Source organism: Lactobacillus sp. M0403 (genome assembly GCF_016101265.1).
In the GTDB taxonomy this organism is placed as follows: domain Bacteria; phylum Bacillota; class Bacilli; order Lactobacillales; family Lactobacillaceae; genus Lactobacillus; species Lactobacillus apis.
On the sequence record NZ_JACFQV010000006.1, the window covers coordinates 1 to 57671 of the forward strand.

Sequence of the window (57671 nt, forward strand, 5' to 3'; positions counted from 1 at the left end):
CTTTTTTAATATTCCGGCTTAGCTCAGTTGGTAGAGCGCTTGACTGTTAATCAAGATGTCGTCAGTTCGAGTCTGACAGCCGGAGCAAAGTACAAGAAAAGAGGATCTTTATTGATCCTCTTTTTTGTTGTATTCATATTTATCGGATATTTGGCTGAATACTCTTTTCCATAAACTTCGCAATTAGTTTTTTGACACCTTCTTTTTGTTTAATCCCTTTCTTTACTGCAATAAAGTATTTAACGGTAATGATGTTTTTATTTAAGGGTAAAAGATTAATTGGTGTTTGGCTCATGCGCTTGATTATGCTTGCGGCTGAAATAGTCAAGCCAACACCTTTAATGGCCAAGTTGGTTGCGGTTAGAATACTATTAGTTTCTAATACGATATTTGGTTTAACATGAAATTTTTGAAATACACCATTAACTTGGTGGCGAATAGCAGAATTTGATGAACTAACAACAAAAGGTTCCTTGATAATTGTTTTGATATCATATTCATCTGGTTCAAGGATAAAGCGCCCTTTTTTAAAGTACTTTGATTTTGGCGAAATAATAATGTAGTAGTTTTCACCACCATTAACATAAAAATCTAGCCCACTGCTTAGTGATTCAGGGGTTTGGCCAATATAGCAATCTACTTGTTCAGCTAGAAGCTGAGCTTCACTTTTTCTTGGGTAAGTCTCTGTTAGTTGAACCTTGATGTTAGGATTTTGAGCAAGAAATTCAGGTAAGAGTTCAGGCAGTAAAAAGGTACCTAGACTCTCCAGTATCCCTATTCGAACGATTTCTTTATTGGGATCAGTATAAGGCGTAAGTTTATCTTCTAGTTTTTGGTTATTAGCAATAGCTGTTTCAAGATACTTATAATAGATTATGCCAGCTTTGGTTAAAGTATAGGGTACAACATCTCTATTTAGTATTTTAGTACCTAGCTTGTGCTCAATCCGTTTAATTAGTTGGGTTAAATAAGGTTGAGAAATATAGAGTTCACGTGCTGCGCGTGTAAAATTACTTTCCTTTAATAAAACATCAAGATAATGGATTAAAATTTCTGGATCTTTCATATTCTTCCTCCGATAACATTTTTATTATAGCCTACTTGCTATAAAAGTATTTCAACTAAATATTGAAAGCTAGTAAAATTTAGTTATTAAAGATGTAAATAAGGAGGAATAACTCGAAATGAAACCAGGTACATATGCTGTAAAAGCTAAGGGACATGGCTCAAGTTTTATGCCAATGAAAGTTACACTTTCACAAGATCGGATTGAAGAAATAACAGTCGATTCAAGTGGTGAGACCAAAGGTGTAGCAGACGAAGTTTTTAAACGTTTACCAGAACAAATTATCAATAATCAAACTTTAAACGTAGATGCTGTCAGTGGTGCCACAATTTCAAGTCATGGTGTTGTTGATGGCGTCAGTCAAGCAATCCAAGAGGCCGGCGGCGATCCAGAAGAATGGGCTAATCGTCCTAAGCCTAGTGCAGATGCAGGACAAGATGAGGAATATAATACTGATGTTGTTGTAATTGGTGCTGGTGGTGCAGGCTTAACTGCAGCAGCACGAACAATTCAAAATAACAAAAAAGTTGTTGTGCTTGAAAAGTATCCTCAAATTGGTGGTAATACTACAAGAGCAGGTGGTCCACTTAATGCAGCTGAGCCAGAATGGCAAAATCAATTTAAAGCTCTTTCTGGTGAAAAAGAAAGTCTTGAAAAGCTTGCTCAAACACCAATTGAAGAAATTGACCCTGAATATCAGGAAGATTTTAAGAAACTGCAACAACAAATTAATGAATATGTTGAATCTGGCGCTGACTACTTGTTTGATTCAGTTTTACTACATGAAATTCAAACTTATTTAGGTGGTAAAAGAACTGACTTAAATGGCAATGAAATTCACGGTAACTATGCTTTAGTTACTGAACTTGTTAACAATGTGCTTGATTCAGTTAAGTGGCTAACAGATTTAGGTGTTAAATTTGACCGTTCGGACGTAACAATGCCAGTTGGGGCATTATGGCGTCGTGGGCACAAGCCTGTTGAGCCAATGGGTTATGCCTTTATTCATGTTTTAGGTGATTGGATTGAAGATCATGGTGCTACAGTTTTAACGGAAACAAGGGCAGCACATTTAATCATTGAAAATGGTGAAGTGACTGGTGTCGTTGCACAAGGTAGTAACGGCAATAAGATCACTATTCATGCGCAGAAGGTTATTTTGACTTCTGGTGGTTTTGGTGCAAATACCAAAATGGTGCAAAAGTACAATACATACTGGGAACACATTGATGATGATATCGCGACAACTAACTCGCCAGCAATTACCGGTGATGGTATCGCCTTAGGTAAAGAAGCAGGTGCAGACTTAGTTGGCATGGGCTTTATTCAGTTGATGCCTGTTTCAGATCCTAAGACAGGTGAATTGTTTACTGGAATTCAAACACCACCAGAAAACTTTATTATGGTTAACCAAAAAGGTGAACGTTTTGTTAACGAGTTTGCAGAACGTGACACCCTTGCCAAAGCTGCAATTGCTAATGGAACCTTATTTTACTTAATTGCAGACGATAAAATTAAAAAGACAGCCTACAACACCACAGAAGAATCACTTGAAGCTCAAGTTAAGGCAGGAACTCTTCTAAAAGCTGATACATTAGAAGAATTGGCTGAAAAAGCAGGCATGGATGCAGACACTTTAGTTAATACTATTAAGAAATATAATTCGTATGTTGATGCCGGAAATGATCCAGAATTTGGTAAAAGTGCGTTCAACCTCAAGTGTGAAGTTGCACCATTTTATGCAACACCACGTAAACCAGCAATTCATCACACAATGGGTGGTTTAAAGATTAATCCAAAGGCACAAGTACTTGGTGAAAAAGATCAAGTGATTCCTGGCTTATATGCAGCTGGTGAAGTTGCAGGTGGATTGCACGCTGGTAACCGTCTTGGCGGCAACTCCTTGGCTGATATCTTTACTTTTGGTCGTATTGCTGCTGATACAGCATGCAGTGAAATTGAAGATACTGATGCAGTAAGTGGTGCGTCACACCATTAATCATATTGTGATTTTTACTTAAATGAAAAATACTAGTTAATCTAAATAGATTAGCTAGTATTTTTTTTGTTCTAGACAATGTAGCCTTTTTCTAACCCCAAAAAGATAGTCACAATTAATAGGTCGGCACAGCCTCCTAAGCTATAGTTCTTTTCCAAACACTCCTGGTTTAATTTTAAGAGTTCTTTTTTACCTAATGGGGAATCATAGCCTCCCAGTTCTAAATACCTAAGAGCGCGTTTTTGAAGCCATTTAACAGCATCATAATTGCCCGCTCGCTTGATTAAATTGCTATCAACAGTAATTGTGGCAATTTTCATCAGTGTGTCTAGAAGACGCACTTGTAAACTTCCAGAACTATTTTTTAAAAAAGGTAAGGCGATATCACTAATAATAGGGTAGCCTTGTTCAGCCTGCTGGCGCGCACCGCCTGTACCATATTGCTGGTATTCTTTTTCGCCTGCGGTTTGCAGTTTATTATTGTTAATTAAATCGTGCTCGACTAAGCCATGACACATCCGTTTAATTGTAGTAAATATTTCAGTTTGATGTTTCTTACTGTAACTTTCAGCACAAACAAAAATACCTAAAGAAAAAATAGCACCTTTATGAGTATTTATTCCTTTAGTAGCGGTGTACATCTCTTTTTCAGCCAAAATACCTTGTTGTCTTAATTGCTGAAACATTTGCGTTAAATCAGCTGACTGAAAGGCTTGACCGATCTCAACTGCTTCAGAAAAATAGTGCTCTAGGCTCAAGCTACTATCAATAAAAGTATAAATATTCATATCGGGATGCGGTCCCTGGCTTAAGGGATCGACGAGACCTGGTTTAGGTTGTGTAACAACTTCGTATAAAAGCGCCCGAAGGGCATTTTGAGTAATTGAATTAGTCATAGTCGATTTTACTGTATTTCTTAAAGTTTAATGTTTTGTCACAATCAGTATACGCCACTTGGTTTATAGTAATGAATAACTTTTGAAAATAAAGTTGTCCTCTGCTAAGTTAGTTTGTTACAATAAATATGCGAATATTAAAACTGTAATATAACAAAAATGTTCGATATTAAGGAGGAAAGAACCATTAATTTTTCAACTGTTATTCAAGGAAATTATTATACTGCAATCAGTCCAGATGAGATTGAGTATCAAGAGCAAGCTCTAATTTGTATTGATAGTCAGGGCTATATTGCTGAAATTATTCAGTCAGGGGATGATAGCTATCAAGAAGTTAAAGCTTCAGCAAGTAAGGGAGATTACTTGCTAAAACTAGACGATGATCAAGTAATTTTACCAGGTTTTATTGACTTGCATATCCACGCTCCCCAGTGGCCCAATGCGGGAGTAGCATTGGATTTACCACTGGAAGACTGGCTCAACGTTTATACTTTTCCATTAGAGGAAAAATATAAAAGTTCGGATTTTGCGCAAAAAGTCTATGAGGATTTAGTTCAGGAACTACTGGCTCAGGGAACCACCACCGCTCTTTATTTTGGTTCAGTTCACAATTCTGGTAACTTGGAATTGGTCAAGGCTTGTTTAAAGTACCACCAGCGTGGATTTGTCGGCAAAGTTGTGATGGATAATCCTGAGCAAACGCCTGAAAACTATCGTGACCAAACTGCTGCACAAGCACTAACTGAAACTGAATCTTTTATCAAGACTGTTTTTGAGCTAAATGAAAATGAGACTATTCCAGCTACACCTGTTATTACGCCACGCTTTTTGCCAAGCTGTACAGATGAGGCACTGCTTGGATTAGGGCAATTGGCGCAGAAGTATGATCTTCCAGTACAATCTCATTGTAGTGAGAGCGATTGGGAAAATGGCTATGCGTTGGAGCATTACAATAAACGAGATGCTGAAGTTTTAGATCAGTTTGGGTTATTGACAGATAAGTCCGTAATGGCGCATGGCACTTTATTAAATGATGATGATATAGCTTTATTTAGAGAAAAAGAGGTTGGGCTGGCGCATTGTCCAATTTCAAACGTCTACTTTGGCAATGCCGTTTTACCTGCTAAACAAATCTTACAAAATGGTAATAAGATTGGTTTAGGAACCGATATTTCTGGTGGCTATAGTCCAAGCATTTATCAAAACATCCGCCAAGCAGTGGTCTCTTCACACCAGCGCTACGAAGGAGTTGATGCTGAATTGGATTCGCAGGTTCGCGGTACCAAAGACGATATATTGTCGATGAAAAATGCTTTTTATCTGGCTACGGTTGGAGGAGCTTTGAGCTTACAACTGCCTACAGGAGAAATCAAAGCTGGCTGTTATGCCGACTTACAAGTTGTTCATCAAAATTGGACTGCCTTTCAAGATGAAAGTCCACAAATGCGCTTTGAAAAGTTGCTTTATCAAACCACTAAAGAAAATATTGATCAGGTCATGGTACAAGGCCAAGTAGCTGCAAGCAAGGAGAAAAATAATGCAGACGAAAGATAATGGATTAATTTACGGTCCAGATGATAATGTTCCTACTCTAGAAGCTGGCCTATTGGGTCTGCAGCATGTTTTGGCAATGGACGTCTATGTGCCACCATTAATCATCGCAGGCTTATTATCAATGGGAGCTGCACAAAAAACAGGGTTTTTACAAGTTGCATTTTTAGCTTGTGGAATCGGCACGTTAATCCAAACAGGACTTTTGATGAAAATGCCAATGTCTCAGGGACCTTCTTATGTACCAGTTGGTGCAGTAGTTGGCGTTTATTTGGCTAATGGTGGTCCTAATGGCGGAATGGCAACGGTTCTAGGGGCAACAATTGTTGGTGCATTGCTTGTAGTACTGCTGGGTTTAAGTGGCGTTTATCAGAAGGTTGTTAATAAGCTGGTACCACCAGTAGTCGGTGGTACAATTATTGCTTGTGTGGGCCTCTCACTCATGCCTTCAGCACTCAATGACAATATCTTTCAAGCTAGCGGTAATTTAAATCGAAATATTGCTTTAGCTGGAATTACAATGGGGTCATTACTAATTGTGCTCATTCTTAGCAATTATGCTGGTCGTCTAAAGAACATGTTAAAAGCAGGTTCGATTGTTATTGCGATGTTCGTTGGGACCGTTGCAGCGGCAAGTATGCACATGTTCAGCTGGGAGAGCGTACAAAAAGCTGCCTGGTTCTCATGGCCACAATTTACGATTTTGCATTATGGTGTTAAGTTTTCTCTCAGCGCAATTCTTACCTTTGTAATTATTTACATAGTTCTAACAACCGAAACAATGGGTACCTGGTTTGCGATGAGCAATGTAACAGGAATCGAAATCACGAAAAAACAATGGGATCGTGGCCTAGTTGGTGAAGGTCTAAGTTGTTTAGTTGCCGCTTTACTGGGAAGCACGCCGATGACAGGCTATTCCACAAATGCAGGGGTTGTATCAATTACTGGGGTGGCTAGCCGTAAAGTATTTTTATCAGTCGGAATATGGTTTGTTGTTTTAGGTTTTGTTGGTAAGCTTTCAGCCTTTTTAGCAGCTATTCCGAGTCCTGTAATTGGTGGAATTTTTGCGATTATCTGTGTGATTATTATGCTGAATGGCTTAAAGTCTATTCCTGAAGCTAACGGTAACCAAATTTACGTGGTAGGAGTTCCAATGGTATTAACTTTTGCTTTAGTTCTTATTCCAGCTAAAGTAATTGCTCAAGCACCATTATTCTTGCAATACTTCTTAAAGTCACCGATTACGATTGGCGCTTTGGCAGCAATTGTTTTGAATTTAGCATTTAATACGCATTTTGGCAGGGCTGAAGAAAAAGCCAGTGTCCAAAAGTAGTGTAAATTATTTAACAGTTGATTAATTTTTACGATAAAAAACCTTCTAGAGCTGAACACATTTGTTCAAATTAGAAGGTTTTTTAGTTATTACTAATTAGTAAGCACGTTGGCCCTTTTTATAAACAGCTTTGTCTTCCTGCTGTACGGCTTTAACGCTTTCCAATGGATTATTATCTAAAACTAAGAAGTCAGCATACTTATCTGGCTCAAGAGTACCATATTCATTATCAATTTTTAGTAACTTGGCAGAATTTTTACATGAAGTCATTAGCGCATCATAATCACTAAAGCCGATCTTGACCATTAATTGCAGTTCTACTGGAGTCATTGAAAAGTCGTTAAACGGTGTCCCAGCATCTGTTCCTAAAGTGATGGCAACACCGCGATCATGAGCGTGAGCGATATTTTTGCATAAATCGTCTAGTGCATCAGCGGCTTTTTTAATTTCCCAGTCGGGTAAAAGGCCCTCACCAAATTTTGGAATGGCCCAATCAGCGACAATTGTTGGCGTTAGGTAGGTTTTTTGTGCCAGCATTAAGTCAATTTCTTCGTCATTAACGTAAAAGCCATGCTCGATAGAATCAACATTTGCTTTAATTGCATTCATGATACCCGGATTACCTTCGGCATGAGCAGCAACAATATTACCTTTATGATGGGCTTCTTCGACAGCAGCTTTGATTTCTTCTGTACTTAACTGTGGATCATCCATGAAGTCATTTTCGGTCATGACGCCACCAGTAGCCATAACTTTGATTGCTTTGGCTCCAATTTTTTGCCCTTGACGAACGGCTTTGCGCATTTCGTCTGGAGAATCAACCAAATGACCAAAGTTAGGGAAGTCACCGTGACCGCCAGTCATTGAGTAAGGACGCCCCGAAGGTAAAATCTCGGGCGTCTTTTCAATTAGACCAGCATCGATCAGCTTACTTAAGGTAATATCAATATCAAAAATGCTACCGCACTCACGAATATAAGTAACGCCTGATTTTAAAAGCGTATGTAAATTTTTAACACCACGTACAGTTGAGGCAACTACATTAGCCATGGTGTCGCCATCACTAGGATTGGGGTTCATAGTCACATGTGTGTGGCAATTGATTAAACCTGGCATAACGTATTTGCCAGCTAAATCGACTTTCTCGTCTGCTGCAGGTGGATTAGCTGTTCCAACTTCTGTGATTTTACCGGTGTCGTTATCAACTAATAACCAAGCGCTATCCTGAATTTCATTTTTGGTGCCATCAAATAATGAAAAATTAGCAAAAAGTGTTTTTGTCATAATCTATCTCCTTATCATTAGTAACTGCGCTATAATTGCACATTGTAATAACAATTTAATAATATGTCAATTTTATTTTAATTATAATTTTATAAATATGTGGATATATGGCGTTATCCGCATGCGTGAGTCGAACTTATATGAATAAGCAGTTTGATTTAATTTTGTGATTTGCCATAACAAAAAAACACAATTTTCTTTGCGAAAATTGTGTTCTCTTATTTTTTAAAGTTTGAGGCTAGTAGAAGATTAAGCTTCGTAGGTACCAACTTCTTTTAAGTTGCCTAAAACACTTTTACCGTGAGGTGATTGGCCAATTGCAACAGTCAAGTCTTGACCAGCTAAATTACCGTGGTGTTCACCTTCAGCCCAGTGTGGGTTACCAGTTACATCGTAAACGACGCCGTCAATTGCAACGTATGCTGGATTACCATTTTTACCATCAAATTTTGCCAATGATTCTTTTGTAAATTTCTCCATCAGAAAAACCCCTTTTCTAGAACTAAAATAATTTAGTTTATTACTATATGATAATCCTTAAAAACAATTAAGTCTATTTCTTTGTTTTGCTATTTTGATAGTCATAGCGCCAACCAGCAATGTCCCATGGAGTGAAAGTTGGGTCCAATTGGCGGTGATAGGCTTCCTCGAAGGCCTTAACTTTTTGTTGATAGTCCTGAGCAAGCATCTTTTTGGAGTTTTCATTAGCGCTTAATTTAACATCTGGGTAAATTGCTGGTAAAACATGAACAATATACTTAGTCTGATAAAAATTAGGATGATCTTTTTCCAATTTATCTTTTTCTTGAATTTCAACAAAAGTTGAGACAATCGGGACGTTTTGTTGAGCGGCAAAATAATACGCGCCACGTTGAAGTTTACGCGGTTTGCGGTAGTTCCACCACATTTCTTGCTCAGGGAAGATTAAAACCCAATTATTTTTTGCTAACTCATCATGAAGATGCTTAGGAAATTCAGTACCAATGTAGCTTGGACTTTTGATCAGTGGAATGGTACCAACGTAATTCATCAGGTAACTTAAGATGCCAGGAAGCTTGAGATTGGTGTCCTCGATTGCAATCGCCAGGTGATGATGAGTTTTATTAGCTAAGTGCTTAATCGGAAGAGAGTCAATTTGATTGAAATGGTTAGCTGTGATAATTGCTCCACCATCAGGTAGGTCATTGAGATTTTCCAGACCGGTGAAAGTAGTGTCGGAAGTTAAAACCTTAGTTAAAGTATTGAACAAAAGGTGTCCCAGTTTGTCGTTAGTTTTACCTTTAAAAGTGCTTTGTTCAGCCCAAAAGTTATTAACTAGATTTTTACGCTCATCTAATGATAAAACGGGATCACCAACTTCTACTTTGGCACTCCAATCACCTTTAGCAACAGCTTTTTCAATGTTTTTAATTACTCTTACTCGATCGTCGCCGATAATCATAAGCTAACTGATCCTCGCTTTTTAACCTGTGCCCAGTTGTTCGGGTCCTTAACTGTTTTGTCTTCCTTAGCCAGCATGTGGTCAAGCTTGCCACGGTCTTGCTCACGCTGCTCCTCAGTGTAATTATCAAGTTCTGCTTTCAATTCAGAATAAAACTTGGTTTCTTTTGCGCTCTCCCAGAAGTATTTTTCGTATTGAACATTAGAGAAATGCCATGGTTTAAAGAACAGATTGTAGTGAATTAGGCTTGGATTAGCAAGCGGAGCGGTATTTTCGTTTGGCATCGCATCCCATTTAGAATCAAGGTGCAGAATACGCTTGTCACCCATTTCGTTGAGGTAGTCTTGGTCTGGCGCAATGCAATCGAAATGGTATGTTTCAAGTAGATCCATAAAATGCTCAATGAATTTTTCATCGCGAAATGCCTTACAGTTAAGAACTAACATTCCAGAGTTAATGTACTTTTTAGGATCAAGTGCCAAAACATCTTTAATATAAGCAATCATTTTGGGAACAAATTGAATGGATGTATCTGTGCATGCACCAAAAAGGTGATTGCCTAATTCTGTGTCATATAACTTACCGATATCATCATTGACAATGGTATCGCTGTCGATATAAATAGCCTTGTCATATTGTGGAAATAGGTCAGGAATAAAGAGACGGTAAAAAATTGACATGGTGAAGAAATCAGCGCGTAAATAGTTTTCGCTTCTGTTTTGAATAGGCGCAACAATTTCATCATTAATTTTGAAAAATTCAATGTGGACGTTGTCTGAACCTAGATCAGTCAAATCTTGCTTGTGCTCAGCAGAGAGGTCTTGACTCAGGAAGTAAACAGTATAGTCCTTTTGAGAGTCTGCATGTTTTACTAATGAATTTAGTGAAACAGCGGCATATTTAGTGAAGTCATCGCTAATTGCGTAAAAAACTGGAATTGTCATTTATAATTTCTCCATTTTAAAAATTTAGTCTTTATCTTTAACCAAGTTATCTTTGGTGTCAAGGTACTCCGTCAAAATGTCATCATATTCATGCAATTTCAGCACGTCGTGAACCTGATCAACTTGCCACGGTTTGACTGTTTGGGTGTGAAAAACGGGCCAAAAGCGAAAACTAGTTGTAAAATGCTGAATTACTGTATCAGGTTGCAATTTGTATTGCTCATTATAGCGCCGTGGTGCAAGCTTCTTTTCGCTCGCAAAGCGATTAAGTGCAGTTTGGTCTGGCATTAGAACCGTTCTGGTTTGCAAGAGGTGTCTGATCTTAGCAAACAAGTTAGTTTTTCTGATTTCTGGCAAGTTAAGCAGAAGAACCCCTGAATTGACATAGTCGAAGGCGCGATGCTGGTGCAGATTATGGAAAAAGAAACGTCCCCAGTAATCGAGTACGCCAACAAATTCAGTATCTGTTAGGTCTTGATGGTAAAACTCGGCAAGGCTTTGTCTGACGATTACATCAGCGTCAAGATAAAGAATTTTGTCTGGTAGCTGTGGTATTTCATCAGCATAGAGGCGCAACATTGCATAGGGCGTGAAGCGCGTGCTCATGTTTGCTACCAATGGTTCTCTGACAAACAGGCCCGTACAGTCCATTAATTTTAAAGTGCTATTAGGATTCTGCTTAACTAGGAGTGACTTTAAATAGTCTGCCGCATGCTTACTGAACGGACTAAACTTCTTTTTAAAGCTTTGAGTGTACATTGTCAGAATATAAATATGGAGTTCTTCTGAGCCGCTATTTTTTAATAAAGAAAGAATAGCAATAAGAATGCCATTTTCAGCGTTGTGATCGCCGCAAAAAAGAATATTCATGTTGAACTCCTTAAACTAAATTTTGTGATATGTGCAGTATTCGTAGTTACTTTTTTCTGCACGTTTTTGCATCGCAGAAAAGATCTGGTCATGCAGTTTTTGTTGCTGCTCTTTTTTATCAAGATTAGTATCTGGGTAAAAAGGACCGTCAATAAAAACAGTGATTTTGGGTCTAGTGCCGTATTTAGGCTTTGAATAGGTCGTCGTCATGCAAAAGCTAGGAGCATTTGCAGCAATCGGAAAGTGCATACTAGTAGAAGAAAATGGCCTAATTTTGGTGTAGTAGGGCCAAACATGAGCTTCGGGATAAATGACTACGACCTTGTCGGCTTTAATAACAGTGGAAACAGCACGAATTAATTTACCTGATTGTTCAAGGTTTTCACCGATAGGCAGACCAAAATAAGGCAAAACAAGTTTTCCTAATATTGGGATGCCCCAATTTGCCTGAGCCCCTATTGCGTAATAGCGTTTAGCATCAATAATGCTTAGGGGCAAAACTGCATCACCAAATGCTTGGGTATGGTTGCCATAAAGAAAAAAGCCTTGGTTGCCAGCTTTTGCTAGCTTCTGTTTGCCTTCAATACGGGCATTGAGGATTAGGCGAATGTAAACAAAGCTAACTAGATGTGCGAGTGGACGCACAATGACCGACCAAATTTTGCCCATGCGAGAAGTAGGAAAAATTGAATAATCATCAGGCAATTGATAGCTCTGATTATGGCTATCGACTAAATCATCAGTTTCGTGTTGGTAGTAGTATGTATGCTTACCCATGAAACCCTTCTTTCAATAACAATATTAAACAATTTTATCATGAATCTTGTAAGAATAAAAAGATGTTAATATTTTTTCCATTTTATAAAAAAAGCACACAGTAATGTGTGCTTAAAAATATTCGAAAATTGTTTATAGTTGAAAGAACATATGATTAGTATATTAGAAGAGGCCAACTAAACACCCGACAGTTACAATAACTACCATGATGATAATAACTTTTGTCGCTGACATTTGCTTACTAGAAACAAGCCACCATCCTAAAATAACCATTGCTAAAGGTAGTAATCCAGGGAAAATACCGTCTAAAACTGCTTGCAAAGGTTGTGACTTACCGCCCAAAGGAATTTTAGCAGCAGTTTTTAGGACGATTGTATTTGCAGCTAAGGCGCCAACAACCATAACGCCTAAAATATTGAATGTATCTGTGATTCTCTTGGAGTTTTCGCCGACAATCGTATCAATTGCACCAACCCCAAGTTTATAGCCACTATGGAAAGCAATATAAGATATAGTTGGCCCAAGGATACCGTAAGCAACAATGTAAAATAATGGTCCTACAGGGCTGCCTCCTTTGGCTAGGCTCATTGCAATAGATAGCAAGATTGGAACAATAATTCCTTGAATAATTGAATCACCAATTCCAGCTAGTGGACCCATTAGAGTAGCCTTAATATTAACGGGCATTTCCTCGGAAACATCGTTACCCAGAGCAATTTGTTCCTCCAAAGAGGCAACAATTCCGTTAATAATTTGTCCTGTTTGTGGTTCAGTATTGTAAAACATAGAATGACGTTCTAGAAGGCGCCGCTTTTTTTCAGGATCATTTTTGTAATATTTTCGAGCAAAAGGTAGATATGAATATGCCCATGCGTGTCCTTGTAATTTTTCATAACTCATTGAGCTGAGGTGAGTGAACCCCCAGCGATACCAAATTTGGTTTAGTTCATGCTTTGATAATAACTTTTGCGGTTCGTTTGTGTTTTCTTTAGTAGCCATTTTTAATTCACCTCACTAAAACAAGTCTTCATCTTCATATTCGTCATCGTTATCAACTGCCTCTTGAGTACCATTCGAAGAATTAGTAGCAGCTGATACATTATTCTTACCCGTAGACATGTAATATAGATAAGCTACTAAAGCAGCAATAAAGACAATTGCAATCATGCTTAGCTTAGCAAAAGCTAGCAAAACGAAACCAGCAAAAAAGAAAATAAAGTGTGACTTGTTTTTAATAACGATACTCATTAACATTGCGATACCCAAAGCAGGTAGAACACCGCCTAAAACTTGAATAATGTGAGTTACTATGGCTGGAATGCTACTGATTAACCAATTAACTAGTCCCTTACCAAAGTAGATGGCTAGAAAAACAGGAACTGCACGTAAAAGAAAAGTTGTAATTTGTGGATAAACTAAGTGATTTAAGACAATTCCACGATCATTGTTGTTTTGTGCAGCAGTTTCTGCTCGGGTGTTCCAAAAAGAATAGAGCGCCATTCTGCCGTTGTAAAAGATTAGTCCAAAAGTTTGACCAATTAAAATAGCTAGTGTAACTGCGATTGCAGGATTTTTGGTAGTAGCCATCGCTAAGCCAATGCCACCGTAGGCTGCATAAGTGATTTCACTGTTAGTGGCACCACCTGTTGATAGGTTAGCAATGAAAACTGCTTGAACGGCTAATCCACATAAAATACCATTTTTAATGTCACCAAATGCAAGACCAACTAATAGGCCTGCAACCAGCGGTCTACCAACGATATAAAAGCCACCAGACATACCAAATAACCATGGTGATTCAATTGCCCCGAGATAACAGAATATTCCAGTCAAAAGTGCGGGGAAAAATAAATTATTCATTTTTATTGCCTCCCAAGTTAAGACATTGAGTCAAATTTCTTTTTCATAGTTGACCATGGCTTGATATCATCATCCGGTAGTAACTGAAACTGAATATCAATTCCATGTGCAGCAATATCTTCAAAAGCATTGTAATCATCTTGGTCAATTGCGACTGTTCGACCTAGAACTTTGGTACCGGGTCTAGTGTTCATCGGACCAACATTTAGTACTTTGCCAAAATCTACTCCCATATCGATCAGTTGAGCAAAAGTTTTGGGTGAATCGCTAATCAGAAAGAACTTTTTCTTAGAGTCCATCCCTTTTTGTATTTTGTCACCGGCTTCTGCAACCGTGTAAATGCCAACTTTTAGTTCGTTAGCAGCTGCCTTTAAAACCTTACGTCTAAGCTTATCGTGTGCAATATTGTCACCAACAACTAGAATACCATCTACAGGACGTGCCTTTGTCCACCGTGTCATCGTTTGGCCATGAATTACTCGATCATCAATTCTTACTACTGAAATACTCATTTTTATACCTTCTTAAAACAATTAAAATTCAATCTCATCATCGTTATCTGGCTCTGCTTTAGCAGTATTAATACCACTTGTTCCAGCCTCTAAAACTATTTGAACTGCTTCATCTAAAGATGTCTGATTAGTTAGTTGTGGAATGAGTTCTAATAGCATTGGTAAATTCATGCCGCTAACTAACCGTACTTTTTCAGTGTGGGCTAAATAATATTTAAAGCATTCGTTGTACGGCGTTCCTCCTTTTAAATCAGCTAAAATTAGAACAGGATCTGTTTCACTGCTGAGCAAGTGAGTAAGTCGTTCACGATATAATCCAATTCCTGCTTCGTCAAGTTCCACTACTTTAATGTAGCCTGTTTTACCAGCAATGAATTCGAACCCTGAAGCAACTCCCTGCGCTAAATGTCCGTGTGAAGTTAATAGGACTTTCATTAATATCACCTCTTTTTGTAAATACATAATATTTATAAAATAATTATATGTAATCGCTTTACTTAAGTCAAATACTATTTTTTAGCGAAAAAATATTTGACAAGTAAATCGCTCATATTTTAAAATTATAATATGTAATTACATAAAGGAGGAAAACAATGAAATATACAATTGATGACTTTGCCCGCTTGATCGATCATACTAATTTACATGCTGATGCAACTGAAGATGACATGAAAAAGCTTTGCGATGAAGCCAAAAAGTATCATTTTAAAATGGTAGCAATCAATGAAGTACAATCTAAATTCTGTGCAGAGCAATTGCAGGGAACCGATATTGACACGGGGGCAGCGATAAGCTTTCCTTTAGGTCAAACGACGATTGAATGCAAATTGTTTGAAACTAAAGATGCTTTACAAAATGGAGCAAATGAAATTGATTATGTCGTTAATTTGACGCAAGTGAAGGCACATAATTGGTCGTATCTTAAAAATGAAATGCAACAAATGGTTGAACTTTGTCACCAAAAGGATGTACCATGCAAGGTGATTTTTGAAACGTGCTATTTAACAGAAGAGGAAATTAAACAGCTTGCTTTAATAGCCAAGGATGTTAAGCCAGATTTTATTAAGACTTCAACTGGCTTTGGCACGGCTGGTGCTACTGTCGAGAATGTCAAGTTGATGAAAGAAACTGTTGGTCCTGATGTGAAGGTTAAGGCTGCTGGTGGAATTCGTAACACAGATGATTTTCTAGCTATGGTTGCTGCGGGTGCTGAAAGAATTGGTACTAGTTCGGGTGTAAAGATTATCGATTCACTAAAAAAGCGGTTTGAAGAAGATAATATTAGCTCAATTGAGATTTAGAGAAAACAGTGTAACTGAGCATAGCGCTACTCTTTACACTGTTTTTTTGCATGGTATAGTAATCTTATGTACACATAATTACTAGTAGAAAGTGGTTGGGACAATTGGCAGAAAAAGAGCTTCCTAAATATCAGATAATTGCTAATGATCTTTTAGACAAGATTCAAACTGGTTTTTACCCGCAAAATACACTTATTCCACCTGAAACTGAATTGGCAGACAGCTACCAAGTGAGTCGCCCAACAATGAGGCAGGCTATTTCCCTTTTGGTTCGTCGTGGCTATTTAGAACGGCGACGTAAGCGGGGCACCTTAGTTAAAAGAGTGAAAATTGAGCAGGAGTTTACGCACTTAATTGAAAGCTATAGTGAAGAAATGAGTGCTAAGGGAATATATCCGAAAACCAATTTACTATATTTCAATGTGGAAAAAGCTACTGAAGAAGTTAGCAAAAACTTACAGCTGGCTGAAGATGCAACGGTTTTTAAAATGGTCCGGTTACGGTACGCTAATGATCAACCGACAGTTTTAGTTACTACTTATGTTCCTGAAGCGCGTGTGCCAGAATTAATTGACTATGATTTTGCACAGGCTTCTTTATATGATACGTTGGAAAAATATCAGCTAAAGGTAACGCGTGTAATAAGAAAATTGGAAGTAATGGAAGCCAATGAAACAACTGCTAATTTGTTAAATATTGAAGTTAATAAGCCGATTTTTTATTTTCATACTCAAGGTTTGACTGCAGACGAAAAGCCAATCGAGTACTCAATCGCTGAGTACCGTGGAGACATTAATTCATTTGTCATTGATGTTCAACGCTAATTTTTAGACATAAAAAAGTCTTACTTTAACTTGTTTTGGTTAAAGTAAGACTTCTTTTTATATAATCTTGATTGATCCTACTGCGCTTTGGACCGTTAAGTAATCTTTGCCCGCACCTTCTCGATAAAAATGGTGCAGCTTTCTGTGGCCATGATAATTAATCGAACCCACCACAGTTGTGAGATTATACTCTGTTTCTTGATCATCATCAGTAGTTGCTTTTAATGAGCCAGCGGCTAGTTCAAAGTGATTGTTTCCGCGTAATTGCTCTATTTTAACTGATCCAGCAGAAAGTGTTGCATTCAAGTTTGTCTTACAGTGTGAAATGCTTAAACTGCCAGCTTCAAGAATGACTTTAGCACGGTCTTTTACGGTAATTTCTGTTAACTGTAATGAGCCAGCAGATAAGTACAAGTCAAGTTGCCGCATACTAAAACCGGCTAAGTTAATATCACTTACATTATTTCCGATTTTGACAGAATCAAGTGAAGTCCCATTAGGAATAGTAATAATTAACTTAGGGATGTCTGACAGATGGATATTTTTCTGCTTTCTATTTTCATCTTTTTCTTTAATAAGTAGTGTTTGGTCTTCAACACTAAAACTGATTCGACTTTGATCTTTATCATAAACTGTTGCCTGATAGTCTGTACCTGCATGGATATTAACACTAAAAAGATAAAGGCTAGCCTTAATATTGATGAATGAGGGTAAATCAATATGGTAAGATTTAAAATTGCTATTTTGAGAATTGTTTCCGTGTTCAAACCAGTTGCTCATAGGTGAATACCTCTATTTAATTTTAATTTAATTATTATTTTAATTAATCATAGCATTGAAAGCAGTGGTTGAGCAATATAAAAAAGCCTTGTACAAGTATAAAAAACTAGTGCAAGACTTTGACTTGGTGAAAAACACCCTTAGTTAATTTTAATTCCGCCATCTGAGCAGACTACTTTAAGAAGTGGAGTACCCTTGATGATTTCGCTAAAGTACTTTCTGTAACTATGGCCATGATAGTTGATATTTTCATCATCATCATCGTCGTATGAGGCAATTGAAAGACGGCAACTGGTTTTAGAAATTTGGCTTGCCTGAAAATCACCATCATTTAAGTTAAATAAACAGTCATCAATAATTTTTGAGTTGTTGATGCTAACGTCACCATCATCAAGTGAAGCAGTTGTCTTAAGGTGACAATTTGTGACAGTTAGGTCGCCAGAATTTAAGTTGAGGATACTTTGAGAAAGAGATGAATCGGTAAGCATCATGTCACCGTCATCGAGATAGAAGTTAGCGTTTTTGGTTTTAACATTATTAACAGTGACGTCGCCGTCTTGAAGCTGTAAATCAACTTTGCCAATAGTCAGATCACGTAGACTAAAATCGCCTTCAGAACAAGAGCCATCAATATTTTCTAGGTCCATATTTTTTGGAACAGTGATTGCTATGCGATAGTCATCATCATATGAACCATTGTCAGTAATAATTAATTGATGGTCTGTGACTTCTATTCCAACTTTTTTAGGGTTGTGGCCGACAACCGTGACTTGGAATTTTTCACCGTGAGCAATTTGCACATCTGGTTGATCGACGTTGAGTTTAATGCTAGAAAAGGGCTTAACTTGCGTGATTTTAGTAACAGTCTTTACTTTATGGGTACTTTGCTCACCATGAGTGAAGAAATTGCTAGCACGCTCAATCATTGAAGACCTTTTTCCTGAATTGGCAAGGTCGGCCTCTTGCTCACCATGATTTACCTTGCCAATAATGAGTAAGGCAAGACCTAATGTAAGAACAGTAATACCAATTACGTAGATTTTTTTCATTATAAAGGGCTCCTTTTAAATTTAATGGATTAAAATACTTCCATCTGTGCTATTAACGTGAAGAGCAGGTTTATTTTTAACTTTTTGAGAAAAGCGTCCTGAATAGTATTTATTAAAAAAGCGGATATTCTCGTCAGAGCTAGTCGAAAGTACGTAGCTAATTTTAGGTGAGTCAGTCATTAAGAACTCACCATCGTATAACTTGAATGAGCTATCATTGGTAAATTCTGAACTTCTGATTTTAATGTCACCATCAGCTAGCTTAGTGGCAGTTTGAAGTTTGCTGTTGGCAATTGCTAAGTCGCCGTCAGCTACTTTTAGCATACTAGCTAGGATAGTTGAATCGACTATTTTAAAATCACCGTCGTTTACCTGAGCTTGTAAGTTGTTTGTTTTGGCATCATTGATAACTAAATCGCCGTCGTTTATTTTTAGTTCCATGGTAGACAAGTCTAAGTTTGTTAGTTGCATGTCTCCAGCGTCACAGAAACCGGCCACTTTTTTCAGGGAGGATCTCTTAGGAACGGAAATGTTAACTTGGTAAAAGCCGTCATTATAATGATGCTCGGGTTGGTCATAAATAGTTAATTGCTGATCTTTAACTTTAGCTTTTATTTTCTTAATGTCTGCACCATGACTGCCACTAATTGTAATTTGAAAATTTTTCCCTGTTGCAATTCTGATATCAGGGCGATAACATTTTAGCTGAATTCGATCAAACTCATTCACGTTAAAAGTGTGCCCCTGACTCCTACTTTGCCGTTGCTGTGGACGAACTGGTGTAGGCTGAGGTGAATGACTGGTTACTACTTTACTTATGCCAAATAAAAATAGCCCAATGATGATAAGTAACCCACCAATTTTATAAAGCTTCTTCATTTTTAATTCTCTTTATGATTTTTATTGGTCTGAAAATAGTTTTTCTTTAAAACATTTTTCCCTAAATTACGCATTGCTGTTGTACATTTGGCAATAAGAAAATCGACAAGCTTGACAAGCCACGGTAAAAGTAAAAGAACAATCCCGATTGCGATTAGTGCTTGTCCTAAATAAAGGCTACCAGCGGCCCAATTACCCGTGAACAGAAGAGCAATGGCCTTAACTAGGAGAAAGCCTTGTTTAAGGAAGAATGTGAAGACGATAACTGCTAAGGTTACTAAAAAAGCTAAACAAACGGCAAGGAAGGCAAAAATCAATAAAATTAGCGGGATACCGATAGGGGCGGCACAAATTCCTAGCAGGATATACCAAATTGCTTTTAAATTTGACCGAGGCGCCGTTGCTTTAACTGAAGCAGAATCGCTATTGGTTGAATAGTCGGCTAGTATTTTAATTGATAACTGTTTTGGTGTACCTAGCTCTTGTTCAATGGTTGAGCGCCTGACAAAATCGCCATCAAGTAAAAATTCACGATAAAATTCGAGCACGTCTTGACGCTCTTTTTCTGGTAAGCCGCTTAGGTCTTGTTCCAGCTCAAAAATATAATCATCAATTACTTTGGTCATTTTGTCCTCCTAACACTTGATCAACATTTGTACTAAAACCCTGCCACTCATCTTGGATTGTTTGGAGTAATTCAATGCCATCATCAGTGATGTGATAGTAGCGCCTGTTACGCCCTTGGTATGGTTCATCGTAAGTTGTTAAATAATTATTTTTCTTTAAGCGCCGTAATACCGGATAAATGGTTGATTCGGAGATATCGAAAACTTTTTGAACGTTTTGTGTCAAAGCGTAGCCATACAAGTCATCTTGCTTTAAAAAAGCTAAAACAGCACCATCCAATAAACGTGTTGGTATTTGGATTGCCATGCTTTGCTCCCTCCTTATATTATATGCTATATAATATTCTAATTTAGTATTGATTCGTAGGCAAGCATAAATTACTACTATGCTATAAAAAGACTGAAAACAAAAAGACGGCTAAGTTAATTAGCCGTCTGATACTTGTTTAATTAAAAAAGAAAATAAAAAAAGCACCGACTACTTGCAGTGCCATTTCCATTATGGTGGGTGGCCAGGGGCTCGAACCCTGGACCCACGGATTAAGAGTCCGTTGCTCTACCAACTGAGCTAGCCACCCATGTCTTACCGACAGTTAAATATAATAGCAACTATTTCATACTTTGACAAGGGGTTTAGCAAAAATAATTATGAATTTTGCTCTAATTGACCTATTTTTCCGTATGCAATAACTGAGTGTCTTAACTTGCTGAAATGCGTAAGCTAAAAAATTGACTAGCACTTGGCAAAGGTAATAAGATAATGCAGCTGCTAAAAGCAGCAATAAGTCAGGACTATTGCCGCAAACTACACACAAATAAAGGTAAGTATGTAATTAAAAACTAAGTTTAACTATAGCCCAATTACTATTTGGCTGGATATTTGACCGTGTTAAAAAGTGTGGCATAGTCCGTTTATTAGAAAACAAAAAAGCAACAATTCCGTGCAATTGTTGCTTTTTCCTTTATGATGGGTGGCCAGGGGCTCGAACCCTGGACCCACGGATTAAGAGTCCGTTGCTCTACCAACTGAGCTAGCCACCCAAATGCTGTCTTGTACAGCCGACGGGAACTATTATGCTATTAAATTGGTTAAAATGCAAGACTTTTTATTAAGTTTTTGTGACTTTTTTGGCTAATAAGGGAAAAAACAGTATAATGGTAAGCAAAGGAGGCTTTCGATGCCAAAGAAAATTCTCGTTGTCGATGACGAAAAACCAATATCAGATATTATTAAGTTTAATCTGACCAAGGAGGGCTTCGACGTCGACACTGCCTATGATGGAGAAGAAGCCATTAAAAAAGTAGATGAATATGATCCGGATCTAATGATTTTGGATTTAATGCTGCCTAAAAAGGATGGCTTAGATGTTGCACGTGAAGTTCGGCAAACTCATGATTTGCCAATTATCATGGTTACGGCCAAAGACACGGAGATCGATAAGGTGCTGGGCTTAGAAATGGGTGCGGATGACTATGTTACCAAGCCATTTTCTAACCGCGAACTTGTTGCTCGAGTTAAGGCTAATTTGCGGCGCCGCAATATCGCTGAAAAAGTAGAAAGTACTAATGAAGATACTTCTACTAAAAATATTACAATTGGTAACTTGGTGATTATGCCAGATGCTTATATAGTAGAAAAAGAGGGTAAGAAAATTGAACTTACCCACCGTGAATTCGAGTTACTTTACTATTTAGCTCAGCACATGGACCAAGTAATGACACGTGAGCACTTGTTACAAACAGTTTGGGGCTACGACTATTTTGGTGATGTTCGCACTGTTGATGTAACTGTTCACCGTCTACGTGAAAAAATAGAAGATAACCCAATCCAACCGCAGATTTTAGTGACTCGTCGTGGTGTTGGCTACTATGTAAAACAGCCTACTGAGGAATAATGAAGAAAGCCCGCAGAACTACTTTATGCGCGGCTTTCTTTTTATATTTAGCTTTCTATGAATATGAAAAAATTAAAAAACAAGTTTAAACATCTAACGATTTCGATTAATACTACTTTAGCCGCTGTCTTCATGGCAATGATAATTGCTACGATTGAAGTAATTGGTGCCTATTTTACAAGACAATTGGAACAAAATAGTATTGAAAATTTTCAATCTTCAATTCAGGTGCTGCCAATTGTCAGTAATCAGTTGTCTACGCAGCTGTTAAAAGATGATAAGCACACTGACAGTAATCTTAACCGGATTGTTAGTGACTATAGTAACGGAATTGGTACCATTAGTGAAATTATTGTAGTCGACAATAAAGACATTATTCGTGCTGTTTCTAATATCAATGATAAAAACCGGATAGGGCAGCGTGTAAATAACACCTTAGTCAAGCAAGTAACTTCAACTGGCAGGCAAGCAACTAAGGTAGTTAGTGATCATGGTGACTACATGATTCAAGTGACGCCGCTTAATGCGGGTAACGGCTCCGCTAACACTGTTGGCGCAATTTATGTCCGTGCCTCAATGCAGGGTGTCTTTAATGATCTCCGGAATATTTCTTTGATGTTCCTAGTAACATCGTTGATTGCCGCGGTAATGGGTGCCGTTTTATCGCTGGTTGTTTCGCATGCGATTACGAAGCCAATTGAAGAAATGCAGAGTCAAGCCCTTAATATCGCTGATGGTGATTATTCGAGCCAGGTTAAGATCTATTCAAATGATGAGTTGGGCCAATTGGGGCAGGCTTTTAATACGTTATCGGTTCGAATTGAGCGATCGCAAGAAGAATCCGAAAGTGAGCAGCGACGATTAGATAGCGTTTTGTCCCACATGAGTGATGGCGTGCTAGCAACTGATCGTCACGGCAACGTTAATGTCGTTAACCAAATGGCACTTAGCTTTTTGAACACAACTGAAGCAGAAATTATTAATAAACCTATCGCTTCCGTTCTAGGATTAGATGAAACTTCGCAAGATTTAATTGCCAGTCAAAAAGGTGAGGTTATTACTATTAATAAAGGAACGCGTGACGAGGTAATTCTGCATGCGAGCTTTTCCCTTATTAAGCGAGTAACGGGCTTTGTTTCAGGTAGCGTTTGTGTTTTACACGATATTACGGAACAGCAAAAAAATGAAAATTCACAAAAGCAATTTGTTTCCAATGTTTCGCATGAGTTGCGCACGCCGCTAACTAGTTTACATGCTTACATTGAAACGCTAAATGAGGGTGCATGGAAAGATCCTGACATTGCACCGCAATTTTTACAGGTTACCCAAGAAGAAACTGAGCGTATGATTCGGATGATTAATGAGCTGCTAAGTCTGTCACGAATGGACCGTGGTGTTTCAAAGATTGACGTGGAATGGGTTAACTTTAATGATTTTGTGGCTCATATTTTAGATCGTTTTGATATGATCGTTAAAACAGATGCAAAAGAAGGTAAGAAAAAATATACCATTAAACGGAAGCTCGGATCACAGGCTCTATGGGTTGAAATTGATACCGATAAATTTGCACAGGTCATCGATAATATTATGAACAACGCAATCAAGTATTCGCCTGATGGTGGTGTAATTACTGTTAAATTAAGACAGGAGCAACAAAAAATCGTTCTCAGTATCAGTGACCAAGGGCTGGGAATTCCGCGTGAGGATCTTGGTAAGATTTTTGATCGCTTTTATCGGGTTGATAAGGCAAGATCACGTGAGCAAGGCGGAACAGGTCTTGGCCTTGCCATTGCTAAAGAAATTGTCAATGAGCATCATGGTAAAATCTGGGCTAACAGTAGTGAAGGTAAGGGCTCAACTTTCTACATTTCCTTGCCATATGAACCAATGAGTGAGGGGGACGATTGGGATGAAGTCTAAATTCAAAATCGGTGATCTACTGTTGTCACTAGGAACGGTCATTGTCTTTGTGCTCTCGATTGTCTTGTGGACCTTCATTATGACAAACGACCAGTATTTTAGTCGCATCGATCAGACCAGCAATGTTACTCAACATACACATAGCCAGCGCGGGCGAATATTTGACAATCTGTATGTACCAACAAGCTCATATGGCTTTGAAAATGGGCAGCCATATCGTTTATATGATGCCAAAAAGAACTTACCCTTGGAATTTGCCAAAGAACTTAAAAACGTTAAGTTCGAAGGAATTAAAACAATTAGTTCAGATCAAAAATCTTATGAAAAGATGCTCAATAATCCGGGCTATTTGCAATTAACTTTTCCTAACGAAATTAGCGTTAATTTGTTTACTAAAAGAGAGCTAACAAATAAGGATAAAAAGTTTCGACGCGCTTTTGTTTCGGCAAGTAATGATTCCCTTTATCTGGGTAATGATAAAACAGCTACTATCTATCGTATTGATTTGGCTAACGCTGATTTTAGTCGTCTTCGTGATTATGCCGATAATATCAAAGGTAAAAAGCCAATTAAATTCGTGCGCACGAAAGATAGCTACGAAACTTTTTACACAAAACAAGAAAATTGGCGTGTATACAGCTACTTAACGACTAAGCAGACCGACTCTTATTTTGTTTCGCGTTTGCTGGGCACAACAAATGTCACTTCAAGGGCTAGCAAAAAGGGCTGGACAACTTATTCACTTAACTACTACACGAAGTTACGTGTGCCAAATGCAGCAAGTGAGCGTAATGATTTACTTTATACCCGTTATGAAAAGCAAAAAGAAATGACGGTCAACGATCGCTTACTAAATAGTATTGAGCTGGTACATAAACTGGGCTTGAGTGAACAGGATTTAAGATATTTTGACTCTTCAAATGAAATTACTTGCTACAGTAACTATATTGAAGGGATGCCAGTTTTTATGGGGCAGCATGATCCGCAAATTAGTACAAAATTGACGCAGGATACTGTAGAAGTTGCTTTTAACAATCTAGATTTGCAAATACCGATTCCTTTTGATGGCCAAACGCGGACACTGGAGCCAACGGATGAAGTTGTTCAGCAACTCGTAAATAACGGCTTAAAGAAAGCGGAAATTCAGCGCGTTATTGTCGCTTTTAGGGTAGAAAAAGACAGCAGCCACGACAACTTGGTTAACTTGATCCCTGTCTACTTCGTCAAAGCTTATGATCAGTGGAAGAGTGTCGAGGAATGGGAGCAGACAGATATCGCTAGCTTAGCAAGACAGGAGGCAAAGAAGTAAGATGGACAGAAAAAGAATTGAATGGCTCTTCTTCATTGTTTTCTTATTAATCGATTTGTATCTTGGAATTGAGATTTGGCGTTCACCAATTAGCTTGAGTACCACAGCCGGTAATGCTTCTACTAGTATTCGTGCGGAAATGCGTGCAGATGGGATAGATATTCCAGTTCATCTCTCGCATAAGCAACAATCAGGCTACTATTTAGCTGCTAAAAACCGTGATCATCTTTCACATACAGCAAATAGTTTGACACAAGTATCGACGCACTACTCTAAGAGCGATAATTCGTTAACGGGTACGCCGAAGACAGCGGTGCTTTTAAATGGTAGCCATAAAAAGATTTTGGAGCAGTTAGAACAGTTTAAAGACGATCCCGCTAATGTTCCTTATGGTAAGGACTTTACTTATGACGCCAGCATGTCGGGTGAAGGCGCATATTGTTACATTCAAAAAACCAGCTATGGGCAAATTTATGATAGTGATGCCCAATTAACTATTAACGTCCACAATGGTCAAATCACTAACTATACAATTTCTTATATGGGACCAGTTAGTTCCGTGCGCGAACCTCAGCTGATTATTAGTGCATGGCACGCAGTTAAAGCGATGTATACGGACCGTGAAATTGCCAATAATTCACGTGTAATTCAAGTTAAACTGGGTTATTCCAAGTTAACTGAGGTTCGGGGTAGTACCATTTTGTTGCCAACTTGGTTAATTCTAGTGGAAAACAAAACGACTAAAAATGTCACGGTTAAACGCGTCAATGCGTTTACGGCACAGATTTTACAGAGTGGATCGTATAATGTGCAGAAAAATTAGAAAGGAAAAAACGTGTGCGCGTTTCTGTTTTAGCTAGCGGTTCAACAGGCAATACCAGCCTGATTGAAACACCACAGCATAAAGTTTTAATGGATGCAGGCTTGTCAGGAAAAAAGATTGCATCACTGCTGGCAGATGTTGGAGTTGATATCAAAGAGATCGATATGGTTTTTTTGAGTCACGATCATTCAGATCATAGCAAGGGCTTAGGTGTCTTAATGAGACGCTATCCCCAAATTGCTGCTTTTTCTAATAGTGGAACTTGGTCATATTTGACTGAGTCACAAAAAATTGGTCAAATTCCGGTCGAACAAATAAATGTTATTGAGCCGGGGCAAACAAAAACGTTTGGCGACCTTGATGTAACTGCATTTGCAACTAGTCATGATGCCGCTGAACCACAGTATTATGTTTTTACTAGTGGTGGCAAAAGAATGGCTTTTTTAACAGATACGGGTTATGTTTCTAGTAAGGTGAAGGATGTCATTTCCGACGCTGATGCATATATGATGGAATTCAACTACGATGATATGATGCTACGTAATGGACCATATTCTTGGAATTTAAAGCAGCGTATTTTGTCTGATGTTGGTCACTTGTCGAATGAGGATGCTGCCATGGCGCTCTTAGATGTTGTTTCAAATAAGACAAAGCGTATTTACATGGCACACCGTAGTCAACATAACAACACAGCCAAGCTAGCATATGATGCTGCTAAGCAGGTTTTAATAAATGGCGATGCTCCTTTGCCGTCCGATGTGCAGCTCATCATGACTGACGCGGATAAACCGACGAATTTAGAACAAATTTAAGGTTATTGAATAACAATTTTCAGTATACTAGATTAAATACTTAAAGGAGATTAAAAAATGGACAATCGAAACCCTAGACATAGACAAAATGGTTTAGTTAAGACGGCTATCGTTGGCGTTGTTGCGGGACTAATTGGTGGTGGAGCTTCATACTTTGCCATTGATCAGATGAATAATGCTAATTTAAATAGCAATGATGCACAAACAAGTATTACTTCTAGTAGTTCAAAGACTTCAAAAAATAGTGCTAAAACAAGTGGCACAATGACTCCTGCATATAATGATGTTAAAGGAGCTGTTGTTTCTGTCATTAACTTAAAGCGCCAATCAAGTAGTAGCAGTAACTCAATTTTTGATATTTTTGGCGATGACCAAGATGACGGTAAAAAAGAGCGTGGCAAGCTCCAAACCTATAGTGAAGGTTCCGGCGTTATTTACATGAAAACGGGGAATAAAGGCTATATCGTCACTAACAACCACGTTGTTTCAGGTAGTGACAAGGTAAAGGTAATGCTGTCTAATGGTAAAACAGTAGACGCGCGAATTGTTGGAACTGATGCCACAACTGACTTGGCAGTTTTAGCAATCGATGCCGGCTACGTCACCCAGACAGCTGAATTTGGCGATTCTAAGACCCTTCAGGCTGGACAAACGGTTATTGCAGTTGGATCACCGCTTGGCAGTGAATACGCCTCAACGGTTACGCAAGGAATCATTTCAGCGCCTGCACGTAGCATTACAACCTCTTCTGCTAACCAACAAACAGTTATTCAAACGGATGCCGCAATCAACCCAGGTAATTCAGGTGGTGCGCTAGTTAACTCTGCTGGGCAAGTGATTGGGATTAACTCAATGAAACTTTCGCAATCAAGTGATGGTACTTCAGTTGAAGGAATGGGATTTGCAATTCCTTCAAACGAAGTAGTCAACATTGTTAACCAACTTGTTAAAAAGGGTAAGATCGTTAGACCACAACTTGGCGTTAAGGTCATTGCTCTTCAAGGAATACCTTCAAGTTATCGCAAACATCTCAATATTAAGTCCAATTTAAAGGACGGAATATATGTCGCAACTGTGAATAAGAATAGCTCTGCCGCACATGCAGGAATTAAAGTTGGCGATGTAATAATTAAGGTTGACAACAAAACAGTCTCAGATGTGGCATCGTTACACACCATTTTGTATAATCACAAAATTGGTGATACGGTAACTTTAACCGTTAACCGTGGTGGAAAAGAAATTAATTTACGTGCAAAACTTGAATCCAACTAGTTTTGAGAATATTCATTAATTAGAGATAAAAAAGGCTATATTAAGCGATTTTAATTGCTGGTATAGCCTTTTTGCTAACAAAATAATTGCGAAACACTAAATAGTTCGATTTTCTAGGCTGTCAAGAAAAAACTATTTTGCAAAAGCTTGTTGATAACTGTGGAAAACTTTGTGGATTGTGCATAAATATGGGGTAATAGTTGTAAGACCACTGTGCATAACCTGTGACTTGTGTGTAAACAATAACACTAAGTAGTTAAAACAAACAACTGTTCAAACCGGTGCAACAACGATTAGAGCCTAAAGTTTGTGAATAATAATTATCAAAAGGCAAAATGTGGGTAAATTTGACAAACCAGGCCAAATTTTTTTAAGTAGCACTAGGTATCGGTCCCTTTTGCAAGAGAGGCACAAAATATAGAAAAAGTTTATTCACAGGTGTGGAAAAACTAGGTGGAAACAATGCGAATTAGGGGATAAAATAGGAATCATGAATATTAAGATTGTATGCGTAGGCAAATTAAAGGAAAAGTATTTCAAGGACGCAATTGCGGAATATCAAAAAAGACTGAGTCGCTTTGCAAAAATAGAAATTGTGCAGGTCCCAGACGAGAAGGCACCTGAGAAGCTTAGTGAGGCACAACAGGAGCAAGTCAAGGAGCTTGAAGGTAACAGAATTTTAAGCAAAATAAAGGAGCGTGAGTACGTTTATGTAACTGCAATTAAGGGTAAGGAACGTACTAGTGAGGACTTTGCAAAAGAACTGAGTGACTTGGCTCTTTATGGTCATTCGGACGTAACTTTTGTAATTGGTGGCAGTCTTGGAACAAGTCAGGCTGTGAATAAGCGTGCGGATGATTTGATTAGCTTTGGCAAATTAACTCTGCCGCACCAGCTAATGCGCGTCGTGCTGATTGAGCAAATTTACCGCGGGTTTATGATTAATAATGGCAGTCCTTATCATAAGTAGTATTAGCTGAGTTAGGGATATTGCTACGTTAAAAGGGAACAAATTATTTTGTTCTCTTTTTATTTGTTTAATTAATAAAGTTCTGCTTTAATGACGGTGAATGAATTTATTCGGTTGAAAGGAGTAAATGATGAAAAAAGCAGTCCAAGTAACAAACGAGCGTTATCGCTTAAATTATCACATTTCAACGCCTGCAGGTTGGTTGAATGATCCAAATGGCTTTTCTTATTTTAAGGGCTACTATCATATTTTTTATCAATATCATCCTTACTCAGCTGAATGGGGACCAATGCACTGGGGACACTATCGCAGTAAGGACTTAGTGCATTGGGAAGAATTACCAATTGCGCTTGCTCCTGACAGCGAACCAGACTGTGACGGCTGCTATTCAGGAAGTGCAATCGAAAAAGATGGTCGTCTCTTTCTTATTTATACCGGAAATCGCTACTGTGACAATAAGCATGAGCAATTCTGTCAAACGCAAAATGTGGCCTTTAGTGAAGACGGTGTGCATTTTAAAAAGTATGACCATAACCCGGTTATTGAGTCTGCTCCTGTTGATAACTCGGCATACTTTCGTGACCCTAAAGTGTGGCGCCATAACGACAAATTTTATTTGGTAATAGGAAGTCAAAGTAAAGAAGGACTGGGACGAGTCTTGACCTACCAGTCAAATGACTTATACCACTGGCAATATTTAGGGCCAATCGCTGAAGCCACAAATGTTGCTGAAGAAGGATATATGTGGGAGTGCCCTGACCTCTTTTCTTTAAATGGTAAGGATATTTTGCTTTGCTCACCACAAGGCATCGAGTCAGCCGGTAAAAAGTACTTAAATTGCCACCAAACAGGTTATTTTGTTGGCCAGATGGATTATCAAAATAATCGCTTTGAACATGGCTGCTTTACCGAACTAGATCATGGACATGATTTTTATGCTGCACAAACAATGCGCACGCCAGATAACAGGCAAATTTTATTTGGCTGGATGGACATGTGGCATTCAAACTTTCCCGAGCAAGCAGACGGGTGGTCAGGAGCATTAACTTTGCCGCGTGAACTGAAGTTAAAAGATAATCGCTTGCTGATGACACCGGTGGAAGAACTAATAGCATTGCGGCAGAAAAAAGAAGTGGACCAGAAACTTGCTGTGGAAAATGAACAGATCAATGTTTTTGACGCCCAACATGTAGAACTACTGTTAAACTTTTCATTAGAAAATTGGAAAGGTAAGCAGCTAGTATTTACTTTGAAAGAAAGCGCGGGCAACATCTTAACGCTCACTTTTAATAGTGCTACAAATGAAGTCGTTATAAAGCGCAGCGATAAAGAGCCCAATGACGCTAAGCGCTTTGGCCAGGTGAATACAAGTGATGAACTTAAACTCCGCATTTTTATCGATACAAGCTCGGTTGAGTTCTTTATAAATGATGGGGAATTAGTCTTTTCAGAACGCTACTATACTAAGAATGAACCAAGGATAGTTTTAACTGCAGATAAGCCAGTTATGACTCAAATAACTGCGTATAATTTAAGCAAATAGTATTAAGCTTATTGGTCTAAAAATTGAATCAACAATATTGATGATTATTTACTAAGGCTTGGTGTCGATACTCAATCGGCATCAGGCCTTTTAGTGTAGCCTTAATTCAGGTGCAATTTCTCAGGGTAGCATGATGGAATATTGTTGCGTTTAAAAAATAAGTAGCCAAGAACTATTTACAAACAGCAGATTCTTCTATAGTATTATTTTTATTTAATAAATATTTAATTTTATTAGGAAGGCAACACAATGACGTTATCAGGACTGATTAAAGTCAATAATAAGCGCGCTCTTTGTGTGATTTTGCTGTACTTCGTATACGCTGTTACTGGAACGCTTGATCTATATATTTATCAATACGCCATCAACAACTTGGGAAGTGGTAACCTAGGCGGCTTTATTTACTGGCAGGTAATTGAACTAATTCCTACTATTTCTGGCTTTTTTATTTTGCCAATCGCTACTTATTTATTTAATAAACAAATTCAAGAATATGTAGATGAAATAAGAACCAAAATGGTTAAGCACTTTTATGTAACCAACAATTTGACTACCGCGGAGATGCAAAACCAGTTACAAAGTAACCTTGATTTACTAACCAGTAAATATGCACTACCTTGGATTGAGATTTTGAGTAATCTATTCATTATTTTAATGTCGGTGGGAGCACTCTTTGACCTTAACTGGATTTTTGCCATAGTGACGGCTTTCTTCATTGTTCTTGACTTATATTTGCCTAAGGTTATGGCAAAGCGAACTGCTAAAGCAAATATGCAAGTCTCCCAACAAAACGGAAAACTTTTGACCGTAATCGGCGATTGGATTGCTGGTTTAAATGAATTGCGACGGTATAATTCGTGGTCAATGTTAAACAGGAAGCTGAGCAAATATTCAGACAAATTAGAGAAGTCTAAGGTGAAACGGACCGAAGTAGAAATGTACTCTAGTGCAATAAATGGTGTTGGCAATACAGTTGGTCAAATCTCAATTGCTTTTCTGGCGGGTGTTTTGTTTTTTGCTGGGTATATCAAAATTGGTGCAGTGCTGTCGTCTACAGCCTTTGCATACAATGTTTTTTCTGCAGTTATGGCCATCACGGCTGCTACAGTCAAAATTAGATCCACGCTGAGCGTCAATCATCAGACTAAGCAATTGACCGAAAAAGTGCAGAGCAAACCCGTTTCAAACAGTTCGATTAATAAAATTGAAATCCACGATTTGGTGCTGAAATATGGGTCAAAAAAGGAGCTTCAATATCCTGACTTTGTTATCAACAAGGGTGAAAAAGTTTTGCTAACCGGTGATAGTGGCACCGGTAAGTCCAGCTTGTTTAAAGCAATTTTAGGTGAAATTAAACCGTATCACGGTGAAATTATTTTTAAAACGGAAGAAGGCAAGCAATTTTCACCTGCTCCAAATGAAATTGGCTATTTAGCACAAGATTCCAAAGTATTTCCTGGTACGATTGCTGACAATATTACGATGTTCAAAAAGCAACTTTTAGATCAGGTACCAGGCGTTCTTAACAAAGTTCAACTAACATCAAATGTGGCCCGTTTTCCGCTAGGGATCAATACTGAAGTTGACTTAGATCAAGGCAACCTTTCTGGTGGTCAACGGCAAAAAATTATTTTGGCAAGGGAAGAAATCTTTAAAAATGACATTGTTCTGTTAGATGAGGCTACGAGTGCAATTGATAGTGCTGCTACAGAGAAAATCATGCACGAGCTGACTACTTCTGACAAAACGATTGTAGTAATTGCTCATAATTTGAACGATAAAGTTAAGGCAATGTTTGATAAAGAAATTAAATTAGTAAGCAACAAAGAGGAAAAAGATGAATTTTAAAACATTTTATCGGACGAATCGCTTACGGGTGTGGGTAATTGCCTTTTCAAGTCTAATGCAGCCCTTTGTCTTAATTGCTGCTGCTTACCTTAATATGTTGGAAATTAACACTTTACGAGACCATAATAAAAAGGCTTGGCTAATAATCGTGCTTGCCTCATTACTGGGCTACTTGCTCTCCAACTTTTTTGATATGGTGTCCAACTATCTACTAGCTACTCATATTAGGGAATTTAATCAGCAATTAAGGGGCAAGATTCTTAGACATCTTTATGATGAAAAAAGAACTTATCAAGTCGCTGAAGTTGAGAATCAACTGACAAATGATTTGAACATGGTAAATGATCAGTACTTTAACTTGCTACCAACTATCTGTAATTTTCTTGGCTATATTATTTTTTCCGTAATTGCATTGTTGACGATTAATTGGACGCTGTTAGTGATAACCCTACTAACAGTCTTATGCTCAATATTTTTGCCTAAACTAATTGATAAGCCAATTCAAAGGGCAATGGAGAATGTGTCGCTTAAAAATAGTCAATATTTAGATTTGATTGAAAAATGGCTCAGTGGAATTACCGAATTGCAACGTTATGCAGCGGGCGAACACTTAATGAAGGTGTTGCATGTAGGTGCAAAAAAGTTGGAGGATGCAAAACTAAACCAAACTGCGAAACAACAAGTTTTATCAATTATTACTGGTAGTATTTCGCAAATAATGATTTTTGCCTTATTTGTATGGACAGGGGTGCTAATTAAAGGTCATATGGCTCCTTTCGGTGCGATTGCCGTTATCGGTAATTTTAGTACTTATATGTCTATTGGGATTGAATATTTGCCATTTTATCTAGGCTTAATTAAGGGCACTAGTTCATTGAGAGACAAGATTACCGCGGAAACTTTACCTGTAAGAGAGCATAGTGAAACTGAAATCCATGAAAGTCCCTACGCCTTCAGGACAAAGGACTTAGCAGTGAAATTTCAAAATGGTGAAACCCTAAAGTTTCCAGATATTGAGGTCAAGTATGGTGAGAAGATTTTACTTACTGGTGATAGTGGAGCAGGTAAATCAACTTTATTTAAATTGATTTTAAACTTTCTTGCGCCTAGCTCTGGGCAACTTGAGTTTATGAATCAAGCAGGTGAAATTATTGAACCTGATCTTACTAAGATTGGTTATATTGCACAGGATCCTATTTTGTTCCCAAGCACTGTTAAAAGTAATATTACAATGTTTAACGATCAGCTGGATGGTCTGGCTGAAATAGTAGGTCAAAATATGGGTCTCACTGATACATCATCTTTTGCACAAGGTCTTAATACTGAAATTAATCTACAAAAGCTGAATATTTCCGGTGGTCAAAGACAAAAAATCATTTTGGCACGTGCACAGGTCCATGATAGTAATATTTTATTAATTGACGAGGGAACCAGCGCGATTGATCAAACAGCAACACTGGAAATCTTGCAACAACTACTGCAGAAGCCTAACACCGTTGTTTTCATTGCACATAACTTCAATGAACGCATGAATAGCATGTTTGATCGAGAAATTCATTTGAGTAAATAAAAATAGTTCCAAAAAGTATTAACTTGATGGAACTATTTTTTGTTACTTTAAGGTAAACAGTGCAAGGTTGACTAATATTAAGATGACGCCACTCCATAGCCAATCACTGGTTTTAAGTGGCACGGCAACAATCACCGAGCGTTTCGCACCTTCGACGTAGCCATGAGATTCCATTCCTTGCGCCAGATTTTCAGCTGAATTCAGCGCTACCAAGATGGCTTTGAAGTATAAAACTGGTGACCAAAAACTGAGGTAAACTCCGCGCATCATTCCAGCAATGCGAATTTGCTTAACTGCTCGCTTCATTTGGGGAATGATATTTAATGCGGCCAAGACGCCATAAGCAAACTTACTTGGTAAATGAAAATTCTGTTCGAGTGAACGGGCTAATTCTTCTGCAGTTGTTTTGATCGATACGCAACAGATTGTTAGTGTGTAGACATAAATACGGCTAGATAGACTGAGTGCATTTTCGAGGTTAGGCTGCGGGGCAAACCAGTAAAGAGTCGCAAAAATGGTGAATGCCGCAATTAATGGCGTAAGCAGGGTGAACAATAGACTTTTAAATTTGATTTTTTGCGTAAGTAAATAGACAACAGCAAAAACAATTACCAATAAGTTGGTTGTTAAACTAGTTTTAAGCGATAACTCAATTGAAATGATTAGTGCTAAAAGAAATTTGAAACTAGGATTCATCTTTTACCTCACTTATTACTGTACGTTAAATAATGATTACTAAAAATTAAATGGTAGTCACACCAGTCGGCAAGATTAGTTAATTCATGACTGATAATAAGCAACGTTTGGTGTCGCTGTTTCTGACTCTCATGCAATAAGTTCATGACCTTTTGTGCCGATTCATGATCTAAGCCACTCAATGGCTCATCAATCAGTAACACTTTTTGGCTGGAAATTAACATTAATAAAATCTGCAACTTCTTTTGTTGACCGCCTGAAAGAGAATAGACAACTTGATCTTTGGTTTGACTTAAGTCGAGATAATCCAACATCTCGGCTATTTTTTCTTTTGTAAAGTAGCTGTCTTTTGCTTGCTTCAGACTGAGCTTGATTTCGTCTTCAACCGAAACGGCAATAAATTGGTCAGTTGCGGTTTGAAAAATTTGCCCAACTTCCAGTAAGTATTTTCTTGTCGTCTGGTTACGGATTTCCCGCTTGTCGTAGGTAATACTTCCTCTGTACGGGAGCATTTTAGTCAGAACATTAAATAATGAAGTCTTGCCAACACCGTTGGCACCGGTAATTAGTGTTGTTTTGCCAGCAATGATGTTTAGATGGTCTTGCTTTAACAGAATACGATTTTGTTCAACTTGAGCATTAGTTAAAACAAAACATGGAGTTTCATTTTCAGGAAGGGCAAAAGTATAAGTGTGTTCCTGTTGACTATCATGCAATAGTTCATTTTTACTTGCTTCATCTAGCAGCGTGACATTATCACGTTTAAATTGAAACAAGTAGTCACAAATGTTTTCATAGCCAGTCAAAACATGGTCAGTTAAAATAATCGTTTTTCCTTTATCCCTTAAATGCGCCAATTTAGTAATTAAAAATTGACGTGCTTCAGGATCGCAGCTAGCAAACGGCTCATCAAGTAAAAACAAATCAACATCCATTGCGACTAAGACAGCTAGTGCAACTCGTTGTTGCTCACCACCCGATAGTGTCGTTATTTTCTGATCCAGTAACTGTTCAATTTGCGTAAACTTGGTTGCATCGTTAAGTCGCTCTAGATATTGATCACTACTTAGTTGTAAATTTTCGAGAGCGAAAATTATTTCTTCTCGTGGAGTTGCCATAGTAAACTGCTCACCGGCATTTTGAAACATCATCGCGGAACGTAATCCATCTAGTTCAACTGTTCCACTAACTTTACCAGCATATTTAGGATAAAGGCCGGCTAAAATTTTTAACAAAGTGGACTTACCACAGCCAGTAGGCCCAATGAGTAGCGAAAATTTGCTAGTTGGAATTTCGAGTGTAATGTTATTAAGTATTTTCTGTTGCTCGTCGTATGAAAATGAGAGCTGGTTTGTTCTGATCAATTTTTCTTACCAAGATAAATAAAAAGCCATTGAACAATGATGTTCAACGGCGCAAAATAATTAGTTTCCCTTCGCTGGCATTGTCCAAAGCAGGTTCAATGGGTATATTCTCAGCCTAACGGCACCCCTTTAGTATATTCATGATTATTATACAAAAAGAACCTAGTACTTGTCTAGATTGCATCAAGAAGTGAAAAAAGCATACGGGTTTTTGTTAAAAATGATAGCTCAAGTCCAACTTAGGGTTAAAAATTACGATATAATAAAATTATGAAAAAAAGATACTAATAGGCGGGTGATAACTATGGCAACGGTGAAACAGGAACAGTATTTAACAAGTGTAATTGATGCAACTACTTCTGATTCCAATGAAATAAGATTGAGTCCAGGCAGTAATGACTTTGACTTGTTTACAATTAACCTCGAAAATCATAACGGCGGGGTCCATCGTTATCAAACAACAGGACTAACGATTCTTTATGAAGCTGTTGGGACTACAAAAACCAAAATTAACGGTCAGGCGTTCACGATTTCTGCTGGTAATATTATTCTTTTGCAAAAAAAGAGTGAATATGAAGTGGAAAAGCAGGGCAAAAAAGATTTACTAGTTAAAATAGAACTTAGTCAAAGGCTGTCCGAACAATTTACTTTAAAAAAGAAACAGTACTTTAGTGAACAAGAAAAAGCTGTAATTGATCACATCAGTAAGCTAATGACAACAAACAGACTATTAAATTTAAACTGTTCAGCAATGTCGAGCTCTGCACAAATAATGAAAAAGATTATCGATGAATATCTTAATCAGAATCTTTTTGTTGAAAACATGGTGCTTGCCGAGCTTAGTATCTTATTTGTAGCAGCACTTAGAAACAAGGACTTTGAAAAGGCGCCGACTGCTGCACCTAAATTTGCACAAACAGCCTTGGAACAATACATTGATGAGAACTTTGCCGATGTTACTTTGAATGAAGCGGCCAAGCATTTTGGGTTGAATCCGAATTACTTTTCGACCTTGGTTAAGCAGAAGACTGGTAAAAGTTTTGTCGAGCACGTTGACGAGAGACGAATGCAGGAAGCGCGCAATTTACTTGCCCGTCCCGACATTTCAGTCAAGGAAATTATTACTAGAGTGGGTTATAATGGGAAATCATTCTTTTATAAAAAGTTCGGTGAGTACTATCATGAAACGCCTGTTCAAATGCGGGCTGAACTGTTTAGACAGGCCAATATTAATCTGAAATAAAATGAGCAAAAAATGCACCCCTATTAAGGGATGCATTTTTTAATAACTAAAATTACATTTTTTCTAACCGCTCAATTCGGTCCTTTGTAGGTGGATGACTATCAAATAAATGTGTAGTACCCCTTTTATGAAGTGGGTTTTCGATGTACATTCCTGCGCTACTTGGATCTGCTTGTTTCATTGGATCGGAACCATCAATTTTTTCCAAAGCAGATATTAATCCTTGCGGATTACGTGTTAATTCGACTGAGGAAGCATCTGCTAAGTATTCGCGATTACGCGATAATGCCATTTGCGCAAGACTAGCACAAAGTGGTCCCAAAATAAGAACAAAGACAATCGCAACAATTTTAAAAACCATTACAATAGCGTTGTTACTATCATTGTCACTATCACGATCATCATCAATCCACCAGATATAGCGGCTGGCAATACCAGATAAATATGAAATAACACCTACTAAAACAGCGGCAATGGTTGAAACTAAAATATCATAGTTTCTAATGTGAGAGATTTCGTGTCCTAAAACGCCTTCGAGTTCTTCACGATTCATCATGTCGAGGAGTCCTTGTGTAACTGCCACCGCTGAATGCTCAGGGTCCCGCCCTGTTGCAAAGGCATTTGGACTAGCATCATTAATGATGAAAACACGCGGCATCGGAACTTTACCAACAAGAGCCATGTCTTGAACAACATGCCATAACTCGGGATTGTCGGCTTCATGAACTTCTTGGGCATGATTCAAGCTCATTACTAAGTTAGCTGGATTGGGCAAAACTATTAGTAAATAGATTGCACAAGCAACAAGGGCAATAATCAGCCCCAAGATTGGATTGTCCGCAAAAAGATAGCCGAATCCAACGCCAGCAAGAGCTAAAATGAGCGTAAACACCACCATGATGCCAGCTGTTTTTCGTTTATTACGAGCAATTTGTTGAAATAACATGAGATTAGTATCTAAAATTTAACCTTAGGAACTTCTTTTTCAGCTTCGGCTGTCTGCAAGTAATCAACCTTTTTGAAGCCGTGGATTCCAGCAACAATATTTGAAGGGAAGGTTAATAGCTTTTGATCGTAAAGAGCAGCAGATGAGTTGTAAAGCTGTCTTGAATAAGCAATTTTGTTTTCAGTGTTAGTTAATTCTTCTTGCAATTTAGCAAAGTTTTGGTTTGCTTTTAAGTCAGGATAGTTTTCTGATAAAGCAAAAATAGTTTTTAAGCTATCTGAAAGCTGATTCGATACCTTTAAAGTTTCAGCGTGATCATCACTAGGAATGTTAGTTAATTGATTACGCAGTTGAACTACCTTTTCTAGTGTCTCACTTTCATGCTTAGCATAACCTTTGGTGGTTTCAACTAAGTTAGGAATTAAGTCGTTACGACGCTTTAGCTGAACATCAATTTGACTCCAAGCTTCGTCAGTATATACTTTGGCTTTTTGCAAGCCATTGTAGATAGCGATATAAATTGCCAATATTAATACGACAATAATTACTGCTATCCAAATTGTTAAGGTAAGATTAGACATTGTTTTTCCTCCTAGAATAATATTAGTTAATTATAACTGATAACTGTGCACTTGAATATAAAAAAAGGCTTTACACAGCGTTTACTGGTAAAACCTAATAAATAATTAACTTTTAAACTAGGAGCAGTACCCAGCCAATTAAAGTCAAAATAAGCAAACCGGCGAACTGCATCACAATCCATTTTTTGAAAAATTCACCGCGTGAAACTGAGGCATTTTGTGTAAAGGTCTTGAGTACTAGCATGTTAGCCATTGAGCCAATTGGTGAGCCAAAGCCACCGATATTAGAGCCTAGAAACAGTGCCTTGGCGTGAGTGGTGAACTTACCGACTAAGATAGTTGCAGGTACGTTACTGATGACTTGGCTTGAGAGGATGGAAGTAAAGTAGGTAGAAGTTTCAGAATTCACCGTTGCGTGAATTAAACTAACGACGATTGGAATCTGTTGGATATCACTAATGAAAATAAAAAAGCAGGTAAAAGTTAGTAATAGTGCGTAATCCACTTTTAGTAAAATTTTGGGATTAATTAGTAGAGCCAAGATAATCGCAACAATCATTGGAATTACTACATTGATAACTTTAAAGACACCCAAAAAGAACAGAGCGAAAACTGCGGTAGTGATAACAGTTGGTCGTACACTAATATCAATTTGTTTAATATCTTGAACTGGAATCTTGGTGCGCGGAATAAAGTGAAAGATAATGAATGCGATCACCAAAGCAGAAAGTAGTAATGGCAATGACCACGAGAAAAACTCAAGCGCATTAACAGAGTACTTGCTGACAAGAAAAATGTTGTGTGGATTACCCCATGGCGTAAACGCGGCGCCGATATTTGCGCCCATGCCAATTAACGTAACCGGCAAAATTTGTGGTAAATCGCATCTTTTGGCAATATTTAAATATAGTGGAATCAAGGTAAGAGCAGTTATGTCATTACCTAAGAACATTCCAGAGATGATTGCTAATAAGGTGAACAAGATATTCAATTTCTGCATGTTATCAGCAATACTAGTCAATTTATAGGCTAAAACATCAAGAACATGCAAGTAAGCATAGATTTGAATGATAGTTAGCATTGCAGCTACAGAAAAAATCGTATGTAAATTAATGTCTTCGAGACGTGGTCTAGCGAAAAAAAGGCTTATCAGTGTCACCACTGCAGTAATTTGCAAAATGCGGTCACTAAAAACTTTTTTTAAGACGGTCATAAAATGTCCCCTTTCACACATTACAATCATCCAAAGTCAATAAGTCTATTTTGAGCTTTTTTTTCTGTGTTCGCAATATATATTTTTGGCTAGCAAAAAGGCTGCAAGATTAATAAACATAATTTTTGACTTCACAACTTACTATACCCTATACTTAGGGAAACAGACAAAGATTAGGGGGTAATTTTATTATGAGTAATTCAGAAACTGTTAAAGTAAATATCAAACCTGAAGCTGCAGATAAGATTAAGGGCCAAGTTAAAGATGGCCAGGTAGTTTTGTTATCACTGAATGATGGTTCTAATAAATATTCTGACGTTGGTGGTACATGCACCGTTGGTTCAAGTTTCCAATTTGTGATTTTGGATCAAAAAGACCCTGACTTTACAATTGAAGTTGAGAACAATGCAGGCCTTGATTTATATACTAGTCCTGCTGAAATGCAATACTTAGGTAACGACTTAGTTGTTGATGAAAAGAATGCAGCAATGAGTCTTGCAGACGATGGCGGCGTGATTGACGGTGCTGTCACAGTTAATGAATATAATAAATAGAAATAGTAACAACTAATACGCTAAAACTTTTTAATTAAATGCAAAAAGACAGTCTAATTTAGATTGTCTTTTTGTTTTTGTGAAAAAATAAATGGTAATAAGTTACTTTTAAAGAAGCATCCTTGCCTGCTTGAGCCTTACGTGGTAAACTAAATGAGATTTTCGAAAATCTGAAAGGAAGTATAGTACTATGCGTAAAGGTGAAAATTACAACACTGGTTGTGAACCAAACCAAAGACCTAAGAACAAGAAAAACGGTAAGAAGCGTGTTGCTCACGTAGCAGCAGTTGTTGCTTTCTTGAACAAGGCCAAAGCAGACGAAAACAAATAGTCTGAAATAAAAACGATAAAGGCGGATCAATTGTGATCCGCTTTTTTTCTTACCATAATTTGGGGTAAAATTGACTTAAGAAGCATTTAGCCAAAAGGAGCAGTGGTAAAGTGAAATTTCAATGCAGTGCATGCGGATTGCGCATCAATTCAAGACACTTTAAACAAGCGGGGTTAATGAATCCACAATTGACCAGCATTTGTGATATCTGTATTCAAAGTGGAAAAGAACCAGCGGACTTTGCCAATATGGCGGTTGCAATCTTTGCCCAAGGACTGCTCTATACTTTTATTGGCAAAAATGAAACAACGAAAGATGATGAAGAGGCCGCTTTTTTGGTCACCAAAAAAGATCAGCGAAAACGTTATGAGGCCTTTATCCAAGATTACGATGGAAATGAGTTGGCCCAACAGCAGCTTAAACGAACCGAGTTTAATCAAGCAATAATTGACAGTGAAACAGGAAAAAGCGACTTTCTTCCCAAGCTTGAATTAACCTTTGCCGAAAACCTTGAAAAAATGGGCTTGAGTGTTGATTTTAAACTTAATGAAGTCGACTATATTGATCGTGAGCGTATTCGGGCCAAGTACCATTACCGCTGCCAATACTGTGGCCGAAGGGGACGCAGTGTTGATCATAAGGATCCCGTTTCACTTTCACACAATAATGACCTCGATAATTTGATTTTATCTTGTCAGGAATGCAATCGAATTAAGTCTAATATGCCTTATGAATTGTTTGTTAAGCTGAACAGCCAGATTCCCCAAGTCAACCAGAAGCTGGTAAAGTATGAAAATGCATTGGCAACACTTAAAGGAGAGTTTGAACAAAAAAGACGTGAATTAGCGGCAAAAATGCATCTTAAGGGTGTGGTCAATGATCCAGAACTAAATCAGATGCGTAAGCAAAATAAAAAGTTACAGGATGCAATTGATAGCCTGGATAGTGACTATAACGAGTTGCGTTCTTTACGTGAACAGCACTTTATGACGGGCTGGAAATTAGCCCAGGAAGAGGAAAAAGACGATATCATTTGATTTTAAAGGACTAAAATAAGTTGTAAGAGGAGGAATAAAATATGAAATTTCAAAAAGTAAGACGAACTAATCTACCAAAAATAGGCATTGGTGTAGCTTTGACACTCTTAGGAGTGACGAGTGGAAGCGGCCTTACCTCGCATGTTTTTGCGGCCGCTACTGTACCTGCTGCAAATGATAAAACCGATAGCACACAACTGGCTAACACAAATACTGCTAATACTCAGCTGGGCTTTTGGACAGGTACAGATGGAGATTGCACGTGGAAATATGATGTTCTTACTAATACATTGACTATTAGTGGTGCTAAAGGTGCACAGCTTTCCAGCACACCTTTTACTAAAGAGCTCAGTTTGGCGGGAAATATTAAACACATCTCTTTTGAAAATCCGGTACAGCTGGCACCTGATTCAAAAGAAAAATTTGCTCAATTAAGTTCACTACAAGATATCAAAGGCCTAGACAAAGTTGATACTAGTAAAGTAACTAATATGTCAAAGCTCTTTTTAAGCGATTCGAACTTAACGGATCTTGATGTCAGTCACTTTGACACTAGCCAGGTAACTGATATGAGCCAAATGTTTTTTGGTCTAGGAGCGCCCGAACTAGATGTCAGTCACTTTGATACCAAAAATGTAGTGAACATGAATAGCATGTTTGAATCCGCAAAGGCCAACCAGTTGGATTTGAAGAATTTCAATACATCCAAAGTAACCGATATGGGAAATATGTTTAACAATACTGTTGTTAATCAATTGGACTTAGACCACTTTGATACCAGTAACGTAACTAACATGGCCAAAATGTTTGCGGATGCTAAAGTTACACAACTTAATCTTAAAAACTTTAACACGCAGAAAGTGACAGATATGAGTGGGATGTTTGCAAATGACAGCCTAACTGATTTAGACTTGAGTAATTTTGATACTCACAATGTTACTAAAATGAACGGCATGTTTGAGAAGCTTAAAAAAGTAACCAGTCTTGATTTAAGCCATTTCGACACCCAAAATGTAACAACAATGGCGTATATGTTTGCTGACTCATCTGATTTAGTAAAGGTAAATACCACTGGCTGGGATACACGTAACTTAACAGACACTCAGTATATGTTTAAAAATATGAATAGCCTAACAGATTTCGACTTGGGCAATTTGAATACCGGTAAGGTTGAGGATATGACAGGCATGTTTTCCGGCTTTAACCATCTTGATCAACTGGACTTAAGTAAATTGGACACCCGCAATGTCATTTATATGGTTGGTATGTTTGAAAAAGTTGCAAACGTTAAGAAAATTGATGTTAGTCACTTTGATGTTCGCAAAGTTACGCGTACTTTCAATATGTTCAGAAATTGTACAGCTTTATCGGAAATAAACTTGAAGGGATGGAACCCCAAGAGTTTGACGGATATGGGAAACATGTTTAGAAACGATAAAAATTTAGTTAATGTCGATTTGGGCAAGCTGAACACTAAAAATCTTTACAGCACGATTGACCTATTCAGAAATGATACCAAATTGGAAACTGTAGACTTACGCGGCTGGAAAACGAGTAAAGTTGTTGAAACTGCTAGAATGTTTATGGATTGTCCTAATCTAACATACGTTAACTTACGTGGATGGAAAATGTCCAAGCTAGATGATTCAACGCAAATGTTCTATCATGATAAAAAGCTGACTGGCGTTGATCTTAGTCATTTTAATATTCATAACAGTCAAATATTACTACAAGCTGGCAATCCTGAAGGTTTTGCAGTCAAGTTAGGACACTACAAGTTGCGCAAGAGTTCGGGAGTGGGTAAAGGCTTTAAGCATATTCAAGCTGTTGGCAAAGGAACAATTAGAAACCCTAAGGGCAAAAAGTATACTGCAAAGCAGCTACAAAAACTTTATAGTCATTCTGCCAAGAAGAGTCCTAAAGAAACCTATGTCATGTATAATGGCAAAAAACCGCAACTGCCAAAATTATTTCATTTTTAATTTTTAGCAAAATAAAAGGATTAGCTCATTTCTGAACTAATCCTTTTTAGTTTGTCTTTCTAGCAAACTTTAACTAAAATCTTCGAAGTATAAAGTTTTTATCTGTGTTTTAGTGGTTTCTAATAGCCAAAGTGCTTCGTCTACCTGTGCCAATGTTGCTTTAGTTGACCTTAAAACAACAGCTGCGTTGACTAAAGCATAGTCATAACCAAGTGCAAGCCCAGCATGGCGGCTACTGCCAGTATCATTTTGCTGCTCAGAATCAAAGGCTTTCTGTAGTTGTGCTTTATCGTTGTCAGTTGCTATTTTTTGTTTCTGTTCAGCTTCTAATGGAGTATTTAAAGGCGAAAGTTTTATACCGTCATAAAAGTTTACATCGCTTGCTTTGACGAAACTGTTAACGGAAATTATTTTTTCAGTCGTAGATAAACTATTCTCATTGGTCTTTTCATCATCTGTAGGACTGCTTAATTGCGTTCCGTCATTATTGTTGAGGTCTTTTCTGTTAAAGCTGCGGCTTAGAAGGTGGTAATACAATTCAGCTTTGTTTTCAGCCTTATTCCAAATATAGAATAAGCCATCAACATTGAAAGCAGACAGCTCTGCAGTATTAAAACTAACCCCAATAGGATTGCCTGTGACATCATACAGCTTAACATTTGTAGAAGTTTTTGCTTTGACGAAACTACAGACTTGAGCAAGGTAATCGGAAGTAGGTAAGTAGTTTCTCAAACTGATATAATTTTCATATATGTATTCGTTAGGATGATCATGCAGGCGGAAAATATAGCCTTCAAAATCTTCGGCCCAAGGCCTAACAGCTAAATCAACTTTTATTTTCTGGCCCTTTTTTAAAATACGTTTTGTTTTCTGATTTTTGATAGTTTGAGTTGCTGTCGTTTCTAAGACGGTGGCTGTTGTGACACCATTATAAATCAGGGGGTAACCATCAAGACTTGTCACATTATTGGCTTTGATATAATGGTTTTGTCCGATTGCATAATAATTTTTGCCCTTAATTTTAGTAAGTGGAAGATAGAAATAATGCTCATTGTCATCTGATTTATAATACTTACTATAATAGTATTTTGGCTTTGATTTGGCCTCTTTAACTGCGCCTTGATACTTAACAATGGCTCGTTTAGGTAAAGTATAACCGCTCTTATTACCGGCTTTAGTGTATACGGCTGATTTTTGATTTAAAACCAATTTGCCTTTTTTGCTATTTTTACCGTTGACTTCTTTGATATCAGCCATACTAATGTAGCAATCACTACCAATATTATAGAATTTTTGACCATTAATTATTTTGGTGTCGTAGTATTGCATAACATCTGCATTAAATCTTGGAATATACTTATAGCCATTGACATCATCGTCAGCATAAGGCAGATATTTGTTCTTATTTTTAATTTTATGCCCATATTTATTATAGAGATGGGCATCGTAGATTAACGTGATTTTCCCCTTTGCGGCCACTTTACTGCTTTTAGCAGCGGCAACTATTTGCGTTTGGCTAAAATTAGTTAGAAATGGAGTGGTAACTAAAATCAAAGCAGTCATAGCCAATTCAATCTTTTTTGTTAGTTTCATGATTTATCTCCTTATTAATCCTTTCTATTAAATTTATTATAACTTAATATAGAGGTAGAATAATACCTGTCTTACAGTAAAAGAATAACAGTCTGGCAAAGTTTAACTTAAGTTTTAAATTATTAATTAGTTTTAAATAAAATACCCTTATAATTAGAGTAAGAGAAAAGAGGCGTCAAGATGAAATTACCCAATTTAGTCAAAAAGACAGGGATAGGCATTGCAGCAATGGCATTAGGTTTAGTCGTAACGATGCAAACCAATTTAACTGTAGCTGCTGCAGCAGAGACTCCTACTGTTGTCCCAATTAGTGCGACTGACTTGCCATCTGATGCCGGTCTTTGGACTGGCACTGATGGTGGCTGCACATTAAAATATGACATTATTAGCAGAACCCTGCGGATTAGTGGTCCGCAAAAGAGCAGTCAATTATCAAGCACACCGTTTTTAGAGCAGTTTAACTGGTCTGGCAATATTGAGCATATTGTATTTGAAACGCCGGTTAAAATGGCTCCGAATTCGGCAGAAAAGTTTGCCGGTCTTGAGCATTTGGAGGATATTACGGGCCTCGATAAAGTTGATACTAGTCAGGTGACAAATATGTCTTTGCTTTTTGTCAATGACAAAGCCCTAACTAAAGCTGATGTTAGTCACTTTGATACCAGTCAAGTGACTAGCATGGAACGAATGTTTGACAACACAGCATTAACAGAAGTAGATTTGAGCAGTTTTAATACAAGTAAAGTCACAAATATGAGTGGTATGTTTAGAAACAGCCTGATGAAACATCTTAATCTGAAAAGTTTTGATACCAGCCAAGTGACCGATATGGGAGAGATGTTTGCGGATAGCGAGGTGATAGAACTTGATCTAGCTAATTTTGATACCAGTAATGTCACTAACATGGCTGGTATGTTTGCTGAAGTAAAAGTTCCTGAACTAAATCTTAAGCACTTTAACACTAGTAAAGTTAAAAATATGTCTAGAATGTTTTTCAGTACCGAAAATCTGTCAAGTCTTGATCTGAGTAGTTTTGATATCAGTCAAGTGACTGATATGGAGAGAATGTTTTCGGGTAGTGCCATCAATCATCTGGATTTAGCTAATTGGAACACCAAAAACGTCACTAGCATGAAAAGTATGTTTCAAGGGTGTTCTGACTTAACTAAACTTGACTTAAGTGGCTTTAATACTGGTAATGTTACAGATATGTCGGGAATGTTTGCAAAATTCGCTCATTTAGATCAGCTAAATTTCAGTCACTTTGATACTAGTAAAGTTAAAGATATGGAAAAAATGTTTGCAGACAATCCAGCTGTTACTAGTTTGGATTTAAGTAGTTTTGATACCAGTAGCGTTACTAATATGATCTCGCTGTTTTCTGGAGACAGCTCTTTGACCAAACTCAATTTAACGGGTTGGAACACTAAGAACGTTCGCTGGATGAATTCAATGTTCAGTGGCGACAGCAGTCTAAAAGACATTGACTTGAGACACTTTAATACTACCAACGTTACTGATATGCTTAGAATGTTTAAGGGCGCAAAAAGTCTTGAGCAGCTTGACCTGCATACTTGGGATACACGCCAAGTTACCAGAGTTAGCCAAATGTTTATGGACTGTGATAATCTTGTTTTTGTTGATCTGCGTGGCTGGCGGTTACCAAAAATGTATGATTCAACGGAAATGTTTGCTAATGATCAAAAGCTCGCTGGAGTTGATTTAAGCCATTTTAATATCCATAATAGTCAGATTTTGAAAAATGCTGGTAATTCAAAAGGCTTTGTTGTCAAGCTCGGGCATTATCGCATACGTAAGAGTTCAGGAGTAGGTCAAGGATTTAAACATATTCAAGCTGTTGGCAAAGGTACAATTACTAAGCCTAAGGGCAAAAAGTATACTGCAAAGCAGCTACTTAAACTGTATAACCATTCGGCTAAAAAGAGCCCTAAAGAAACTTATGTCATGTATAATGGCAAAAAGCCCCAGCTGCCTAAAGGGTTCAAGCTTAAATAGATAAGACAAAAAAGGCTAGTTCGTTTTTTAATTACGAATTAGTCTTTTTGTTTATGTTAAAAAATTAATCACCCGGCGGAGTAGACATAGTTGTCAGCTGCTTTTTAGCGGTTTTAACATACCAGACAGCCTCATCTACCTGTGTGACAGTTGCCTTATCAGACCTTAACATAGCAGAAGCGTTTCTTAAGGCACAATCATAATTAGACATAAGATCATGATAAGCGCTATTTTGTGCTAGATTTTTTCCTTCATTAAAAAGTGTGAGCAGTTCCTGTTTGTCAGCTCCTGTCGCAATCTTTTGCCCATTTTCAGCCTGCGCAATTGTATTCAGGGCTTTAAGCTTTAACCCGCTGATGTATCTCACATCGTTCACCTTAATAAAGTTATTGCCATAGATTAGTGCTTGCTTTTTTGCAGGGTAAGTTGGCTCTGAATTTGGCACCGGGTTTGGTTGGTTGGCATCAATCACACTAGCGTCACTGTAATTTAAACAATGATAAAACAGTTCCGCCTTATTTTCCTCGGGTACCCAGAGATACATTAAGCCATCAACTTTCAGATTACTGTATTGTGGCTTTATAATGCGTTTACCAATTGTCTTGCCAGCTGTGTCATAAAGTTCAGCGCTGTTGTCTGTCACTGGCGTAACGTAAGTATAAACTAAGTCGCGATAGTCAATGATAGGCAAATTCTTTTTCAATTTAACATCGTTCTCATCAACATATTCATCCGGATAGTCGTGCAGTCTGTAAAGATAACCCTCAAAGCCATCATTTTGGTAAGGAATAACAATTAAATCGAGTTTAATTTTCTGTCCTTTTTTCAGTTTACGTTTAACGGCAGAATAATTTACCGTTATGCTGGCGGTGTTCTTAAGAACAGTCGCTGACGAAACACCGTTGTAGCGAGCAATGTGACCATTAATGTAGCCGACGTTAGCTGCTTTAATGTAACTATTATGTCCTAAAGAGTAAAAATATTTTCCTTTTATTTTGTGGGTAGATACGTATTTAGGCTGGAAGTACCTTGCGACATCCTTAAGATAGTAAAAATATTTGGGTGTTTTAGTAGCAGTCTTAGCTTTTCCCTGGTACTTGACAACTGTATTAGTTCTTAGTTTCTTTCCCGTTGTTTTGCCAGTCTTGGTGTAAATCAGTGCATCGTGTTTGATAGTCAATTTACCTTGTGTGATATTGCGCCCATTGACTTTTAAAACATTAGCACTATTAATGTAATAGTTATGCCCTAAGTAGTAAAATTTTTGTCCGTTAATTTTTTTAGTGCCGTAGTAGGGATAACTGGTTCTACTGTCATCATCATAAACTATCATTTCTGTAGTTAAATAGCCTTTGGGATCAGCGCTAAAGCCGTTAGGAATGTTATAGCTATGTGTACCCCGATTTTGCTTCAATTTTATTTTATGGCCTGACGGGTTGTAAACATAATCGCTCTCAAGCAGCGTGACTTTTCCTTTGATTTTCTGAGCTGCTTCTACTGTTTGGGGGTTAGCGGTATATGGCAAAAATAGAGTGGTGGATAGGGCCAGGGCTGTTAAGCCAATGCCAACTTTCTTGAAAAATTTCATTTTATGACCTCACAAAAAATCTCTTAAGTTAATATCATTGTACCCTAAACTGATATTTAAAATGGTTTTATTATATAAATTACCTAAACTTTTGCGTGGCTTTCAATATTTTCGCGTGATTTAGTTAGTTTTCAAATTAAGTAATAAAAATAGAGTTAAACCACTCTTATTTGGTGGACTAACTCCATTTTTTTAATTTAACTCCATTCAGCGAAGTTTAAAGTACTTAATTGAATTTTGGTTGTGTCAAGTAGCCAAATTGCCTGTTTTACTTGTGCAATCGTTGCTTTTGGAGATTGTAAAATAGAAGAAGCAATCATCAAAGCATTATTATAATTACTTACTGCACTTTGTTGCTCACACTTAACATTCTTGTTATTCTTATTTTCCTCAAATTTTCTTTGCAATTCTTGCTTATCCTTATTTGTTGCTACTTTCTGATCGTTCTCAGCATCTTTAGCAGTATTGAGAGGAGTAAGTTTAATTCCGCTTGCAAAAGTAACTTCACTAGCTTTGACGAAGCTGTTAGTATAACGCATCTTATCTTCTGTCGATTCAATTAGTTTATTGCTTTTATCAAACTCTGGTTTTTTAAGGTCAGTGCCGTCGTTATTAACAAAATAGCTTCTGTCTATTCTGTAGGTTAAAAAGTGATAAAACAGTTCTGCTTTGTTTTCGCTAGGTACCCATAAGTAATAAAGACCATCAACGGTCAAGAGGTTTTGCTCACGGTTCCTGTAACTGATACCTGTTGGAGTACCGTTAAAATTATAGAATTTAGTATTTGTCGTAGTATTAGGCCTTACATAGGTGAATGTAAGTTCATCGTAACTTGATGTTGGCAAATAGTTTCTCAATTTAATGTAACTTTGACCAACATATTCGTTAGGATAATCGTGCAGGCGATAGATATAGCCTTCAAAGTCTTCTGCCCAAGGCGCAACCGCTAAATCAACTTTGATTTTTTGACCCTTTTTTAGAACGTGCTTAGTAGAATCATTGGCTAATGTTTGAGTTGACGTCTTTTTGAGAACAGTAGCATAAGTAACGCCATTATACATAAGAGGATACCCATCTATGCTATCAACGTTATTTGCGCTAATATAACGATTTTTCCCTATTGCATAACAGTCTTTACCATTAACTGTTTCTGTCGGCAAATAATAAAAGGTTGCCTTTTGCTCAGAAACGTTAAATTTTTCAAAGTAATATTTTTGCTTGGATTGAGTTTGCTTAACCTGCCCCTGATAGTTAACGACAGATTTGACTGGTAGAGTTTCGCCTTTTAGTTTACCGGTTTTAGTATAGATTGCAGATCTGTGATTCAAAACCAGCTTACCGGTCTTAGAGCTTTTGCCGTTAACGTTATTGACATCACCGTCATTAATATATTCTCCTTGACCAATTTTATAGTATTTTTGCCCATTAATCATTATTGTGCCGTAATAATCTAAGGAGTCGACATCAAAAGAGGAAACATAGCAGAAACCATTAACATCTACTTCAATTACAGAATAATTCCCGTTTTTTCTTGCTTTAAGTCTTTGACCATATTGATTATATACGGGTGCGTCATTAACTAAAGTAATTCTGTTTTTAGCTAGTTTTTGTGTTTTTGGCGCAGCTTGGACTGTTTGAACATGATTTAGACTTGGCAGCAGTGGACTAATTGTTAATACTGATGCGGCTATACCAAGACCAATTTTCTTAAAAAATTTCATATTTTCACCTTATTATATGTGACGTTGTACCCAATATAATTATAACGTGGACTAGTTAATAAAGTTAGAGCAAACCAATGTTCTTTTATTTTTGCTAGCGGACAAATACTTGTATAATTAGGGTAAGTAAGTGTTTAGAAGTAAATAAAGAAGATGTAATAATGAAGCAAGAATCATTGTTTGCAAATAATGGTGAAAATGAGCCATTAGCTAACCGTGTACGTCCCCAAAATCTAGATCAATTTGTAGGACAGGAACAACTTTTGGGACCAGGAAAAATATTGCGGGAAATTATTGATAATAATCAAGTTTCTTCAATGATTTTTTGGGGTCCACCGGGAGTTGGGAAAACAACTTTAGCAGAAATTATTGCTAGGCAAAGTCAGGCCAGCTTTTTTAATTTTAGTGCGGTTGATAACAGTATTACCAAGATTCGTAAAATTATGAAGCAAGCTGAAGCAGAACACGAAATGGGGCAAAAGACACTAGTCTTCGTTGATGAAATCCATCGCTTTAATAAAGCACAACAAGATGCATTTTTACCCTACGTTGAGCGTGGCAGTATTACTTTGATTGGAGCTACTACTGAAAATCCTTCGTTTGAAGTCAACTCGGCTTTGCTATCACGCTGTAAAGTGTTTGTTTTAAAGCCTCTAGAAGTTGCTGACATTATTAAGTTATTGAAAAATGCGCTGGCCAATCCTAATGGTTTTGGCAAGCTGTCAGTTAAAATTAGCGACCAAGAAGTTAAAGCAATTGCCAAGTTTGCTAACGGTGACGCGAGAACAGCATTGAACACGCTGGAAATGGCGGTTTTAAACGGTCATAAAACTGGTAATACGGTCAGTGTAACTATGGATGGCTTGTCGCAGTTAATCACGCAAAAGTCAGTCTTGTATGATAAAGACGGTGAGGAGCACTACAACATCATTTCAGCGCTTCACAAGTCGATGCGTAACAGCGATGTAAATGCGGCAATTTATTGGCTGTCGCGGATGCTTGAAGGTGGAGAAGATCCACTATATATTGCTCGCAGATTGGTGCGCTTTGCCAGTGAAGATATTGGCTTGGCAGATACTAATGCATTAAATGTAGCTATCAATGTTTTTCAGGCTTGTCAGTTTTTAGGGATGCCTGAATGTGATGTGCATTTGACGGAAGCAGTGATTTATCTGGCGCTTGCGCCAAAGTCAAATGCGGTTTATAAAGCTAGATTAGCTGCTGAAGATGATGTCAAAAAGACGATTGATGAACCAGTGCCATTACAGATTCGCAATGCACCAACCAAGTTAATGAAGGACCTAGGTTATGGCAAAGATTACCAATTGGCTCATTATGCTAAAGACAAGTTAACGACAATGAAAACTATGCCGCCAAATTTAGAAGGCCATGAATATTATTTGCCAACTTCGCAAGGTCATGAAGACCGCTTTAAAAAGAGGCTGGAGCAGATTAAAGAATGGCACAGAGAAAACGATGATTAAGGCGAGACTAAGAGAGTATATAAAAAGGTATTAGATCAGAAATCTAATACCTTTTTTGTTACAACTAATAACATTTATACTTTTAATTAGTGGATATTTATAGGTTCTTCAGTAGGTTTACCCGGAAGTTTCTTAATATTAATCAGCTTTTTCTTTAGTTTGGAATGATACAAGTAAGAGCCATTGTTTGATAAAAAGACGACGCCTGACTCTTTGCCATCTGTATCTTTTAAGGTAAAAGTGCTGTTACTTACACGTTTATAAGTACCTCTTTCAAATTTATGCCCGTCTACGTATATGGCATATTTGGGTTTCGTGCCACACGAAATTTCTACATGAGGATTTAAAGCATTTCCTGGCGTTGCAGTATTAGTAAAACCACCATAAATGGTAGGCGGTTTTCTAGTGGTATAGAGCAAAAAGCCTAATGTTACGATAAGTAAAAGTGCGAGAACGCAGGTGCTGATTTTGTAGCCGTTTTTCTTCATGAGTTTTCTCCTGTTGATGAGGTAAAATAAACTGGTTTAACCAGCTAATATAAAAGACGGGTTATATTATCTATATATAATAATAGAAATAGATTTTTGTCAAACGTAATTAAGCAAGATATAGAGCCGCGATAATGTAATTAGAGGCTACATTGAGTATTACAATCAGAAAAGAATAAAAATCAAACTAAAAGGACTAACTCCGATTGAATATCGGAAGTTAGTCCTCAGTTAGCAGCTAATTAAAGTGTCCTAATTTTAGGGTTCACATCATTTTTGGAACATCTTTTTATTTAAAGTTAGTTGTTTTGAAAATTATTCAAGAACTTCGCTGTTTTCTCATTTTGAGGATGATTGAATAGTTGGTCTGGTTTACCTTGCTCGGCAATTACCCCGTCACTGATGAAAAACATTTGATCAGAAATTTCTTTAGCAAATGCCATTTCGTGCGTTACGATAATCATCGTTAAACCGGTTGTTGCCAAGTTTTTCATAACGCTTAAAACTTCACCGACCATTTCAGGATCAAGAGCACTTGTGGGCTCATCGAATAATAAAATTTCCGGATCCATCGAAATAGCACGAGCAATGGCAACACGTTGCTGTTGTCCACCAGAAAGTTGACTTGGGCGGGCGTTGATGTATTGTTCCATTCCAACTTTTTCTAAGTTGGCAAGGGCGATTTTACGTGCTTCGTCCTTGGAGCGTTTTAAGACTAGCTCTTGGCCAACCATGCAATTAGCTAAAACATTTTTGTTTTCGAAAAGATCGAATTGTTGGAAAACCATCCCAACTTTAGCACGGTAAATATTACGATTATAGTTTTGCTCAAGGACGTTTTCACCGTGGAAGTGAATTTCACCAGCTGTGGGCTCTTCCAGTAAATTAATGCAGCGTAAAGTGGTTGATTTACCACCACCTGACGGGCCAATAATAGTTGCGATTTCGCCTTTTTTAATATCAAGTGAAATATCGCGTAACACCTGGTGTTGTCCAAAAGTTTTTTGCAAATGCTGTAAGCTTAAAATAGTTTCATTTGATTCAGTCATTATTTTTTGGCCTCCATATCCTGAGCTGTGCCTACTTGAACTTGATTAGCCATTAAGTTGTAGTTTTTGTTTCCTTGCAAATGCTTTTCAATCAGATTAAAGATTCTGGTAATTGTAAAGGTTAAAATCAGGTAGATAGCTGAAATTGTCAGGTAAGTTGGGAAGAACTTAAAGGTCTGACTGGCAATTGTTGTACCGACAAAGAAAAGTTCAGAGACTGAAATGATACTCAAAACAGAAGTGTCCTTAATATTAACGATGAACTCGTTAGTAATTGAAGGTAAACAGTTCTTAATAGCTTGAGGCAAAATAATATGCCACATTCTTTGGTTATGGGTCATTCCTAGTGCGCTGGCAGCTTCAAATTGTCCTTCTGGAGTGGAAATAATTCCACCACGAATAATTTCTGCCAAGTATGCGCCTGTGTTAATCGAAACAATTACTAGTGCAGCAAGTGTACGATCGATATTGATGTGCCAGAATTGAGCAATTCCATAATAAATTACGGCTGCTTGTACCATCATTGGGGTACCACGGAAAACTTCAATATAAACGGATAGAAGCCAGTTAATAAACTTCGAAAACCATCTTTTACCTCTGCTAGTTGGGGTAGGGATAGTCCTAATAATACCAACGAAAAGACCGATGAAGAAACCGGCAATCGTACCAACTGAAGCAAGAAGAAGGGTCATACCAATACCACTTAAAATCATGCCGCCAAATTGTTTCCAAACACTGACGAGCCAAGGATCTTGTTTACCTTTCTTGCTAGTTTCATCAGTTTTTGGTTGTTGTGAAATGGCGGTAGTCATTAGCTTGGTTCTTTCAGAATTTGGAATAGTAGCTAAGACTTGGTTAACTTGCTTGAGTAAATCTTTGTTTGGCTTGGCGATGCCGATTGCAGTAGTTGAGTCCTCTTTAGAAATGCGGAAGCCTGCCATTTTACTAATTGGAATTGCCTTGATGTCAGGGTCAACCATTTTAAATGAGGTTGATTCGGTATCTTCGGCAATATAGCCATCAATGGTACCAGAAATTAAGCTTTGACGCATTGCAGCAAAGTCACGCATTGCGGGTTGTCTTTTGGCACCTTTAAGTTGCTTAATTAGTGCATAGTGCGAAGTACCTTGCTGAGCAGTTAACTTAGCACCTTTAAAATCGTTTAACGTTTTAGCGTTGGCGTATTTACTATTGACCTTTGTAATAACAACAAAAGTACTGTTTCGATATGGTTTAGTAAAGTTAATCGCTTTTGCACGCTCAGCAGTTGGACTCATTCCGGCAATAATCAGGTCAGCTTTGCCACTGGTTAAAGCTGGAAGTAAACCATCCCACTCAGTCTTAACTACAACAACCTTACGATGCAATTGTTTACCAATTATTTTTGCAATTTTAACATCATAGCCGTTGGCATATGTGCGTGAACCTTCAATTGGCACTGCACCATTTTTGTCTGTAGTTTGAGTCCAATTATATGGTTGGTAGTTGGCCTCCATTGCTACCTTTAGTTCACCATCATCTTTTTTGGCATTAACTTGCGTAATACCAAAATTGCTTGTAATGATGAAGCTAAGCATCACCGTGATTAGAGCGGTAATCCACTTATTTCTTGACTTCATTTTGAAAACCTCCGAAAAATCTGTTTCAAATAAAGCCAATACAATAAAAAGCGTAAATAAAAACCTCGCTGTTTACAAAACAACGAGGTTATAATTGATCATATTTTAGACAAATCATATAGCGCTCCCCAGTATTAACTAGGACAGTCTGCAAGATCTTCTCCTGCAGCCCAACAAAAGTGTTAAAGCGAATAGCACTTTTGTTTCGGCGATAACTCTTACACTAATCTTCATTGTGTTCGTTCACTCAGATTAGTTTCGTAATTACCGCAACCTCTATTGCATTGGAAATTATTTAACTTAATCAACAGGATAGGCTAAAAAGATTAACTTGTCAACAGCTATAAATCAAATGTGTATTCTTACCAGTTTTTATAGTTAAAATTAGCGCTTATTGCCAGCCATTATTAGCACGATAATCATTTTTCTTCATTCGCGAAACATATGGATTGCCGGCAACAAAAAAACGTAATGGTTTATTTGCCCATTCCAATTCAGATTGGTTGACACCGATGCGGACACTCTTAGCAATTTCTTGCGGCCTTTTTTGATGTTGATCATTTAAGTCGATTGCAAAGGGTGAATCACTTAAAAAATGTAGATCCCAATTTTTATCATGAATGCCAAAAGCCTGCATCATTTTAGCGGGGCCGTTTGTTAATAAAACTCCGTCTTTGCCTGAGCGATTACTAATCATTTGTTCAATTCCCCAGGCAGGTTCAATTGCTCTGATTAAGACACCTTGTGGTTCATCTTTTGCTTGAGTTGCAACATCGAAAAAGAAGTATTGTCGTTGAGCATAAATATAGATTGTTCCGCCGCGGCCATAAAGACCTTCGTTGGCAGGACTACGATGACCACCATAAGAATGTGCCGCACGATCTTTTTTTCCTAAGTATGCTTCTGCTTCGACAATATAACCGCCAAGAGTGCGTTTGCCATCGTTATACGTTAATGGCCGACCAAGTAGATCGGCACTAATTTCTTCAGTTGAGTGATTAGTAAAGTAAGTTGAATAATCCATTTTTTCCTTGAGTAGTACACTAGATAAAATTAGTTCGAATTTACGAAAAAGAGCAGCCTGCGGGGTATCGCATTTTAGTAGATCGATTATGGCTATGAGGTATAAGCAAGACAGATGCCAGACTCGATGTTTGGGTTAAGGAACTTGCACCCAGTAAAGAGCTTCGCAAGTGGTTTAATCATGATGATAATAAATTTATGCAATTAAAGCAAAGGCATCTGGCAGAACTTGAAGCAAATTCAACCATGGCCGAGTTTGTGTCCCTAGTGAAACCGCAGTTGCCGAAACAAGATGTGTTGTTTTTATACGGTGCTAAAAATAAAGAGCATAACCAGGCGGTTATGCTCAAAGAAAAAATTATTTCCCAATTATAGTTAACGACCATGCTTTTTAAGTCGTAAAAAGTGAAACGCAATTGTGATAAATAAGACGCCAAAAACAATGATTGCAAAAACGGTGTTTGGCAATTCATAGTGAAGCGGTGGTAATGAAACAAGCAGTTTTAAGGCGATAATTGCAATCAAAACGTAGGCCATTGGCTGCAGTTCAGGAATAATATCCATTAACTTGATAATTATTTCGGCGACGCCGCGCATACATAAAATTCCAATCATGCCACCAATTAAAACAACAACTGGATTACTCGAGACGGCTAATGCAGCCAAAACTGAATCAATTGAAAAGACGATATCCATTGCCTCAATTGAAATAACTGTTCGCCAGAAGAGTGATAAAAAGTGTTTGCCCTTTTTGGGCGAATGCTGTGCAATTTTTTCGCCTTCGGCTTTTTCTTCAGCTTGCGCTTTTTGCGGATGACGCTGATCGTAGAAAAACTTAAAGGCTAGGTAAAACAGGTATAAACTGCCCGCTAACTTAATTTCCCAAAAGTTAATTAGGTAAGTGCCAATTCCGATTACAATAAAGCGAAAAATATAGGCTCCCCACATACCATAGAATAGCGATTTTTCTTGCTCTTTCTTGGTGGGTAATACCTTAGTCTGTGCGGCTAAAACAACTGCATTATCAACTGAAAGCAGACATTCCATTAAAATAAGTGTCAGAATGATTAGCCAGTCCTTGCCACTGGTTAAAACATGCAGCCAATTGCTAGCACTAAAAAATGGAGCATACATTTTAATAATTGACATTTAAAAAACTCTTTTCTAAGTGCTCAAGCTGAATAAATAA

The 57671-nt window shown here is 37.6% G+C and carries 53 protein-coding genes, 3 tRNA genes, 1 pseudogene and 2 riboswitches; of the genes and pseudogenes, 25 read left to right on the plus strand and 32 right to left on the minus strand.

Features of this window, described 5'->3' with window-relative positions:
- Positions 1–12 precede the first annotated feature (12 nt).
- Positions 13–85 (plus strand) — tRNA-Asn (locus tag H3T48_RS07360).
- Between the two features lie 54 nt (positions 86–139).
- On the opposite strand, the gene H3T48_RS07365 is transcribed toward H3T48_RS07360, so the two are convergent.
- Positions 140–1066, minus strand: a complete 927-nt coding sequence (locus H3T48_RS07365) for a LysR family transcriptional regulator (protein ID WP_198189033.1) — start codon at positions 1064–1066, stop codon at positions 140–142.
- A gap of 118 nt (positions 1067–1184) precedes the next feature.
- On the opposite strand from H3T48_RS07365, the gene H3T48_RS07370 reads away from it, so the two are divergent.
- Complete coding sequence (locus tag H3T48_RS07370) at positions 1185–3065, plus strand: flavocytochrome c (RefSeq protein WP_198189034.1); 1881 nt, start codon at positions 1185–1187, stop codon at positions 3063–3065.
- Positions 3066–3136: 71 nt separating this feature from the next.
- On the opposite strand, the gene citG is transcribed toward H3T48_RS07370, so the two are convergent.
- A complete protein-coding gene (citG, locus tag H3T48_RS07375) occupies positions 3137–3961 on the minus strand; it encodes a triphosphoribosyl-dephospho-CoA synthase CitG (protein ID WP_198189035.1) in 825 nt (274 codons plus the stop codon).
- Between the two features lie 159 nt (positions 3962–4120).
- On the opposite strand from citG, the gene H3T48_RS07380 reads away from it, so the two are divergent.
- Both H3T48_RS07380 and H3T48_RS07385 read left to right on the plus strand, forming a co-directional pair.
- Positions 4121–5515, plus strand: coding sequence for an amidohydrolase family protein (locus tag H3T48_RS07380; protein WP_198189036.1), 1395 nt, complete (start codon positions 4121–4123; stop codon positions 5513–5515).
- On the plus strand, positions 5499–6845 hold the full coding sequence (locus tag H3T48_RS07385; protein ID WP_109714994.1) for a uracil-xanthine permease family protein: 1347 nt from the start codon (positions 5499–5501) through the stop codon (positions 6843–6845). The genes H3T48_RS07380 and H3T48_RS07385 overlap by 17 nt, the downstream gene beginning before the upstream one ends.
- A 96-nt stretch (positions 6846–6941) precedes the next feature.
- On the opposite strand, the gene H3T48_RS07390 is transcribed toward H3T48_RS07385, so the two are convergent.
- The 10 genes from H3T48_RS07390 to H3T48_RS07435 all read right to left on the minus strand — a co-directional run bounded on the left by H3T48_RS07390 (position 6942) and on the right by H3T48_RS07435 (position 14968).
- A complete protein-coding gene (locus H3T48_RS07390; protein ID WP_198189037.1) occupies positions 6942–8129 on the minus strand; it encodes an amidohydrolase family protein in 1188 nt (395 codons plus the stop codon).
- A gap of 249 nt (positions 8130–8378) precedes the next feature.
- Complete coding sequence (locus H3T48_RS07395) at positions 8379–8609, minus strand: cytochrome b5 domain-containing protein (protein ID WP_074426113.1); 231 nt, start codon at positions 8607–8609, stop codon at positions 8379–8381.
- A 73-nt stretch (positions 8610–8682) separates the two neighbouring features.
- Entirely contained in the window at positions 8683–9570 is an 888-nt protein-coding gene (locus H3T48_RS07400) for a lysophospholipid acyltransferase family protein (protein WP_198189038.1), read from the minus strand.
- Positions 9567–10514 (minus strand): glycosyltransferase family 8 protein, encoded by a 948-nt coding sequence (locus H3T48_RS07405; RefSeq protein ID WP_198189039.1) that lies wholly within the window; start codon positions 10512–10514, stop codon positions 9567–9569. The genes H3T48_RS07400 and H3T48_RS07405 overlap by 4 nt, the downstream gene beginning before the upstream one ends.
- Positions 10515–10538: 24 nt before the next feature.
- On the minus strand, positions 10539–11384 hold the full coding sequence (locus H3T48_RS07410; protein ID WP_109714999.1) for a glycosyltransferase: 846 nt from the start codon (positions 11382–11384) through the stop codon (positions 10539–10541).
- Positions 11385–11399: 15 nt separating this feature from the next.
- Positions 11400–12161, minus strand: a complete 762-nt coding sequence (locus tag H3T48_RS07415; RefSeq protein WP_198189040.1) for a 1-acyl-sn-glycerol-3-phosphate acyltransferase — start codon at positions 12159–12161, stop codon at positions 11400–11402.
- Between the two features lie 162 nt (positions 12162–12323).
- Positions 12324–13160, minus strand: coding sequence for a PTS system mannose/fructose/sorbose family transporter subunit IID (locus H3T48_RS07420; protein ID WP_198189041.1), 837 nt, complete (start codon positions 13158–13160; stop codon positions 12324–12326).
- Positions 13161–13175: 15 nt separating this feature from the next.
- Complete coding sequence (locus H3T48_RS07425; protein WP_198189042.1) at positions 13176–14021, minus strand: PTS sugar transporter subunit IIC; 846 nt, start codon at positions 14019–14021, stop codon at positions 13176–13178.
- 17 nt (positions 14022–14038) lie between these two features.
- Positions 14039–14533 (minus strand): PTS sugar transporter subunit IIB, encoded by a 495-nt coding sequence (locus H3T48_RS07430; protein ID WP_198189043.1) that lies wholly within the window; start codon positions 14531–14533, stop codon positions 14039–14041.
- 21 nt (positions 14534–14554) lie between these two features.
- The gene (locus tag H3T48_RS07435) at positions 14555–14968 is read right to left on the minus strand and encodes a PTS sugar transporter subunit IIA (RefSeq protein ID WP_198189044.1); all 414 of its coding nucleotides are present in this window, start codon (positions 14966–14968) and stop codon (positions 14555–14557) included.
- Between the two features lie 158 nt (positions 14969–15126).
- On the opposite strand from H3T48_RS07435, the gene deoC reads away from it, so the two are divergent.
- On the plus strand, positions 15127–15834 hold the full coding sequence (gene deoC, locus H3T48_RS07440; protein ID WP_198189045.1) for a deoxyribose-phosphate aldolase: 708 nt from the start codon (positions 15127–15129) through the stop codon (positions 15832–15834).
- 104 nt (positions 15835–15938) lie between these two features.
- Complete coding sequence (locus H3T48_RS07445) at positions 15939–16658, plus strand: GntR family transcriptional regulator (protein ID WP_198189046.1); 720 nt, start codon at positions 15939–15941, stop codon at positions 16656–16658.
- Between the two features lie 57 nt (positions 16659–16715).
- Here H3T48_RS07445 and H3T48_RS07450 read toward each other — a convergent pair whose 3' ends face one another.
- The 7 genes from H3T48_RS07450 to H3T48_RS07480 form a co-directional block, all read right to left on the minus strand.
- Entirely contained in the window at positions 16716–17438 is a 723-nt protein-coding gene (locus H3T48_RS07450; RefSeq protein ID WP_198189047.1) for a DUF4097 family beta strand repeat-containing protein, read from the minus strand.
- 140 nt (positions 17439–17578) lie between these two features.
- The gene (locus tag H3T48_RS07455; RefSeq protein WP_198189048.1) at positions 17579–18487 is read right to left on the minus strand and encodes a DUF4097 family beta strand repeat-containing protein; all 909 of its coding nucleotides are present in this window, start codon (positions 18485–18487) and stop codon (positions 17579–17581) included.
- A 21-nt stretch (positions 18488–18508) separates the two neighbouring features.
- Positions 18509–19366 (minus strand): DUF4097 family beta strand repeat-containing protein, encoded by an 858-nt coding sequence (locus tag H3T48_RS07460; protein WP_198189049.1) that lies wholly within the window; start codon positions 19364–19366, stop codon positions 18509–18511.
- Positions 19367–19368: 2 nt separating this feature from the next.
- Positions 19369–19992: a DUF1700 domain-containing protein gene (locus H3T48_RS07465; protein WP_109715005.1), complete on the minus strand. Its 624-nt coding sequence runs from the start codon at positions 19990–19992 to the stop codon at positions 19369–19371.
- The gene (locus H3T48_RS07470) at positions 19976–20299 is read right to left on the minus strand and encodes a PadR family transcriptional regulator (protein WP_109715006.1); all 324 of its coding nucleotides are present in this window, start codon (positions 20297–20299) and stop codon (positions 19976–19978) included. The genes H3T48_RS07465 and H3T48_RS07470 overlap by 17 nt, the downstream gene beginning before the upstream one ends.
- Positions 20300–20494: 195 nt before the next feature.
- Positions 20495–20570: transfer RNA gene (locus tag H3T48_RS07475), tRNA-Lys, on the minus strand.
- 390 nt (positions 20571–20960) lie between these two features.
- Positions 20961–21033: transfer RNA gene (locus H3T48_RS07480), tRNA-Lys, on the minus strand.
- Positions 21034–21170: 137 nt separating this feature from the next.
- Here H3T48_RS07480 and yycF point away from each other — a divergent pair.
- The 10 genes from yycF (at position 21171) to H3T48_RS07530 (ending at position 33954) form a co-directional block, all read left to right on the plus strand.
- Positions 21171–21887 (plus strand): response regulator YycF, encoded by a 717-nt coding sequence (gene yycF, locus H3T48_RS07485; protein ID WP_046305826.1) that lies wholly within the window; start codon positions 21171–21173, stop codon positions 21885–21887.
- A 63-nt stretch (positions 21888–21950) separates the two neighbouring features.
- Positions 21951–23807 carry a cell wall metabolism sensor histidine kinase WalK gene (gene walK, locus H3T48_RS07490; protein ID WP_074426126.1) on the plus strand — a complete coding sequence of 619 codons (1857 nt, stop codon included), beginning with the start codon at positions 21951–21953 and terminating at the stop codon, positions 23805–23807.
- Positions 23797–25116 (plus strand): two-component system activity regulator YycH, encoded by a 1320-nt coding sequence (gene yycH / locus H3T48_RS07495; protein WP_198189050.1) that lies wholly within the window; start codon positions 23797–23799, stop codon positions 25114–25116. The genes walK and yycH overlap by 11 nt, the downstream gene beginning before the upstream one ends.
- Before the next feature lies 1 nt (position 25117).
- On the plus strand, positions 25118–25939 hold the full coding sequence (locus tag H3T48_RS07500) for a two-component system regulatory protein YycI (RefSeq protein WP_046305830.1): 822 nt from the start codon (positions 25118–25120) through the stop codon (positions 25937–25939).
- Positions 25940–25953: 14 nt separating this feature from the next.
- Positions 25954–26751 (plus strand): MBL fold metallo-hydrolase, encoded by a 798-nt coding sequence (locus H3T48_RS07505; protein WP_122034045.1) that lies wholly within the window; start codon positions 25954–25956, stop codon positions 26749–26751.
- 57 nt (positions 26752–26808) lie between these two features.
- Positions 26809–28023: a S1C family serine protease gene (locus tag H3T48_RS07510; protein WP_109715008.1), complete on the plus strand. Its 1215-nt coding sequence runs from the start codon at positions 26809–26811 to the stop codon at positions 28021–28023.
- Between the two features lie 490 nt (positions 28024–28513).
- Positions 28514–28993, plus strand: a complete 480-nt coding sequence (gene rlmH / locus H3T48_RS07515) for a 23S rRNA (pseudouridine(1915)-N(3))-methyltransferase RlmH (RefSeq protein WP_198189051.1) — start codon at positions 28514–28516, stop codon at positions 28991–28993.
- Positions 28994–29123: 130 nt separating this feature from the next.
- Entirely contained in the window at positions 29124–30536 is a 1413-nt protein-coding gene (locus H3T48_RS07520) for a sucrose-6-phosphate hydrolase (protein WP_198189052.1), read from the plus strand.
- A gap of 249 nt (positions 30537–30785) precedes the next feature.
- Positions 30786–32384, plus strand: coding sequence for an ABC transporter ATP-binding protein (locus tag H3T48_RS07525; RefSeq protein ID WP_198189053.1), 1599 nt, complete (start codon positions 30786–30788; stop codon positions 32382–32384).
- The gene (locus H3T48_RS07530) at positions 32374–33954 is read left to right on the plus strand and encodes an ABC transporter ATP-binding protein (protein WP_198189054.1); all 1581 of its coding nucleotides are present in this window, start codon (positions 32374–32376) and stop codon (positions 33952–33954) included. The genes H3T48_RS07525 and H3T48_RS07530 overlap by 11 nt, the downstream gene beginning before the upstream one ends.
- Before the next feature lie 42 nt (positions 33955–33996).
- Here the strand turns inward: H3T48_RS07530 and H3T48_RS07535 are convergent, their stop codons facing one another.
- Positions 33997–34650: an energy-coupling factor transporter transmembrane protein EcfT gene (locus H3T48_RS07535; RefSeq protein ID WP_109715012.1), complete on the minus strand. Its 654-nt coding sequence runs from the start codon at positions 34648–34650 to the stop codon at positions 33997–33999.
- Between the two features lie 8 nt (positions 34651–34658).
- Entirely contained in the window at positions 34659–36014 is a 1356-nt protein-coding gene (locus tag H3T48_RS07540) for an ATP-binding cassette domain-containing protein (protein ID WP_198189055.1), read from the minus strand.
- Between the two features lie 47 nt (positions 36015–36061).
- Positions 36062–36153: riboswitch (TPP riboswitch) on the minus strand.
- 165 nt (positions 36154–36318) lie between these two features.
- On the opposite strand from H3T48_RS07540, the gene H3T48_RS07545 reads away from it, so the two are divergent.
- Positions 36319–37257, plus strand: a complete 939-nt coding sequence (locus H3T48_RS07545) for an AraC family transcriptional regulator (protein ID WP_198189056.1) — start codon at positions 36319–36321, stop codon at positions 37255–37257.
- 52 nt (positions 37258–37309) lie between these two features.
- Here H3T48_RS07545 and htpX read toward each other — a convergent pair whose 3' ends face one another.
- From htpX to H3T48_RS07560, 3 genes are all read right to left on the minus strand, one after another.
- Positions 37310–38203, minus strand: coding sequence for a zinc metalloprotease HtpX (gene htpX / locus H3T48_RS07550; RefSeq protein ID WP_122034052.1), 894 nt, complete (start codon positions 38201–38203; stop codon positions 37310–37312).
- Between the two features lie 11 nt (positions 38204–38214).
- Positions 38215–38784: a LemA family protein gene (locus H3T48_RS07555; protein WP_046305843.1), complete on the minus strand. Its 570-nt coding sequence runs from the start codon at positions 38782–38784 to the stop codon at positions 38215–38217.
- A 112-nt stretch (positions 38785–38896) separates the two neighbouring features.
- Positions 38897–39997: an SLC13 family permease gene (locus H3T48_RS07560; protein ID WP_188348696.1), complete on the minus strand. Its 1101-nt coding sequence runs from the start codon at positions 39995–39997 to the stop codon at positions 38897–38899.
- A 191-nt stretch (positions 39998–40188) separates the two neighbouring features.
- On the opposite strand from H3T48_RS07560, the gene H3T48_RS07565 reads away from it, so the two are divergent.
- The 4 genes from H3T48_RS07565 to H3T48_RS07580 all read left to right on the plus strand — a co-directional run bounded on the left by H3T48_RS07565 (position 40189) and on the right by H3T48_RS07580 (position 43901).
- Positions 40189–40551 carry an iron-sulfur cluster biosynthesis family protein gene (locus H3T48_RS07565; RefSeq protein ID WP_046305846.1) on the plus strand — a complete coding sequence of 121 codons (363 nt, stop codon included), beginning with the start codon at positions 40189–40191 and terminating at the stop codon, positions 40549–40551.
- Between the two features lie 190 nt (positions 40552–40741).
- Positions 40742–40882 carry a hypothetical protein gene (locus H3T48_RS07570; protein WP_090094091.1) on the plus strand — a complete coding sequence of 47 codons (141 nt, stop codon included), beginning with the start codon at positions 40742–40744 and terminating at the stop codon, positions 40880–40882.
- A gap of 110 nt (positions 40883–40992) precedes the next feature.
- Positions 40993–41919: an HNH endonuclease signature motif containing protein gene (locus tag H3T48_RS07575; protein ID WP_198189057.1), complete on the plus strand. Its 927-nt coding sequence runs from the start codon at positions 40993–40995 to the stop codon at positions 41917–41919.
- A 41-nt stretch (positions 41920–41960) separates the two neighbouring features.
- Positions 41961–43901, plus strand: coding sequence for a BspA family leucine-rich repeat surface protein (locus tag H3T48_RS07580; RefSeq protein WP_198189058.1), 1941 nt, complete (start codon positions 41961–41963; stop codon positions 43899–43901).
- 69 nt (positions 43902–43970) lie between these two features.
- Here H3T48_RS07580 and H3T48_RS07585 read toward each other — a convergent pair whose 3' ends face one another.
- Entirely contained in the window at positions 43971–45494 is a 1524-nt protein-coding gene (locus H3T48_RS07585) for an SLAP domain-containing protein (RefSeq protein ID WP_198189059.1), read from the minus strand.
- 180 nt (positions 45495–45674) lie between these two features.
- Here H3T48_RS07585 and H3T48_RS07590 point away from each other — a divergent pair, with 180 nt between their 5' ends.
- Positions 45675–47510 (plus strand): BspA family leucine-rich repeat surface protein, encoded by a 1836-nt coding sequence (locus tag H3T48_RS07590; RefSeq protein ID WP_198189060.1) that lies wholly within the window; start codon positions 45675–45677, stop codon positions 47508–47510.
- Between the two features lie 64 nt (positions 47511–47574).
- On the opposite strand, the gene H3T48_RS07595 is transcribed toward H3T48_RS07590, so the two are convergent.
- Both H3T48_RS07595 and H3T48_RS07600 read right to left on the minus strand, forming a co-directional pair.
- Complete coding sequence (locus tag H3T48_RS07595) at positions 47575–49098, minus strand: SLAP domain-containing protein (RefSeq protein WP_198189061.1); 1524 nt, start codon at positions 49096–49098, stop codon at positions 47575–47577.
- 197 nt (positions 49099–49295) lie between these two features.
- Positions 49296–50819, minus strand: a complete 1524-nt coding sequence (locus H3T48_RS07600) for an SLAP domain-containing protein (protein WP_198189062.1) — start codon at positions 50817–50819, stop codon at positions 49296–49298.
- A 161-nt stretch (positions 50820–50980) separates the two neighbouring features.
- Here H3T48_RS07600 and H3T48_RS07605 point away from each other — a divergent pair, with 161 nt between their 5' ends.
- Complete coding sequence (locus H3T48_RS07605) at positions 50981–52303, plus strand: replication-associated recombination protein A (RefSeq protein WP_198189063.1); 1323 nt, start codon at positions 50981–50983, stop codon at positions 52301–52303.
- A gap of 86 nt (positions 52304–52389) precedes the next feature.
- Here the strand turns inward: H3T48_RS07605 and H3T48_RS07610 are convergent, their stop codons facing one another.
- Positions 52390–52791, minus strand: a complete 402-nt coding sequence (locus H3T48_RS07610; protein WP_198183766.1) for a hypothetical protein — start codon at positions 52789–52791, stop codon at positions 52390–52392.
- Between the two features lie 139 nt (positions 52792–52930).
- Between H3T48_RS07610 and H3T48_RS08965 the strand changes: the two genes are divergently transcribed.
- On the plus strand, positions 52931–53026 hold the full coding sequence (locus tag H3T48_RS08965) for an IS3 family transposase (RefSeq protein ID WP_109716013.1): 96 nt from the start codon (positions 52931–52933) through the stop codon (positions 53024–53026).
- A gap of 64 nt (positions 53027–53090) precedes the next feature.
- Here the strand turns inward: H3T48_RS08965 and H3T48_RS07620 are convergent, their stop codons facing one another.
- The 3 genes from H3T48_RS07620 to H3T48_RS07630 form a co-directional block, all read right to left on the minus strand.
- Entirely contained in the window at positions 53091–53840 is a 750-nt protein-coding gene (locus tag H3T48_RS07620) for an amino acid ABC transporter ATP-binding protein (RefSeq protein WP_109715023.1), read from the minus strand.
- Positions 53840–55459, minus strand: coding sequence for an ABC transporter substrate-binding protein/permease (locus H3T48_RS07625; protein WP_198189064.1), 1620 nt, complete (start codon positions 55457–55459; stop codon positions 53840–53842). Before H3T48_RS07625 ends, H3T48_RS07620 begins: the two co-directional genes overlap by 1 nt.
- 111 nt (positions 55460–55570) lie before the next feature.
- Positions 55571–55746: riboswitch (Lysine riboswitch) on the minus strand.
- 104 nt (positions 55747–55850) lie between these two features.
- The gene (locus H3T48_RS07630) at positions 55851–56483 is read right to left on the minus strand and encodes a DNA-3-methyladenine glycosylase (RefSeq protein ID WP_198189065.1); all 633 of its coding nucleotides are present in this window, start codon (positions 56481–56483) and stop codon (positions 55851–55853) included.
- A gap of 23 nt (positions 56484–56506) precedes the next feature.
- Here H3T48_RS07630 and H3T48_RS07635 point away from each other — a divergent pair.
- Positions 56507–56857, plus strand: a pseudogene (locus tag H3T48_RS07635) (DUF488 domain-containing protein).
- Here the strand turns inward: H3T48_RS07635 and H3T48_RS07640 are convergent.
- Positions 56858–57631 (minus strand): TerC family protein, encoded by a 774-nt coding sequence (locus H3T48_RS07640; RefSeq protein ID WP_198189066.1) that lies wholly within the window; start codon positions 57629–57631, stop codon positions 56858–56860.
- Positions 57632–57671 lie beyond the last annotated feature (40 nt).

What these genes read in the sequence shown, in the direction of transcription:
- walK (WP_074426126.1), top strand. Translation starts at nt 21,951, where the DNA reads ATGAAAAAATTAAAAAACAAGTTTAAACATCTAACGATTTCGATTAAT.
- H3T48_RS07610 (WP_198183766.1), bottom strand. Translation starts at nt 52,791, where the DNA reads ATGAAGAAAAACGGCTACAAAATCAGCACCTGCGTTCTCGCACTTTTA.
- H3T48_RS07605 (WP_198189063.1), top strand. Translation starts at nt 50,981, where the DNA reads ATGAAGCAAGAATCATTGTTTGCAAATAATGGTGAAAATGAGCCATTA.
- H3T48_RS07365 (WP_198189033.1), bottom strand. Translation starts at nt 1,066, where the DNA reads ATGAAAGATCCAGAAATTTTAATCCATTATCTTGATGTTTTATTAAAG.
- H3T48_RS07580 (WP_198189058.1), top strand. Translation starts at nt 41,961, where the DNA reads ATGAAATTTCAAAAAGTAAGACGAACTAATCTACCAAAAATAGGCATT.
- H3T48_RS07600 (WP_198189062.1), bottom strand. Translation starts at nt 50,819, where the DNA reads ATGAAATTTTTTAAGAAAATTGGTCTTGGTATAGCCGCATCAGTATTA.
- H3T48_RS07465 (WP_109715005.1), bottom strand. Translation starts at nt 19,992, where the DNA reads ATGACCAAAGTAATTGATGATTATATTTTTGAGCTGGAACAAGACCTA.
- H3T48_RS07455 (WP_198189048.1), bottom strand. Translation starts at nt 18,487, where the DNA reads ATGAAAAAAATCTACGTAATTGGTATTACTGTTCTTACATTAGGTCTT.
- H3T48_RS07500 (WP_046305830.1), top strand. Translation starts at nt 25,118, where the DNA reads ATGGACAGAAAAAGAATTGAATGGCTCTTCTTCATTGTTTTCTTATTA.
- H3T48_RS07390 (WP_198189037.1), bottom strand. Translation starts at nt 8,129, where the DNA reads ATGACAAAAACACTTTTTGCTAATTTTTCATTATTTGATGGCACCAAA.
- H3T48_RS07530 (WP_198189054.1), top strand. Translation starts at nt 32,374, where the DNA reads ATGAATTTTAAAACATTTTATCGGACGAATCGCTTACGGGTGTGGGTA.
- H3T48_RS07570 (WP_090094091.1), top strand. Translation starts at nt 40,742, where the DNA reads ATGCGTAAAGGTGAAAATTACAACACTGGTTGTGAACCAAACCAAAGA.
- H3T48_RS07520 (WP_198189052.1), top strand. Translation starts at nt 29,124, where the DNA reads ATGAAAAAAGCAGTCCAAGTAACAAACGAGCGTTATCGCTTAAATTAT.
- rlmH (WP_198189051.1), top strand. Translation starts at nt 28,514, where the DNA reads ATGAATATTAAGATTGTATGCGTAGGCAAATTAAAGGAAAAGTATTTC.
- H3T48_RS07555 (WP_046305843.1), bottom strand. Translation starts at nt 38,784, where the DNA reads ATGTCTAATCTTACCTTAACAATTTGGATAGCAGTAATTATTGTCGTA.
- deoC (WP_198189045.1), top strand. Translation starts at nt 15,127, where the DNA reads ATGAAATATACAATTGATGACTTTGCCCGCTTGATCGATCATACTAAT.
- H3T48_RS07625 (WP_198189064.1), bottom strand. Translation starts at nt 55,459, where the DNA reads ATGAAGTCAAGAAATAAGTGGATTACCGCTCTAATCACGGTGATGCTT.
- H3T48_RS07400 (WP_198189038.1), bottom strand. Translation starts at nt 9,570, where the DNA reads ATGATTATCGGCGACGATCGAGTAAGAGTAATTAAAAACATTGAAAAA.
- H3T48_RS07395 (WP_074426113.1), bottom strand. Translation starts at nt 8,609, where the DNA reads ATGGAGAAATTTACAAAAGAATCATTGGCAAAATTTGATGGTAAAAAT.
- H3T48_RS07510 (WP_109715008.1), top strand. Translation starts at nt 26,809, where the DNA reads ATGGACAATCGAAACCCTAGACATAGACAAAATGGTTTAGTTAAGACG.
- H3T48_RS07470 (WP_109715006.1), bottom strand. Translation starts at nt 20,299, where the DNA reads ATGGCAATCCAAATACCAACACGTTTATTGGATGGTGCTGTTTTAGCT.
- H3T48_RS07435 (WP_198189044.1), bottom strand. Translation starts at nt 14,968, where the DNA reads ATGAAAGTCCTATTAACTTCACACGGACATTTAGCGCAGGGAGTTGCT.
- H3T48_RS07410 (WP_109714999.1), bottom strand. Translation starts at nt 11,384, where the DNA reads ATGAATATTCTTTTTTGCGGCGATCACAACGCTGAAAATGGCATTCTT.
- citG (WP_198189035.1), bottom strand. Translation starts at nt 3,961, where the DNA reads ATGACTAATTCAATTACTCAAAATGCCCTTCGGGCGCTTTTATACGAA.
- H3T48_RS07525 (WP_198189053.1), top strand. Translation starts at nt 30,786, where the DNA reads ATGACGTTATCAGGACTGATTAAAGTCAATAATAAGCGCGCTCTTTGT.
- htpX (WP_122034052.1), bottom strand. Translation starts at nt 38,203, where the DNA reads ATGTTATTTCAACAAATTGCTCGTAATAAACGAAAAACAGCTGGCATC.
- H3T48_RS07430 (WP_198189043.1), bottom strand. Translation starts at nt 14,533, where the DNA reads ATGAGTATTTCAGTAGTAAGAATTGATGATCGAGTAATTCATGGCCAA.
- H3T48_RS07380 (WP_198189036.1), top strand. Translation starts at nt 4,121, where the DNA reads ATGTTCGATATTAAGGAGGAAAGAACCATTAATTTTTCAACTGTTATT.
- H3T48_RS07585 (WP_198189059.1), bottom strand. Translation starts at nt 45,494, where the DNA reads ATGAAACTAACAAAAAAGATTGAATTGGCTATGACTGCTTTGATTTTA.
- yycH (WP_198189050.1), top strand. Translation starts at nt 23,797, where the DNA reads ATGAAGTCTAAATTCAAAATCGGTGATCTACTGTTGTCACTAGGAACG.
- H3T48_RS07460 (WP_198189049.1), bottom strand. Translation starts at nt 19,366, where the DNA reads ATGAAGAAGCTTTATAAAATTGGTGGGTTACTTATCATCATTGGGCTA.
- yycF (WP_046305826.1), top strand. Translation starts at nt 21,171, where the DNA reads ATGCCAAAGAAAATTCTCGTTGTCGATGACGAAAAACCAATATCAGAT.
- H3T48_RS07630 (WP_198189065.1), bottom strand. Translation starts at nt 56,483, where the DNA reads ATGGATTATTCAACTTACTTTACTAATCACTCAACTGAAGAAATTAGT.
- H3T48_RS07640 (WP_198189066.1), bottom strand. Translation starts at nt 57,631, where the DNA reads ATGTCAATTATTAAAATGTATGCTCCATTTTTTAGTGCTAGCAATTGG.
- H3T48_RS07620 (WP_109715023.1), bottom strand. Translation starts at nt 53,840, where the DNA reads ATGACTGAATCAAATGAAACTATTTTAAGCTTACAGCATTTGCAAAAA.
- H3T48_RS07545 (WP_198189056.1), top strand. Translation starts at nt 36,319, where the DNA reads ATGGCAACGGTGAAACAGGAACAGTATTTAACAAGTGTAATTGATGCA.
- H3T48_RS07535 (WP_109715012.1), bottom strand. Translation starts at nt 34,650, where the DNA reads ATGAATCCTAGTTTCAAATTTCTTTTAGCACTAATCATTTCAATTGAG.
- H3T48_RS07450 (WP_198189047.1), bottom strand. Translation starts at nt 17,438, where the DNA reads ATGAGCAACTGGTTTGAACACGGAAACAATTCTCAAAATAGCAATTTT.
- H3T48_RS07385 (WP_109714994.1), top strand. Translation starts at nt 5,499, where the DNA reads ATGCAGACGAAAGATAATGGATTAATTTACGGTCCAGATGATAATGTT.
- H3T48_RS07405 (WP_198189039.1), bottom strand. Translation starts at nt 10,514, where the DNA reads ATGACAATTCCAGTTTTTTACGCAATTAGCGATGACTTCACTAAATAT.
- H3T48_RS07425 (WP_198189042.1), bottom strand. Translation starts at nt 14,021, where the DNA reads ATGAATAATTTATTTTTCCCCGCACTTTTGACTGGAATATTCTGTTAT.
- H3T48_RS07370 (WP_198189034.1), top strand. Translation starts at nt 1,185, where the DNA reads ATGAAACCAGGTACATATGCTGTAAAAGCTAAGGGACATGGCTCAAGT.
- H3T48_RS07595 (WP_198189061.1), bottom strand. Translation starts at nt 49,098, where the DNA reads ATGAAATTTTTCAAGAAAGTTGGCATTGGCTTAACAGCCCTGGCCCTA.
- H3T48_RS07560 (WP_188348696.1), bottom strand. Translation starts at nt 39,997, where the DNA reads ATGACCGTCTTAAAAAAAGTTTTTAGTGACCGCATTTTGCAAATTACT.
- H3T48_RS07565 (WP_046305846.1), top strand. Translation starts at nt 40,189, where the DNA reads ATGAGTAATTCAGAAACTGTTAAAGTAAATATCAAACCTGAAGCTGCA.
- H3T48_RS07590 (WP_198189060.1), top strand. Translation starts at nt 45,675, where the DNA reads ATGAAATTACCCAATTTAGTCAAAAAGACAGGGATAGGCATTGCAGCA.
- H3T48_RS07415 (WP_198189040.1), bottom strand. Translation starts at nt 12,161, where the DNA reads ATGGGTAAGCATACATACTACTACCAACACGAAACTGATGATTTAGTC.
- H3T48_RS07420 (WP_198189041.1), bottom strand. Translation starts at nt 13,160, where the DNA reads ATGGCTACTAAAGAAAACACAAACGAACCGCAAAAGTTATTATCAAAG.